The organism is Pseudomonas sp. S1(2024) (assembly GCF_046557535.1).
Map to the genome: position 1 here is coordinate 57,672 of NZ_JBKGFP010000066.1, position 43,462 is coordinate 101,133.

Sequence of the window (43,462 nt, forward strand, 5' to 3'; positions counted from 1 at the left end):
AGTCATCGCTCAATCGGTAAAGTATTGACCCAGGGCGGGGCAAGCGGCGTCAGAAGATGCTAGAACAGGCGTTTTTTGCATTTGCAAGTAGGGGGAATCGCCAGATGAACTTTACAAGACACAGAACAACGGAAATATCAGACATCAGATCAAATGATATTAATTATCATTTCGAAACTTGCAATTCGTTACCATTCGCAGGAAACATAATTAACAAAACCGCACGCAATGCCCGAATCTCAAGGCTTTCAGCCAGTTACAAGCGGCTTTTGTACTTAATCCTACGAATAAATTTGCTACAGAAATTTTACTTGCACGGGGTTTACCCATAAAATCAGCGCGATTGATTCAGCTGCGACATTTGGTCACTGCATGTGCGACACCAGGTCGCCGCTCTACACTTATTTCAGACTGCAGAGCTGGGTCTCTGTATAAGGATCTCTAGCATGTCCGATTCGGCAGGACTCATCGCCCACAACTGGGGCTTTGCCATCTTCCTTCTGGGTGTCGTCGGCCTGTGCGCCTTCATGCTCGGCCTGTCCAGCCTGCTCGGTAGCAAGGCCTGGGGCCGCGCCAAGAACGAACCCTTCGAATCCGGCATGCTGCCCGTCGGCAGCGCCCGCCTGCGCCTGTCCGCCAAATTCTATCTGGTCGCGATGCTGTTCGTGATCTTCGATATCGAAGCCCTCTTTCTCTTTGCATGGTCTGTGTCCGTCCGCGAAAGCGGCTGGACCGGATTCGTCGAAGCACTCGTTTTCATAGCAATTCTGTTGGCTGGTCTTGTCTACCTATGGCGCGTCGGGGCACTTGATTGGGCTCCCGAAGGTCGCCGCAAGCGGCAAGCGAAGCTGAAACAATGAGGCTTTGGCATGCAATACAATCTCACCAGAATCGATCCGGATGCGCCCAACGAGCAGTACCCGGTCGGTGAACGGGAAACCGTCACCGATCAACTGCTGGAGGACCAGGTCCACAAGAACATCTTCATGGGCAAGCTTGAAGATGTGCTGCGTGGCGCGGTCAACTGGGGTCGCAAGAACTCCCTCTGGCCGTACAACTTCGGCCTGTCCTGCTGCTACGTGGAAATGACCACGGCCTTCACGGCACCCCACGACATCGCCCGCTTCGGCGCCGAAGTCATCCGGGCATCGCCGCGTCAGGCCGACTTCATGGTCATCGCCGGTACCTGCTTCGTCAAAATGGCGCCGATCATCCAGCGCCTGTACGAGCAGATGCTCGAGCCGAAATGGGTAATCTCCATGGGTTCGTGCGCCAACTCCGGCGGCATGTACGACATCTACTCGGTCGTTCAGGGGGTCGACAAGTTCCTCCCCGTGGACGTCTATGTGCCCGGCTGCCCGCCACGCCCTGAGGCTTTCCTGCAAGGCTTGATGCTGCTGCAGGAGTCGATCGGCCAAGAACGACGCCCGCTTTCCTGGGTTGTTGGTGATCAAGGTATTTACCGTGCCGAGATGCCAGCCCAGAAAGACCTGCGTCGTGAGCAGCGCATTGCAGTAACCAACCTGCGCAGCCCCGACGAAGTCTGATCCAGCGACCTGCCGCCCGCTCCCCTGGAGCCGGCGGCCTGGCTTCATTCTTAACGTTGACCCAAAGCGACCGAGACCATGACAGCGGACAACGCTATTTTTATTCCGCCCTACAAGGCTGACGACCAGGATGTGGTCGTCGAACTGCACAACCGTTTTGGCGCCGAAGCATTCGTCGCCCAGGAAACCCGCACCGGCATGCCCGTGCTGTGGGTCAAGCGCGAGCAGCTCAAGGAAGTGCTCAGCTTCCTGCGCGGCGTAGCCAAGCCCTACAGCATGCTGTACGACCTGCACGGCGTCGACGAGCGCCTGCGCACCCAGCGCCGCGGCCTGCCAGCCGCCGACTTCAGCGTGTTCTACCACCTGCTTTCGATCGAGCGTAACAGCGATGTGATGATCAAGGTGTCGCTCAGCGAAGGCGACCTGAACCTGCCGACCGTGACCGGTATCTGGCCGAACGCCAACTGGTACGAGCGCGAAGTCTGGGACATGTTCGGCATCGACTTTGCCGGCCACCCGCACCTCAGCCGCATCATGATGCCGCCCACCTGGGAAGGCCACCCGCTGCGCAAGGACTACCCGGCCCGCGCCACCGAGTTCGATCCCTACAGCCTGACCCTGGCCAAGCAGCAGCTTGAAGAGGAATCGGCACGCTTCAACCCTGAAGCCTGGGGCATGAAGCGCCAGGGCGCCAACGAGGACTACATGTTCCTCAACCTCGGCCCCAACCACCCTTCCGCGCACGGTGCCTTCCGTATCGTCCTGCAGCTGGACGGTGAAGAGATCGTCGACTGCGTACCGGACATTGGCTACCACCACCGTGGCGCCGAAAAAATGGCCGAACGCCAGTCCTGGCACAGCTTCATCCCCTACACCGACCGTATCGACTACCTCGGCGGGGTAATGAACAACCTGCCGTACGTGCTCGCGGTCGAGAAGCTGGCCGGCATCAAGGTGCCACAGAAGGTCGACACCATCCGCGTGATGCTGGCCGAGTTCTTCCGTATCACCAGCCACCTGCTGTTCCTGGGTACCTACATCCAGGACGTCGGCGCCATGACCCCGGTGTTCTTCACCTTCACCGACCGCCAGCGCGCGTACACCGTGATCGAAGCGATCACCGGTTTCCGCCTGCACCCGGCCTGGTACCGCATCGGTGGCGTTGCCCACGACCTGCCGCGCGGCTGGGACAAGCTGGTCAAGGACTTCGTCGAATGGCTGCCCAAGCGCCTCGACGAGTACGAAAAGGCCGCCCTGCAGAACAGCATCCTCAAGGGCCGTACCATCGGCGTTGCCGCGTACAACACCAAGGAAGCCCTGGCCTGGGGTACCACCGGTGCCGGCCTGCGTGCCACCGGTTGCGACTTCGACCTGCGTAAAGCCCGCCCCTACTCCGGTTACGAGAACTTCGAGTTCGAAGTACCGCTGGCCCACAACGGCGATGCCTACGATCGCTGCATGGTCCGTGTCGAGGAGATGCGCCAGAGTATCCGCATCATCGACCAGTGCCTGCGCAACATGCCGGAAGGCCCGTACAAGGCGGATCACCCGCTGACCACGCCGCCGCCGAAAGAGCGCACCCTGCAGCACATCGAAACCTTGATCACGCACTTCCTGCAAGTCTCGTGGGGCCCGGTCATGCCGGCCAACGAGTCGTTCCAGATGATCGAAGCGACGAAGGGCATCAACAGTTACTACCTGACGAGCGATGGCGGCACCATGAGCTACCGCACCCGGATCCGTACCCCGAGCTACCCGCACCTGCAGCAGATCCCTTCGGTGATCAAAGGCAGCATGGTCGCCGACCTCATTGCGTACCTGGGCAGTATCGACTTCGTTATGGCTGACGTGGACCGCTAAGCATGAACAGCACGCTTATCCAGACAGACCGTTTCGCCCTGAGCGAAACCGAGCGCTCGGCCATCGAGCACGAAATGCATCACTACGAGGACCCGCGCGCGGCGTCCATCGAAGCCCTGAAGATCGTCCAGAAGGAACGTGGCTGGGTGCCGGACGGCGCCATCCACGCCATCGGCGAAGTACTGGGCATCCCGGCCAGCGACGTCGAAGGTGTCGCCACCTTCTACAGCCAGATCTTCCGTCAGCCGGTCGGCCGCCACATCATCCGCGTGTGCGACAGCATGGTCTGCTACATCGGCGGCCATGAATCCGTGGTCAGCCAGATTCAAAGCGAACTGGGCATCGGCCTGGGCCAGACCACCGCCGACGGCCGCTTCACCCTGCTGCCGGTATGCTGCCTGGGCAACTGCGACAAGGCCCCGGCGCTGATGATCGACGACGACACCTTCGGTGACGTGCAGCCGGCTGGCGTTTCCAAATTGCTGGAGGGTTACGTATGACCATTACTTCCTTCGGCCCGGCCAACCGCATCGCGCGCACGGCCGAAACCCACCCGCTGACCTGGCGCCTGCGTGACGACGGCGAGCCGGTCTGGCTTGCCGAGTACGAATCGAAGAACGGCTACGCTGCCGCCCGCAAGGCGCTGGCGCAGATGTCGGCCGACGACATCGTGCAAAGCGTCAAGGACTCCGGCCTCAAGGGCCGCGGTGGTGCAGGCTTCCCCACTGGCGTGAAGTGGGGCCTGATGCCCAAAGACGAATCCATGAACATCCGCTACCTGCTGTGCAACGCGGACGAAATGGAGCCGAATACCTGGAAAGACCGCATGCTGATGGAGCAACAGCCCCATCTGCTGGTCGAGGGCATGCTGATCAGCGCCCGCGCCCTGAAGGCCTACCGTGGCTACATCTTCCTGCGTGGCGAATACACCACCGCAGCGAAGAACCTGAACCGCGCCATCGAGGAAGCCAAGGCCGCCGGCCTGCTGGGCAAGAACATCCTCGGCAGCGGTTTCGATTTCGAGCTGTTCGTGCACACCGGTGCCGGCCGCTACATCTGCGGTGAAGAAACCGCACTGATCAACTCGCTGGAAGGCCGCCGCGCCAACCCGCGCTCCAAGCCGCCCTTCCCTGCCGCCGTGGGCGTGTGGGGCAAGCCGACTTGCGTGAACAACGTCGAAACCCTGTGCAACGTCCCGGCCATCGTCGCCAACGGCAACGACTGGTACAAGTCGCTGGCCCGTGAAGGCAGCGAAGACCACGGCACCAAGCTGATGGGCTTCTCCGGCAAGGTGAAGAACCCGGGCCTGTGGGAACTGCCTTTCGGCGTCACCGCCCGCGAACTGTTCGAAGACTACGCCGGCGGCATGCGCGACGGCTTCAAGCTCAAGTGCTGGCAGCCAGGTGGCGCCGGTACCGGCTTCCTGCTGCCCGAGCACCTCGACGCGCAGATGTACGCCGGCGGCATCGCCAAGGTCGGCACCCGTATGGGTACCGGTCTGGCAATGGCGGTGGACGACAGCATCAACATGGTTTCGCTGCTGCGCAACATGGAAGAGTTCTTCGCCCGCGAATCGTGCGGCTGGTGCACCCCATGCCGTGACGGCCTGCCATGGAGCGTGAAGATGCTGCGCGCACTGGAGAAAGGCCAGGGCCGCGCCGAAGACATCGAGACGCTGCTGGGCCTGGTCAACTTCCTCGGCCCTGGCCGTACCTTCTGTGCTCACGCACCGGGTGCCGTCGAGCCGCTGGGCAGTGCCATCAAATACTTCCGGTCCGAGTTCGAGGCCGGTGTCGCTCCAGCTGCGGCTGGCGATGCCCTGCGCCCCGACCTGGCCAAGCCAATCCAGGCCGGGCCGATCGTGGTCGGCGCATAACAAGATGATTAAGGCGGGTGGTCCGTGCCACTCGCCAGCTTGCCGGCAGGCCCGAGAAATCGTGGCGTGTCGCAAGCTCACCGATTTCCATTAGCCACGCCCGCTCACGCGGGCCAACGAAGAACTTTGAACAATGGCCACTATCCACGTAGACGGCAAAGCGCTCGAAGTCAACGGTGCAGACAACCTGTTACAGGCCTGTCTGTCGCTCGGCCTCGACATCCCTTATTTCTGCTGGCACCCGGCGCTTGGTAGCGTTGGCGCCTGCCGGCAGTGCGCGGTCAAGCAGTACACCGACGAGAACGACACCCGCGGTCGTATCGTCATGTCCTGCATGACCCCTGCCTCCGACGGCACCTGGATCTCCATCGACGATGAAGAGTCCAAGGCGTTCCGCGCCAGCGTCGTCGAATGGCTGATGACCAACCACCCGCACGACTGCCCGGTGTGCGAGGAAGGCGGTCACTGCCACCTGCAGGACATGACGGTAATGACCGGCCACAACGAGCGCCGCTACCGTTTCACCAAGCGTACCCACCAGAACCAGGACCTCGGCCCGTTCATCGCCCATGAGATGAACCGCTGCATCGCCTGCTACCGCTGCGTGCGCTACTACAAGGACTATGCCGGTGGTACCGACCTGGGCGTTTACGGCGCCCACGACAACGTGTACTTCGGCCGCGTCGAAGACGGCGTGCTGGAAAGCGAATTCTCCGGCAACCTGACCGAGGTCTGCCCGACCGGCGTGTTCACCGACAAGACCCACTCCGAGCGCTACAACCGCAAGTGGGACATGCAGTTTGCCCCGAGCATCTGCCACGGCTGCTCCAGCGGCTGCAACATCAGCCCGGGCGAGCGCTACGGCGAACTGCGTCGGGTGGAAAACCGCTTCAACGGCTCGGTAAACCAGTACTTCCTGTGCGACCGTGGCCGCTTCGGCTATGGCTACGTCAACCGCAAGGATCGCCCACGCCAGCCACACCTGGCCGACGGCACCAAGCTGGGCCTGGACGCCGCCCTGGACAAGGCCGCCGACCTGCTGCGCGGCCGTACCATCGTCGGTATCGGCTCGCCACGCGCCAGCCTGGAAAGCAACTACGGCCTGCGTGAGCTGGTCGGTGCCGAGTACTTCTACTCGGGTATGGAAGCCGGCGAACTGGCCCGCGTACGCCTGGCCCTGAACGTGCTGAACAACAGCCCGCTGCCGGTCCCGACCCTGCGCGACATCGAAGACCACGACGCCGTGTTCGTGCTCGGTGAAGACCTGACCCAGACCGCTGCCCGCGTCGCCCTGGCCGTGCGCCAGGCCACCAAGGGCAAGGCCGAGGCCATGGCCGAAGCGATGAAGGTGCAGCCGTGGCTCGACGCCGCCGTGAAGAACATCGGCCAGCACGCGCTGTACCCGCTGTTCATCGCTTCGCTGGCTGAAACCAAGCTGGACGACGTCGCCGAAGAATGCGTGCACGCCGCCCCGGCCGACCTGGCCCGCATCGGTTTCGCCGTGGCCCACGCCATCGACCCGAGCGCCCCTGCCGTCGAAGGCCTGGACGCCGAAGCGAAAGCCCTGGCCCAGCGCATCGCCGACGCGCTGGTCGCGGCCAAGCGCCCACTGGTCGTAGCCGGTACCTCGCTGGCCGACCCCGCGCTGATCGAAGCCGCCGCCAACATCGCCAAGGCGCTGAAGCTGCGCGAGAAGAACGGCTCGCTGAGCCTGGTGGTGCCTGAAGCCAACAGCCTCGGCCTGGCCATGCTCGGTGGCGAGTCGGTCGATGCCGCGCTGGACGCGGTCATCAGTGGCAAGGCCGACGCCATCGTCGTGCTGGAAAACGACCTGTACGCCCGCGTACCGGCCGCCAAGGTCGATGCAGCCCTGGCCGCGGCCAAGGTAGTGATCGTTGCCGACCACTCGAAAACCCCGACTGTCGACCGCGCCCACCTGGTGCTGCCGGCCGCCTCGTTCGCCGAAGGCGACGGTACCCTGGTCAGCCAGGAAGGCCGCGCCCAGCGCTTCTTCCAGGTCTTCGACCCGCAATACCTGGACAGCAGCATCCAGATCCACGAAGGCTGGCGCTGGATGCACGCCCTGCGTGCCACCCTGCTGAACAAGCCGGTCGACTGGACCCAGCTGGACCACGTCACCAGCGCCTGCGCCGAAGCCGCCCCGCAACTGGCCGGCATCGTCAACGCCGCGCCAAGCGCCGCGTTCCGCATCAAGGGCATGAAACTGGCCCGTGAGCCGCTGCGCTACTCCGGCCGTACCGCCATGCGCGCCAACATCAGCGTGCACGAGCCGCGTACTCCGCAAGACAAGGACACCGCGTTCGCCTTCTCCATGGAAGGCTACTCGGGTTCGGCCGAACCGCGTCAGCAAGTGCCGTTCGCCTGGTCGCCGGGCTGGAACTCGCCGCAAGCCTGGAACAAGTTCCAGGACGAGGTCGGTGGCCACCTGCGTGCAGGTGACCCGGGCGTACGCCTGATCGAACCGCAAGGCGACCGCCTGCACTGGTTCAATACCATTCCGGGCGCCTTCAACCCGGCCCGTGGTACCTGGACTGCCGTGCCGTTCTTCCACCTGTTCGGCAGCGAAGAAAGCTCCTCGCGCGCCGCCCCGGTGCAAGAGCGCATCCCGGCAGCCTACGTGGCCCTCGCCAAGTCCGAAGCCGACCGCCTGGGCGTCAACGACGGTGCCCTGCTGAGCCTGAACGTTGCCGGTGTGGCCCTGCGCCTGCCGCTGCGTATCAATGAAGAGCTGGGCGCTGGCCTGGTCGCGTTGCCGAAAGGCCTGGCCGGCATTCCGCCTGCCATCTTCGGTGCATCCGTCGAAGGTCTGCAGGAGGCAGCACAATGAGCTGGTTCACCCCCGAAGTGATCGATGTGATCCTGACCGTGCTGCGGGCCATCGTGGTCCTGCTGGCGGTGGTGGTCTGCGGCGCGCTGCTCAGCTTCGTCGAGCGCCGCCTGCTGGGCTGGTGGCAGGACCGTTACGGTCCGAACCGCGTCGGCCCGTTCGGCATGTTCCAGATCGCTGCCGACATGCTGAAGATGTTCTTCAAGGAAGACTGGAACCCACCCTTCGTCGACCGCGTGATCTTCACCCTGGCACCGGTAGTGGCCATGAGCGCCCTGCTGATCGCCTTCGTGGTCATCCCGATCACCCCGACCTGGGGCGTCGCCGACCTGAACATCGGCCTGCTGTTCTTCTTCGCCATGGCCGGCCTGTCGGTCTACGCGGTGCTGTTCGCCGGCTGGTCGTCGAACAACAAGTACGCCCTGCTGGGCAGCTTGCGTGCCTCGGCACAGACCGTGTCGTACGAAGTCTTCCTGGGCCTGGCGCTGATGGGCGTGGTGGTGCAGGTGGGTTCGTTCAACATGCGCGACATCGTTGAATACCAGGCCCAGAACCTGTGGTTCATAATTCCGCAGTTCTTCGGCTTCTGCACCTTCTTCATCGCTGGCGTCGCCGTGACTCACCGTCACCCGTTCGACCAGCCAGAAGCGGAACAGGAACTGGCCGACGGCTACCACATCGAGTATGCCGGCATGAAATGGGGCATGTTCTTCGTCGGTGAGTACATCGGCATCATCCTCATCTCGGCGCTGCTGGTAACCCTGTTCTTCGGCGGCTGGCACGGTCCGTTCGGCATCCTGCCGCAACTGTCGTTCCTGTGGTTCGCGCTGAAGACCGCGTTCTTCATCATGCTGTTCATCCTGCTGCGCGCCTCGATCCCGCGCCCACGCTATGACCAGGTGATGGACTTCAGCTGGAAGTTCTGCCTGCCGCTGACCCTGATCAATTTGCTGGTGACCGCTGCGATCGTGCTCTACAACACGCCAGCCGTCGCGGCCCAGTGAGGATTTGACCCATGTTCAAGTATATCGGCGACATCGTTAAGGGCACCGGCACCCAGCTGCGCAGCCTGGCAATGGTGTTCTCCCACGGGTTCCGCAAGCGCGACACCCTGCAGTACCCCGAAGAACCCGTGTACCTGCCGCCGCGCTACCGCGGCCGCATCGTTCTCACCCGCGACCCCGACGGCGAGGAGCGCTGCGTAGCGTGCAACCTCTGCGCGGTGGCCTGCCCGGTCGGCTGCATCTCGCTGCAGAAGGCCGAGACCGAGGACGGCCGCTGGTACCCGGAGTTCTTCCGCATCAACTTCTCGCGCTGCATCTTCTGCGGCCTGTGTGAAGAAGCGTGCCCGACCACCGCGATCCAGCTGACTCCGGATTTCGAAATGGCCGAGTTCAAGCGTCAGGACCTGGTGTACGAGAAAGAAGATCTGCTGATCTCCGGCCCCGGCAAGAACCCTGACTACAACTTCTACCGTGTTGCCGGCATGGCAATCGCTGGCAAGCCGAAGGGCTCTGCACAGAACGAAGCCGAGCCGATCAACGTGAAGAGCTTGCTCCCATAAGGACAGAAAGATGGAATTCGCTTTCTACTTCGCATCCGGGATCGCCGTGGTCTCCACCCTTCGGGTGGTGACCGGCACCAACCCCGTGCACGCCTTGCTTTACCTGATCATTTCGCTGATTTCCGTGGCCATGATCTTCTTCGCCCTGGGTGCGCCGTTCGCCGGCGCCCTGGAAGTGATCGCCTACGCCGGCGCCATCATGGTGCTGTTCGTGTTCGTGGTGATGATGCTCAACCTCGGGCCGGCTTCGGTCGCCCAGGAACGGGGCTGGCTCAAGCCCGGTATCTGGGCCGGGCCGGTGATCCTCGCCGCCCTGCTGCTGCTGGAGCTGCTGTACGTGCTGTTCGTCACCCCGAGCGGAGCCGGCATCAGCGGTACCACCGTGGGCCCGAAAGAAGTCGGCATCAGCCTGTTCGGCCCTTACCTGCTGGTGGTCGAACTGGCTTCGATGCTGCTGCTGGCCGCGGCCGTCACCGCCTTCCACCTGGGCCGCAACGAGGCGAAGGAGTAAATCATGGGTGCTATCCCTCTCGAGCATGGTCTGGCGGTCGCCGGCATCCTGTTCTGCTTAGGTCTGGTTGGCCTGATGGTCCGCCGCAACATCCTCTTCGTGCTCATGAGCCTGGAAGTCATGATGAACGCCTCTGCCCTGGCGTTCGTCGTCGCCGGTGCCCGTTGGGTCCAGCCCGACGGCCAGGTGATGTTCATTCTGGTGATCAGCCTGGCAGCCGCCGAGGCCAGTATTGGCCTGGCCATCCTGCTGCAGCTGTATCGCCGCTTCCACACTCTCGACATCGATGCTGCCAGTGAGATGCGCGGATGAACCTTCTCTTCCTGACTTTCGTCTTCCCCCTCGTCGGCTTCCTGCTGCTGTCGTTCTCGCGCGGGCGGTTCTCGGAGAACCTGTCCGCCCTGATCGGCGTCGGCTCGGTAGGCCTTTCGGCCGCCACCGCCGCCTACGTCATCTGGCAATTCAATGTCGCCCCGCCTGAAGGCGGCGCGTACAGCCAGCTGCTGTGGCAGTGGATGTCGGTGGACGGCTTCGCGCCGAACTTCACCCTGTACCTGGACGGCCTGTCGGTCACCATGCTCGGCGTTGTCACCGGTGTCGGCTTCCTGATCCACCTGTTCGCTTCCTGGTACATGCGTGGCGAAGCCGGTTACTCGCGCTTCTTCGCGTACACCAACCTGTTCATCGCCAGCATGCTGTTCCTGGTGCTGGGCGACAACCTGCTGTTCATCTACTTCGGCTGGGAAGGCGTGGGCCTGTGCTCGTACCTGTTGATCGGTTTCTACTACAGCAACCGCAACAACGGTAACGCGGCACTCAAGGCATTCATCGTCACCCGTATCGGCGACGTGTTCATGGCCATCGGCCTGTTCATCCTGTTCGTCCAGCTGGGTACCCTGAACGTGCAGGAACTGCTGGTGCTGGCACCGCAGAAGTTCCAGGCTGGCGACACCTGGATGGTGCTGGCAACCCTGATGCTGCTGGGTGGTGCGGTCGGTAAATCGGCCCAGCTGCCACTGCAGACCTGGCTGGCCGACGCGATGGCCGGCCCTACTCCGGTCTCCGCGCTGATCCACGCGGCAACCATGGTGACCGCGGGCGTGTACCTGATCGCCCGTACCAACGGCCTGTTCCTGCTGGCGCCGGACATCCTGCACCTGGTAGGGGTGGTCGGTGGCGTGACCCTGGTACTGGCCGGCTTCGCCGCGCTGGTGCAGACCGACATCAAGCGTATCCTCGCCTACTCGACCATGAGCCAGATCGGCTACATGTTCCTGGCCCTGGGCGTTGGCGCCTGGGACGCGGCGATCTTCCACCTGATGACCCACGCCTTCTTCAAGGCCCTGCTGTTCCTTGCCTCCGGTGCGGTGATCGTTGCCTGCCACCACGAGCAGGACATCTTCAAGATGGGCGGCCTGTGGAAGAAACTGCCGCTGGCCTACGCCAGCTTCGTGGTCGGTGGCGCTGCCCTGGCTGCCCTGCCGATCGTGACCGTGGGCTTCTACTCCAAGGACGAGATCCTCTGGGAAGCCTTCGCCAGCGGCAACACCGGCCTGCTGTACGCCGGCCTGGTCGGTGCGTTCATGACCTCGCTGTACACCTTCCGCCTGATCTTCATCGCCTTCCACGGCGAAGCCAAGACCGAAGCCCACGCTGGCCACGGCATCAGCCACTGGCTGCCGCTGGGCGTGCTGATCGTGCTGTCGACCTTCGTCGGCGCCTGGATCACCCCGCCGCTGGCAGGTGTGCTGCCTGAAAGCGCCGGCCACGCCGGTGGCGAAGCCAAGCACGCGCTGGAGATCACTTCGGGCGCCATCGCCATCGCCGGTATCCTGCTGTCGGCCCTGCTGTTCCTGGGCAAGCGCCGCTTCGTCAGCGCCGTCGCCAACAGCGGTATCGGTCGTGTCCTGTCGGCCTGGTGGTTCGCCGCCTGGGGCTTCGACTGGATCTACGACAAGCTGTTCGTCAAACCTTACCTGCTGATCAGCCACATCCTGCGCAAGGATCCGGTTGACCGCAGCATCGGCCTGATCCCTCGCCTGGCTCGCGGCGGCCACGTCGCCATGAGCAAGACCGAGACCGGCCAGCTGCGCTGGTACACCGCTTCGATCGCCGTTGGCGCAGTGCTGGTACTCGGCGCTGTGGTAGTGGCCGCGGTATGACCATGAACCTTGCGAACCTTGCGACCCTGCAAAAGGAAACGAACCCGTCATGATTTTGCCTTGGCTGATCCTGATCCCCTTCATCGGCGGCTTCCTGTGCTGGCTGGGTGAGCGCTTCGGCGCCACCCTGCCGCGCTGGATCGCGCTGCTGACCATGTCCCTTCTGCTCGGCATCGGCCTGTGGCTGTGGGGTAACGGCGACTACACCCTGGCCCCCGCTCCGGGCGCCGAGCCTGCCTGGGCCCTGGAATACAAAGTCCAGTGGATCCAGCGTTTCGGCATCAGCATCCACCTGGCCCTCGACGGCCTGTCGCTGCTGATGATCCTGCTCACCGGCCTGCTCGGTGTGCTGTCGGTACTGTGTTCCTGGAAAGAGATCCAGCGTCACGTCGGCTTCTTCCACCTCAACCTGATGTGGATCCTTGGCGGCGTGGTCGGTGTGTTCCTGGCCCTGGACCTGTTCCTGTTCTTCTTCTTCTGGGAAATGATGCTGGTGCCGATGTACTTCCTCATCGCGCTCTGGGGTCACAGCTCGTCGGACGGCAAGAAGACCCGGATCTACGCGGCGACCAAGTTCTTCATCTTCACCCAGGCCAGCGGCCTGATCATGCTGGTGGCGATCCTCGGCCTGGTGCTGGTCAACTACACCAACACCGGCGTGATCACCTTCAACTACAGCGACCTGCTCAAGGCCGAACTGCCAGCCGGTACCGAATACCTGCTGATGCTGGGCTTCTTCATCGCCTTCGCGGTGAAGCTGCCGGTGGTGCCGTTCCACTCCTGGCTGCCTGACGCTCACGCCCAGGCACCGACCGCAGGTTCCGTGGACCTGGCCGGTATCTTGCTGAAGACTGCGGCCTACGGCCTGCTGCGCTTCGCCCTGCCGCTGTTCCCGAACGCTTCGGCCGAGTTTGCGCCAATCGCCATGACCCTGGGCCTGATCGGTATCTTCTACGGTGCCTTCCTGGCCTTTGCGCAAACCGACATCAAGCGCCTGGTCGCCTTCTCCAGCGTCTCGCACATGGGCTTCGTGCTGATCGGTATCTATTCCGGCAGCCAGCAGGCCCTGCAAGGCGCGGTGATCCAGATGCTGGCCCACGGCCTGTCCGCTGCCGCGCTGTTCATCCTGGCCGGCCAGCTGTACGAGCGCCTGCATACCCGTGACATGCGCCAGATGGGTGGCCTGTGGCACCGCATCGCCTACCTGCCGGCCATCAGCCTGTTCTTCGCCGCCGCCTCCCTGGGCCTGCCCGGTACCGGCAACTTCGTCGGCGAGTTCCTGATCCTGATCGGCAGCTTCGCCAGCGTGCCTTGGATCACCGTGATCGCCACCACTGGCCTGGTGTTCGGTTCGGTGTACTCGCTGATCATGATCCACCGCGCCTACTTCGGCCCGGCCAAGACCGACACCGTGCTGGCCGGCATGGACGGACGCGAACTGATCATGGTCCTGGGTCTGGCGGTACTGCTGATCCTGCTGGGCGTGTATCCGCAGCCGTTCCTCGACACCTCTGCCGCCACCATGAGTGGTGTGCAGCAGTGGCTCGGTTCCGCTTTCACTCAACTCGCTTCGGCCCGGTAAGAGCGCTATGGAATTCACCACTCAACACTTCATCGCATTGGCGCCGATGCTGATCACCACCATCACCACGGTGGTGGTGATGCTGGCGATCGCCTGGAAGCGCAACCACTCGCAGACCTTCCTGCTGTCCACCGTGGGCCTCAACCTGGCCCTGCTGTCGATCCTGCCGGCGCTGAAGGTTGCGCCGCTGGCGGTTACCCCGCTGATCACCATCGACAAGTTCGCCTGCCTGTACATGGCGATCATCCTGGTGGCGACGCTGGCCTGCGTCACCCTTGCCCACGCCTACCTCGGCGAAGGCTCCAAGGGTTTCCCGGGCAACCGTGAAGAACTGTACCTGCTGCTGCTGATGTCGGCCCTCGGTGGCCTGGTGCTGGTCAGCGCCAACCACCTGGCCGGCCTGTTCATCGGCCTGGAGCTGCTGTCGGTACCGGTCTATGGCCTGGTGGCGTATGCCTTCTTCAACAAGCGCTCGCTGGAAGCCGGCATCAAGTACATGGTGCTGTCGGCCGCAGGCTCGGCCTTCCTGCTGTTCGGCATGGCCTTGCTGTACGCCGACGCCGGCAGCCTGAGCTTCGACCAGATCGGCAAGGCCCTGGCCGCCACCAGCATGCCAAGCCTGGTGGCCCAGCTGGGCCTGGGCATGATGCTGGTCGGCCTGGCCTTCAAACTGTCGCTGGTACCGTTCCACCTGTGGACCCCGGACGTGTACGAAGGCGCCCCGGCACCGGTCGCCGCCTTCCTGGCAACCGCCAGCAAGGTTGCGGTGTTCGCCGTTGTCGTGCGTCTGTTCATGCTCTCCCCTGCTGCCAGCAGCGGCGCGCTGAGCACCGTACTGGCGGTGATTGCCGTGGCCTCGATCCTGATCGGCAACCTGCTGGCACTGACCCAGAGCAACCTCAAGCGCCTGCTCGGTTACTCGTCCATCGCCCACTTCGGTTACCTGGTCATCGCCCTGGTCGCCAGCAAGGGCCTGGCCCTGGAAGCCATGGGCGTGTACCTGGTCACCTACGTGATCACCAGCCTGGGCGCCTTCGGTGTCATCACCCTGATGTCCTCGCCTTACGGCGGCCGTGACGCCGATGCACTGTACGAGTACCGCGGCCTGTTCTGGCGCCGTCCGTACCTGACTGCGGTACTGACCGTGATGATGCTGTCGCTGGCGGGTATCCCGCTGACCGCCGGCTTCATCGGCAAGTTCTACATCATTGCCACTGGCGTCGAGTCGCACCTGTGGTGGCTGGTCGGTGCCCTGGTGATCGGTAGCGCCATCGGCGTCTACTACTACCTGCGCGTCATGGTCACCCTGTACCTGGTCGAGCCGAACCTGCGTCGCCACGACGCCCCGCTGAAATGGGAACAGCGCACCGGCGGCGTCATGCTGCTGGCCATCGCCATTCTCGCCTTCGTGCTGGGTGTGTACCCGCAACCGCTGCTGGAAATGGTCCAGCAAGCCGGCCTGCAACTGATCGGCTGATCGCCCCGGCAAAACAAGACACCCCGCTTATGCGGGGTGTTTTTTTATCTGCACGCTTTTATCCGTGAGCATGAAGGCTTATTCACCAGGATTGTCCTGGACGGCCCCCGGCAGCGCTGCCTTGCGTAAATCACCGTTGGCCGAAGGCAGGTACACTTCCGGGTTGGGCATGCCGCTGGGCGAGAGCTCATGGGTCATCTCGAACTCGGCACGCACCGACCAGCCACAGGCCTCGTTGGTGCATTGCAAATAGGCGATCCGCAGGAAAATATGACGCCCTTCACTGGTGCGTATACGCATCCGGCTGTGGCAATGCGGGCAAACCAGCTTGTATGTACTCACGGCAAGTACCTGCAAGCATTGTTCGGGCTTACCTTCTGTGAGAATAGTCGTCCGGTTTTGTCAGTATTGGCTGCATATATAGGTGTATTCTTCAGTTTGATGCTTCTCATTGCAGGAATGCTCCTTAAAACGCAGGGCTGTATTCATAACGAGTAGTTTAAGCCCATGGAATATCATTAAACCAGTCATGGATATTAGTTATGAGTACCCACGTACTTGCTTCGGTGCTGACCAGGCTGAAGCTTCTGACCGCTACGGAATCTGACGCCGAGCTGTCCAGAGCGCTCTCGATCAGCCCGCAGACATTGAGCAGCTGGAAGGTGCGCGACAGCATTCCTTATTCACTTTGCATAGACATCGCCAGGCAGTATGCGTGCTCACTGGACTGGCTTCTGCTGGGTGAACCCGAGCGACATCGCGCAGGCCTGGACGACGAAGGCTGGGAACAGGACATGCTCGCGCGCCTGCGCACCCTGTCGCTTGCCGATCGCCAAGCCGTTCTCCTGCTGGTTCAGGACAAGCAACGCATCCAGCAGCTGGAGCGGCAATTGAGCGCGCTGACCAGTCGCTCGCCCAATGCCGGCAGCGGCTAGCCCCGGCGGCGCCAGCGCTGGATGAGTTCACGCGGATCCAGCGTATCCAGCCAGACCATCACCTTGAGGCTGATGGGGATCACCACCACGGCAGCCACGAACCCCGCCATGCCACGGCTCAGCAAGGGCACCAGTGACGAAACCAGCGGCTCGAACAGGTGGCCAACCCCCACGGTCACGAACACCAGCAAGAGTTTCTTGCCCAGCGTCAGGCGCCTGGCCTTGTTGGTGATCAACCGGTCGCGCGCCGCGCTCACCAGCAAAGCCCCCAGCAGCGCGGCGAACAGGACATTGCCATCCACGCCCAGCAACTCCACCAGCGCCGGGGCTAGGCTGTCGAAAACAGATTCTTCAGTCATGGGCAGCCCCTCGGTGTGCGGCGGGCAGGTAGGCGGTCGAGCCCAGGTTACGCATGACCGCGGCTTCGACAAAGCGGATGTAGCACACCTGCAATGCACGCCCGTGGTCATGCCCGGCCACATCCTCGAGGCGCTTGTAGCCCCGCTCTCGCAACACCGCGCGCCAGCGCGCGAATTCGCGTGCCGCGTCGATGGCAGCGCAGCGTGCGGCCACTTCCAGCACAGCCTCACTGACAGGCCGCTTCAGGTTCAGGCGCTCACGCAGCCTGTCCAGGTCTACCCGTGGCCAGAAGGGGTCATGGCAATCGGCATAACGCCGTAACCGAGGATCGTTGCCCATGCTTCACCCCCTCACTGCTCGGCCAGCATGCCGTAACGAATGGCCTTGATCACTGCAGCCACCCGTGTGGGCACATCGAATTTGCGCAGGATGTTCGACACATGGAAGTTCACCGTCGATTCTTTGCATTCCAGGATCTGGCCAATCTCCCACGAGCTCTTTCCGTAGGCACACCACAACAGCACTTGCCGTTCACGTGGCGTCAGGCGAACCGGGGCGTCCGCCAGGGGTTGCTGCGAATGTCGTGCGTTGTCAGTCATGTTTGAACTCCACGGGTGATTGAGCGAGGCATCGCTGCCGGTCTGCAATCACCTTACGAAGCGCGGGTCGCCCAGCTCCATCGCTGCGGCTTGTAAAGAACTTTCGTACAAAACCGTCTGACGAAGGTTGCGCGATATTTGTCGACTTTCCTCGTGCTCCAAGCGGCATTTCGCTCGTCTCAACGCCGTTGTCCATTCGCCTTTCGCCTGGAGTCGTACAATGCGTTGCGTTTTGCCCCCACCATCCTGCCTCGGCCTGCTGGCTGCTTTCGCTGCCTCCCAGCCCGCCCTGGCGGCACCTTCGGTCGAGTTGGGCCAGGTGCTGATCACCGATGAGGAGCAGAACGACCTGACCGCAGCCAGCGAACGCCTGCACGAAGTGCCGGGCGCAAGCAACCTGGTGGACATGCAGCGTGTAGGGCAAGGCCGGGTTGCCAGCAACCAGGATGTACTGGCCTACCAGCCCGGGGTGTTCGCGCAATCGGCGGGCAACGATGGCATCAAACTGTCGATCCGCGGTTCGGGCATCAACCGCGCACCGGGGGCCCACGGTTCCGGGGTGTACACGATGTTCGACGGCCTGCCCCTGACCGGCCCGGGCGGTACGCCCTACGAGCTGTTCGAGCCGCTGTGGCTGAGCCGTGCCGAAGTGCTGCGCGGCGCCAACGGCTTCGACCAGGGTTCCCTCGCCCTGGGCGGTGCGATCAACTACATCACCCACACCGGCTACGACGCCGCGCCGCTGCAGGTGCGCTACGAAGTCGGCAGCCGCGGCTACCAGCATCGGCACATCAGCTCGGGGCAGGTGCTGGGCAACCTCGACTACTACGTGGCCCTGACCGATTCGGAATATGACGGCTACCAGGCGCACAGCAGCGGCAGTGCCAAGGGTGTGGCGGCCAATGTCGGCTACCGCTTCAACCCGAACCTGGAAACCCGCTTCTACCTGCGCTACCGGGAAACCGAGAACGAGTTGGCCGGGCGCCTGACCAAGGAGCAGATCAAGCATCACCCACGCGCGGCCAACCCGGCCTACCTGGCCCGCGACGACAGCCGCCCGCAACCGGGCAGCACCTGGGTGGGCAACAAGACCACCTTCTACCTCGATGACGATGCGCGCCTGGAGGCCGGCCTGGTCTACCACGACTACCCGATGGACCTGCGCGAAGGCCCGATGCGCCTGAAGGTGGCCTATACCGATGTGAGCGGCACCTTGAACTACTTCCGCCGCGACACCCTGTTCGGCCACGAGAGCAAGACCACCGTCGGCTGGCGCACCACCAAGCACCTGCCCAACAGCGGTGCTTCACAGTTCACCCGCAATGGCGACGTGTTCGGTGAGCGCACCCGTGACTTCAGCTACCAGGGTTCGGACACCGTGCTGCATGTGGGCAATGACCTGGAGCTGGTACCGAACCTGTGGCTGACCACTGGCCTGGCGATGATCTATACCCGCCGTGAAAGTGATGTCACCTACCCCGCCGAGGGCGGCAAGGTGAGCATGCATGACTGGGACTACGCGCCACGCCTGGGGTTGCGCTATGACATCAGCCCGGACTTGCAGGTGTACGGCAACCTGAGCCGCTCGGTCGAACCACCCCATCCCTGGGCCCTGATCTGGAGTGCGCCCACAGCCAACCAACCGATCGAGATGCAAAACCAGACGGCCACCACACTGGAAATGGGTGCACGCGGCGAATCGGCATTGGGGCATTGGGACCTGGCGTGGTACTACTCGCAGGTTCGCCATGAATTGCTGGCGGTGGAGATCGTGCAAGGCGCTCCGGCCAAGGAATTCAACGCCAGCGCCACCGTGCATCAAGGCGTGGAAGCCGGCCTCGACAGTACCCTGTGGGAACGTGCCGGCACTGGCAAGCTGAGCTTGCGCCAGGCCTACACCTTCAGTGACTTCCACTACCGCGATGACGACAAGTTCGGCGATAACCGCCTGCCGGGCATCCCCATGCACTACTACCAGGCCGAGTTGCGCTATGACTGGCCGAGCGGTTTCTACGCCGGGGTGAACACGCAGATGGCGTCGAAGGTGCAGGTGGACTACGCCAACAGTTACCACGCCGATGAATATGCCTTGCTCGGCGCACGCCTGGGCTGGGATTCACCGAAGCAGGACTGGCAGACCTGGCTGGACCTGCGCAACCTGACCAACAAGCGCTATGCGGCGACGGTGACACCTGGCTACAACGATGCTGGAAAGGATGAGGCCCGTTCGACGCCGGGCGAAGGCTTTGCCGTGTATGCCGGTGTTTCCTACAGCTTCCGCTAATCCGCTGGGGCCGCTGTGCGGCCCATCGCCGGCAAGCCAGCTCCCACACCGACCGCATCGTTCTCAAGCCATGTGAATTTCCTGAAGAAGCAAATCTCCAAAGCCAACGCGGTCGGTGTGGGAGCTGGCTTGCCGGCGATGGGCTGCGCAGCAGGCCCTTTGAAAGCTGACACCGAATAAACAGGCCTCAAACCGCCCTGTTCAACTTCACCCAGGAAGCGAACTTGTCGATAAACGCCTGCAAGAACGGCCGGGTCTTGTCATTGAGCTTGCCCGAATCCTCGAACAGGCTAGCCGCGCCGCCAATGTAGGCCTCGGGCATCTGCATGCACGGCATGTCCAGAAACACCAGCGACTGGCGCACGGCATGGTTGGCGCCGAAGCCACCAATGGCCCCCGGCGACACACTGGCCACCGCCGCCGGCTTGCCACTCCAGGCGCTTTGCCCGTAGGGCCGCGAGCCTACATCGATGGCATTCTTCAGGCCGCCAGGCACCGAGCGGTTGTACTCTGGGGTAACGAACAACACCGCATCACTGCGGCGGATCTCGTCGCGAAAACGCTTCCACGCGTCCGGCGCGTCGGCCTCGATATCCTCGTTGTACAACGGCAGATCACCAATCTCCACGATCTTCAGGGCAAGGCTGGACGGCGCCAGCTCCGAGAGTGCGCGGGCGACCTTGCGGTTGTAGGAGTCCTTGCGCAAGCTACCGACGACCACCGCTACCGAATACACCTGGCTCATGGCAATTTCCAACCTCTGCTGGGTAAAGGGACGTTGTAGTTATAGATGACCGTTCCTCGGCGCCTTGGTTTTTTTTCCACGGGGCGAAAACTTCCGACGCTGTTACACGGTCTATGCCTGCAGACATTTCCCACGCAATTCAGAGGTTTCCACCCAAATGGCAGCAGTAATGGTCGGCCAATTCCACGCCCGTGACGCCGAAGGCCGCATCTACCCCGTGCACGAGTTCCAGGAGTCGACCCTGCAAACCGACGGCAGCACGCTGGGCGCGCCCATCACCACCTATCGCCTGGCCATCGGCGACAAGGTCAACCATCTGGGTGAAAACCGCTTCGAACTGGCGCGCAGCGGCGTCGAGATCATTCGCATTCCTTGATGCAGTCCACCGTGTAGCGGCCGCTTTCATTCTGCAGGCCGTGCACGTCGGCGACGAAACCTGGGAAGCCCTGGTTGAACGCCCGGGCGAAGGCCAGGTAATCGACTATCGAGCGGGTCGCCTCGGTAAACCGCTCCCCCGGCATGATCAATGGAATACCAGGCGGGTACGGCACCAGCATCACCGCTGCCACCCGCCCCAGCAGCGCCTCGATCGGCACCGCCTCCACCTCACCGCGCACCATCTGGTCATAGGCCCGGGCCGGGCTCACGGCTACCTCCGGCAAGCGCGTGAACAACCGTTTCAGTTGCTTGGCCGTGGCATTGGCGCGGTAGCAGCCATGCAACTGGTCGCACAGGTCGCGCAGGCCCATGCCCTGATAGCGCGAGGCATCGGCAGCCACCACGCTCGGCAGGCAGTTGCTCAGGGCGGTATTGCCGTCATAGTGGCGCTTGAATTCCAGCAACTCGGTGAGCAAGGTGCTCCACTTGCCCTTGGTGATGCCCATGGAGAACAGCACCAGAAAGCTGTACAGGCCGGTTTTCTCCACCACCAGCCCCCGCTCCCAGAGAAACTTGCTGACCACTGCCGCCGGGATGCCATGCTCGCCCAGTGCACCGCCCGCGCTCAGGCCCGGCATCACCAGGGTCACCTTCAGCGGGTCGAGCAGCACATAGTCGTCCGCCACTTCGCCAAAGCCGTGCCACTCCGCCCCCGGCTGCAGCAGCCAGTCCTGCGCGGCCAGGCGGTGGATGCCCTCGGCGCTCGGCGGCTGCCAGATGCTGAACCACCAGTCGTCGGCGGCGATGTGCTCGCGCAGGTTGGCCAGGGCACGGCGAAAGCTCAGCGCCTCGTCGAACATTTCTTGCAGCAGCGAACGCCCGGCCGGCCCTTCCATCATGGTCGAGGCCACGTCCAGCGAAGCGAGGATGCTGTACTGCGGCGAGGTCGAGATGTGCATCATGAACGCTTCGTTGAAGCGGTCACGGTCCAGCTGGCGCCTGGCCCCGTCCTGCACATGAATCATCGAGGCCTGGCTGAACGCGGCCAGCAGCTTGTGGGTGGAATGGGTGCTGATCAGCAGCGGGCTGTCTGCCGCGCAGGCCGTGCCCATGGCATAGCGCCCGGTAAAGAACTCGTGGAATGCCGCATAGGCGAACCAGGCCTCGTCAAAGTGCAGCACCTCGACACTGGCGCCCAGGGTCTGCTTGATCAGCCCGGCGTGGTAGCACAGGCCGTCGTAGGTGGAGTTGGTCACCACAGCCAGCTTGATGCGCTGCCCGCGATCGCGAGCAAGAGGGTTGGCCTGGATCTTCGCCTGGATCGCCTCGGGGCTGAACTCGCTGAGCGGGATCGGGCCGATGATCCCGAGTTCGTTGCGCTCGGGGCACAAATAGAGGGGAATGGCACCGGTCATGATGATCGCATGCACCACCGACTTGTGGCAGTTGCGGTCCACCAGCACCAGGTCGTCGCGGCCGACCATGGCGTGCCAGACGATCTTGTTGGCCGTGGAGGTGCCGTTGATGACGAAAAAGGTGTGGTCGGCGCCAAAGTTGCGCGCAGCCCTGGCTTCGGCTTCGGCCAAGGGGCCGGTGTGATCGAGCAGCGAGCCCAGCTCCGGCACGGAAACGGACAGGTCCGAGCGTAGGGTGTTTTCCCCGAAGAACTGGTGAAAGGCCTGGCCCACTGGGCTTTTGCGATAGGCCACGCCGCCGCCGTGGCCCGGGGTGTGCCAGGAATAATTGGACTGCGCGGTGTGCTGCACCAGGGCCTTGAAGAACGGCGGCAGCAGGCCGTCCAGGTAGATATGTGCGGCACGCGCCACCTGGCGCGCAAGAAACGGCACGGTGTCTTCGAACAGGTAGAGGATGCCCCGCAACTGGTTGAGCTCGCTCATGGCTTCGGCGGGGGCGTTTTCCAGGGTCACCTGTTCGCCCAAGGCGAAAATCGGCAGGTTGGGGGCGCGCAGGCGGGCCAGGCGGATCAGCTCGGCCATGTTCTGCAGCAGGTGGGTATTCTCGCCGACCCCCTCGGCGGCAATCAGCATGCAGGCCAGGCCATGGTGGGTGGCAGCGACCAGGCAGGCCTCGGCATGGTCGGCGGCGGCGAGGATGGCAAAGCCGTCCTGGCGCAGTTCCTCGGCGATGCCCCGCACACGCTCGCCAGCGACGCTGTCAACCTTGATGGCGCGGTGCACGATGAGGATGGGGAACTTGAGGTCCTTGTACATCAGGTGGCTACCTCCGAAGGACATGGCGTCCATTTCAGGGTAGTAGAACCTGTGTGGTCAGGGCCGGCATCGCCTTCAAGACATGCGCAGGATCTGTAGGAGCAGCCTTGTGCTGCGAAGAGGCCATTTCTGCTGAAGAAAAGCTGTTGCCCTACCCGCCCCCCCTCCACACCAAAATACCCCCCCAAATACATCACCGGCTTCGGAACTTGTGATGAACCTGTGGGAGCGGGTTCACCCGCGAAAGGGCCGGAGCAAGCGAAAGATCAGCCAGCAGGTGTCTCGGTCAGAGACTGCCACATGGATGGCCCACCCGCCGACTTGGCAATGGCTGCCAGGCGCTCGGCATGCGCCTCCAACTCCTCGGCACTGGCCATGATCACCCGCCCGGGCACACGCCCGGTAATACGGCGAATCTCGCTGCCACCAGCACCCGTCCCTTCATCCCCGGCTTCTGCCCCATGCGCGGCCAGCGACAGGCTGGTCTGGCCACCGGTCATTGCCAGGTAGACGTCAGCCAGCAATTCCGAGTCGAGCAATGCGCCGTGCAGCTCACGGCCCGAATTGTCGATATCGTAGCGTTTGCACAGCGCATCCAGGCTGTTGCGCTGCCCCGGGTGGCGCGCGCGCGCCAGCAGCAGGGTGTCGAGGATGGTGCAGTGCTGCGAAATGTCCGCGCGGTCCTGCTGGCCCAGCAAGGCAAATTCGTTGTTGATGAAGCCAACGTCGAACGCCGCGTTGTGGATGACCAGCGTGGCGCCCTGGATGAACTCGAAGAACTCCTCTGCGACATCGCCAAAGCGTGGCTTGCCGACCAGGAAGGCATCGGTGATGCCGTGGACGTTGATGGCGCCCTCGTCACTCTCGCGGTCTGGCTGCAGGTAGACGTGGAAGTGCCGCCCGGTCAGGCGCCGGCCGATGACCTCGACACAGCCGATCTCGATGATCCGGTGGCCTTCGCTGACCGGCATACCCGTGGTTTCGGTATCGAGAATGACGAACCGTTTATCTTGCTGCTGCTCCACGCGGGGCGCTCCAACTTGCATCAGTTACAAAGGCCGGAATTGTACCCCAGCTCAACGCTTGGCGCGCACCTCATCGACCCCACGGTTGGCCAGCTGGTCGGCGCGTTCGTTGCCGGGGTGGCCGATATGCCCGCGCACCCACTTCCAGGTCACCTTGTGGCGGTTGACCTGCTCATCCAGCTGCTGCCACAGGTCGGCGTTCTTCACCGGCTCCTTGGCCGCGGTTTTCCAGCCGCGCTTCTTCCAGTTGGTCATCCATTCGTTGATGCCCTTCATCACGTACTGCGAGTCGGTGGTCAGCACCACTTCGCATTCGCGCTTCAGCGCCATCAAGCCCTGGATCGCGGCCATCAGTTCCATGCGGTTGTTGGTGGTTTCGCGTTCGCCGCCCCACAGTTCCTTCTCGACGCCCTTGTAGATCATAAGGACGCCCCAGCCGCCAGGGCCAGGGTTGCCCTTGCAGGCACCATCGGTAAACATCTCGACGCTTTCGCTCATGTACCACTCATGTTCAGTGCTTTTCAGTATCCGGGTTGGCCGCCGTGCGGTTGACCTTGGCCAGTGGCAGCGGCAGCAGCTTGCCCATCGGTTCGCGACGCTCCTGGCGCAACGGCCGCAGGCCCACCACCATCTTGCGCGCTACCAGCAGGTACACCCCGCCACCGGAGCTCTGCCAGCCGCCGGCCACCCGTTCCCAGCCCGCCAGGCGTTGCTGCCAGGCCGGTGAGGCAAGCGGCGGACGATAGCACCCGAAGCGGCGTTTCTCCAGCGCGAAGCCCAGCAGGTTGAGCCAGTCGCCCACCCGTGACGGCGAGATGCAACGGGCCTTGCGCAGGGCGCCGTGGCTGAAGAAATGGCGCATGCCCCAGCTGCTCCAGGGGTTGATCCCGACGATCAGCAGGTGCCCGCCAGGGCGCACGGCGCTGGCCGCCTCACGCAGCAAGCCGTGGGGCGAAAGGCAGAAATCCAGGCCATGCTGCAGCACCACCACGTCGGCGGCGTGCTCGCTCAGCGGCCAGGCCTGCTCCTCGCAGACAATCTCCACCCCCGGCAGCGGCGCACCGAGGCGCACGTTGCGCTGCACCTGGGGCGCGCTGGGCGGTGGTTCGGCGCAGGGCCCGTAGTGCACAAGGTACCCCCCGAAGAAGCGCCCGAGCTCTTCTTCCAGCAGTTTTTCCTCCTCCCTGAGCATCAGTTGGCCGAGTGGGCCGTTGAACCACTCACGGGCCAGGCTGATCAGCTTGACCCAGTCCGGGTCGGCCTGGGCAAAGGCTTGGTCGGTCATTGCGCTCTCCCTCGAAGGTTCTCGCACCGCGCCATCGCGGATAAGATGCCTTCATGTGCCACGCTAGGCGAATCGGATCCGCACCATGATACAGATCGATGCTCTCCCCGCTTTCTCCGACAACTACATCTGGTTGTTACAGGATACTGCCAAACGCCGCTGCGCGGTGGTCGATCCGGGTGACGCCGGCCCAGTGGAACGCTGGCTGTCGGCCAACACCGGCTGGGTGCTGAGTGACATCCTGGTCACCCACCACCACAACGACCACGTCGGCGGCGTGGAAAGGCTCAAGCAGCTGACCGGCGCCCGGGTCTGCGGCCCGGCCCAGGAACGCATCCCCTGCCGTGACCTGGCGCTGGACGAAGGTGACCAGGTGACCGTGCTGGGCGTGACCTTCCAGGTGCTGGCCGTGCCCGGCCATACGCTGGGGCATATCGCCTTGTTCAGCGACCAGCCGGCGACGCCGGTGCTGTTCAGTGGCGACACGCTGTTCGCCGCCGGTTGCGGGCGCATGTTCGAAGGCACTCCCGAACAGATGCAGCCAGCCCTCGCCCGCCTGGCAGCCCTGCCAGAGCAGACCGAGGTGTACTGCGCCCACGAATACACCCTGAGCAACCTGCGTTTCGCCAAGGCGGTGGAACCCGAGAACCCGCACGTTCAGCAGCGGTTCGAGGACGTTACCCGTTTGCGTGCCGAAAATCGCATCACATTGCCATCAACGATCGGTCTGGAGCGCCTGACCAACCCCTTTCTGCGCACCTCTGAAACATTAGTTAAACAAAAAGCAGACGAATGGAAGGGACATTCAAACCCCTCGCATGTCGCTGTTTTTGCTGCCTTGAGGTCTTGGAAGGACACCTTCTGATAACCTCAAGATATATCGCAAGCGATGGTCAAAGGTTGACCAGGCCCGGAGCGGTTCCTAGAATCGCCGAAATTTTTCGCCCGGAAACCTGTGTCAGCCGATGTCTTCACGTAGCCGCAGAACCTCTCATTCCGTCGCCCTGACGCGCCTGGCCCAAATCAGTGCGCTGGCCCTGGCCGCCACCTTGGTGGGCTGCCAGAGCACCCGTCAGCTCGACGAATCCGATAGCGTTCGCGCGCACAACTACCAGGCGCGGATCAAGCACAAGCCTTCACCGCTGCTGGTAAAGCCGGCCGAACAGGCACCACAGGACGTGTGGGAACGCATGCGCCAGGGCTTCGCCCTGCAGGACAACATCGACGTCAACCCGCGCATCGAGCAGCAGCGCCTGTGGTTCGCCAGCAATCCAAGCTTCATCGAAAGCGCCGGTGAGCGTGGCAGCCTCTACCTGCACTACATCGTCGAGCGCCTCGAAGAACGCGACATGCCGCTGGAGCTGGCCCTGCTGCCAGCCATCGAAAGCGCCTACAACCCGATGGCCTACTCGCGCGCCCATGCCGCGGGCATGTGGCAGTTCATTCCGTCCACCGGTCGTCACTTCAACCTGCGCCAGACCAACTTCTACGATGGCCGTCGCGACGTGACCGCCTCGACCAACGCCGCACTGGACTACCTCAGCCGCCTGCACGACATGTTCAACGGCGACTGGTTGCTGGCCCTGGCTGCCTACAACGCCGGCGAAGGCACGGTCAGCCGAGCCATCGAGCGCAACGAGCGGCTCGGCCTGCCCACCGACTACTGGAACCTGCCGCTGCCGCAGGAAACCCGCGACTACGTGCCCAAGCTGCTGGCCCTGTCGCAGGTGGTACTCACGCCGCAAGCCTATGGCGTGAACCTGAACCCGATCGCCAACGAACCCTACTTTGAGGCGGTGGCCATCAACGACCGCCTGGACCTGTCGCGGGTAGCGGCCTTCGCCAACATCGACGAAGACGAGCTGATCCAGCTCAACCCGGCATTCAAGAAGCGCATGACCGTGGACGGCCCGCAGCAGCTGCTGGTACCCACTGCCAAGGCGCAGCTGCTGAGCGACAGCCTGTCCAACCTCAAACCCGAGCAGCTGGTCAGCCTGCAGCCGAACAAGGCCGTGTTCGCCCGCGCCGTGGCCGAAGCCAAGGCCCCAGTGGCAGCGCGCAGCTACCGGGTCAAGCGCGGCGACAACCTGGGCGCCATCGCCAAGGCCAACCGCGTTTCGGTCAAGGACATCAAGCGCTGGAACCGCCTCTCCGGCAACAACGTGCGCGCTGGCCAGGTCCTGGCCCTGCGCGGCGGCAGCGCGCCGAGCGCTGCTGGCAATCGGGTAGCCGCCTCCGGGCAGCGCTCCACGCAGTACAAGGTACGCAAAGGCGATTCGCTGTACCTGGTGGCCAAGCGCTTCAACGTGGAAATGAAACACCTCAAGCGCTGGAACCCGCGCAGCGGCCATGCCCTGAAGCCAGGCCAGACCCTGACCGTCTACCTCTCGCATTGATGTAGTTACAGGGGCTGCTTTGCAGCCCATTCGCGGGCACGTCCGCTCCCACAGGTTTTTCACCGCCATCAAGGCCGGTGTTGTACCTGTGGGAGCGGGCGTGCCCGCGAATGGGCCTGAGAAATACCCACTGGAAAACCCCTGCCCCCTCTCTTTTTCCAACCCCACCAAGCTGTTACTGTACCCCGATCAAAGCCCAACGCCTCTGGATCGGATGCCGACTTGATACGTCCCCTCCTGCTGTCTCTCAGCCTGGCCTTGAGCTTTCCCGCAGCCGCGATGGTGAGCGAAAGCCACGGATACGCGCAGTTCGGCACGCTCAAGTACCCAGCCACATTCACCCATTTCGACTGGGTCAACCCGCAAGCGCCCAAAGGCGGCACCTTGCGGGCCATGGCTTTCGGTACCTTCGACACCCTCAACCCCTACACCTTCAAGGGGTCGAGCCCGATTACCACGCCCAATTTCCAGCAGTACGGCATCAGCGAGCTGAACGAGCCGCTGATGGTCGGCACCGGCCAGTACGACCCGTCCGGCGACGAACCGACCTCCAGCTACGGCCTGATCGCCCGCTCGGTGGAGTACAGCGAGGACCGCAGCTGGGTGGTGTTCAACCTGCGCCCGGAGGCCCGCTGGCATGACGGCAAGCCGATCACCTCGGCAGACGTGGCCTTCTCCTACCGCACGCTGCTCAAGGATGGCCACCCGATCTACCGCACCAACCTGCAGGAAGTGCAGCGGGTGGACATTCTCGGCCCGCTGCGCATCCGCTTCGTGTTCAAGCGCGCCGGCAACCCGCTGCTGATCCTGCGCCTGGGCGAAATGCCGGTGCTGCCCAAGCACTATTGGCAAAAGCGTGATTTCAAGGCCACCACCTTCGAGCCTCCACTGGGCAGCGGCCCTTACCGCATCACCCAGGTCCAGCCTGGGCGCCGGCTGGTGTTCGAACGGGTGAAGAACTACTGGGGCAAGGACCTGGCGGTGAACCGTGGCAAGTACAACTTCAACCGCGTGGAATACGAGTTCTACCGCGACGCCACGGTCGCCTTCGAGGCGTTCAAGGCCGGCGAGTTCGACATCTATATCGAGCACCAGGCGAAGAACTGGGCCAACGGCTACAACTTCCCGGCCGTGCGCCGGGGCGAGGTGATCAAGGCGCAGATCCCGCACCGCATCCCCACGCAAACCCAGGGCCTGTTCATGAACAGCCGCCGGGCCACCTTCAGCGACCCACGGGTACGCCAGGCACTGGGGCTGATGCTCGACTTCGAGTGGACCAACCGCGCGCTGTTCAGCGGCGCCTACCGCCGCTCGACCAGCTACTACCCAAACAGCGAATTCGCCGCCACCGGCCTGCCCACCGGCAAGGAATGGCTGTTGCTGGCACCGTTTCGTGACCAGTTGCCGGCCAGCCTGTTCAGCGAACCCTACAAGGTCAGCCATACCGATGGCCGTGGCATCAACCGCCAGACCCTGCGCCAGGCCCTCGGACTGCTCGCCGAGGCCGGCTGGAAGCTGAACGGCCAACGCCTGGTCGACAGCAAGGGCCAGCAGCTGCGCATGGAGCTGCTTCTGGTAAACCCCAACCTTGAACGTATCCTGCAACCGTATGTCGAAAACCTGGCCAGCATCGGCATCGATGCGCGCTTGCGTACCGTGGACCGCGCCCAGTACAAACAGCGCCTGGACCAGTTCGATTTCGACATGATCCTGATGACCCTGAACCAGACGCTGAGCCCCGGCCTCGAACAGTGGCTGTACTTCCACTCCAGCCAGGCCACGACCAAGGGCAGCAAGAACTATGCTGGGGTCAAGGACCCGGTGGTCGACCATCTGCTCGACACCCTGCTGGCCGCCCGCACCCGCGATGACCAGGTCGCCGCCGCCCGCGCCCTGGACCGCGTGCTCTCATGGCAGTACTACATGATCCCCAACTGGTACCTCGACAATCATCGCCTGGCCTACCGCAACCGGTTCGCCTTCGTCACCACGCCGCCCTACACCCTTGGGCTGAACAGCTGGTGGATCAAGACTTCGGAGAAAGCCCAATGACGCCAACGCACCGACTGCGCCGGTTGGCCGGCAGCCTGTTGCTTGCCTGCCTGAGCCTTCCCGCCCTGGCCGCACCGCAACACGCGCTAACTCTGTACGACGAGCCCCCAAAATACCCCGCCGACTTCAAGCACTTTGCCTACGTCAACCCTGACGCACCCAAGGGTGGCACCTTCCGCCAGTCCAGCTTCGGCGGTTTCGACAGCCTCAACCCGTTCATCAACAAGGGCGTGCCGGCCGAGAACATCGGCAGCATCTACGACACCCTGATGCGCCAGAGCCAGGACGAGCCGTTCACCGAGTACGGCCTGGTGGCCGGCAAGATCGAAAAGGCTCCGGACAACAGCTGGGTGCGCTTCTACCTGCGCCCCGAGGCACGCTTCCACGACGGCCACCCGATGCGCGCCGAAGACGTGGTGTTCACCTTCAATGCCCTGATCAAGGACGGCGCGCCGCTGTACCGCCAGTACTATGCCGACGTCGCTGAAGTGGTCGCCGAAGACCCGCTGACGGTGCTGTTCACCTTCAAGCACAAGAACAACCGCGAGCTGCCGCTGATTCTCGGCCAGCTGCCGGTACTGCCCAAGCACTGGTACGAAAGCCGCGAGTTCAACCGCGGCAACCTGGAAATCCCCCTGGGCAGCGGCCCGTACAAGGTTGCCGAGGTCAAGGCCGGGCGCTCGGTGCGCTACGAGCGGGTCAAGGACTACTGGGCCAAGGACCTGCCGATCAACCGCGGCTTCTACAACTTCGACGTGATGACCTTCGACTCCTACCGCGACACCACTGTCGCCCTGGAAGCACTCAAGGCTGGTGCGTTCGACTATGCGCTGGAAGTCAGCGCGAAGAACTGGGCCACCGCCTACAACGTACCCGCCGTGCGCGATGGCCGCCTGATCAAGGAAGAGTTGCCCAACGGCAACCCCACGGGCATGCAGGGCTTCATCTTCAACATCCGCCGCCCGGTGTTCCAGGACGTGCGCGTGCGCCAGGCGCTGAGCCTGCTGCTGGACTACGAGTGGACCAACAAGCAGCTGTTCAACGGTGCCTACACCCGCACCGGCAGCTACTTCGAAAACTCGGAAATGGCCGCCCGCGGCCTGCCCAGCCCCAGCGAACTGAAAATCCTCGAACCGCTACGTGGCAAGGTCCCCGAGCAGGTATTCAGCGAAGCCTTCCGCAACCCGGTCAGCGACGGCAGCGGCATGATCCGCGAACAGCAGCGCCAGGCCTACAAGCTGCTGCAGGAAGCCGGCTGGAAAATCGTCGACGACAAGATGGTCGACGCCCAGGGCAAGCCGGTGAGCATCGAGTTCCTGCTGGCACAGACCGAGTTCGAACGCATCCTGCTGCCGTTCAAGCGCAACCTCGCCGACCTTGGCATCGACCTGAACATCCGCCGGGTCGACGTGTCCCAGTACATCACCCGCCTGCGCTCGCGCGACTACGACATGATCGTCGGTGGCTACCCGCAGTCCAACTCGCCGGGTAACGAGCAGCGCGAGTTCTGGTCCAGTGCCGCCGCCGACAACCCCGGCAGCCGCAACTTCATCGGCTTGCGCGACCCTGCCATCGACCAACTGGTGGAACAGCTGATCAATGCCGATTCGCGGCAGAGCCTGATCGACCACTGCCGGGCCCTCGACCGCGTGCTGCTGTGGGGCTACTACGTGATCCCCAACTGGCACATCAAGACCTGGCGCGTGGCCTACTGGAACCACATCGGCCACCCGGACGTCTCGCCCAAGTACGACATCGGCATCGACACCTGGTGGATCAAGCCCGGCGTAACCCCGGCCGTCAGCGAAACCACTGCGGACGAGGCCGAATAACATGCTGGCCTACATCCTGCGCCGCCTGCTGCTGATCATCCCGACCCTGTTCGGCATCCTGATCATCAACTTCATCATCGTCCAGGCCGCCCCCGGCGGCCCGGTCGAGCAGATGATCGCCAAGCTCGAAGGTTTCGAAGGCGCCACCAGCCGCATTGCCGGTGGCGGTGCCGAAGTGTCCGTGGCCGGCTCCAACTACCGGGGCGCCCAGGGCCTGGACCCGGCACTGATCGCCGAGATCGAACGCATGTACGGCTTCGACAAGTCGCCGCCCGAGCGCCTGTGGATCATGATCAAGAACTACGCCCGGCTGGACTTCGGCGACAGCTTCTTCCGCGATGCCAAGGTCATCGACCTGATCATCGAGAAGATGCCTGTGTCAATTTCGCTGGGGCTGTGGAGCACGCTGATCATGTACCTGGTGTCGATCCCGCTGGGCATCGCCAAGGCCGTGCGCCACGGCAGCCATTTCGACGTGTGGACCAGTTCGGCGATCATCGTCGGCTATGCCATCCCGGCGTTCCTGTTCGCCATCCTGCTGATCGTGCTGTTCGCCGGCGGCAGCTACTTCGACTGGTTCCCGCTGCGCGGCCTCACCTCCAACAACTTCGACGAGCTGAGCACCACCGGCAAGGTGCTGGACTACTTCTGGCACCTGGTGCTGCCGATCACCGCGCTGGTCATCGGCAACTTCGCCACCATGACCTTGCTGACCAAGAACAGCTTCCTCGACGAGATCAACAAGCAATACGTGGTCACCGCCAAGGCCAAGGGCCTGAGCCGACCACGGGTGCTCTACGGCCATGTGTTCCGTAACGCCATGCTGCTGGTGATTGCCGGTTTCCCTTCGGCGTTCATCGGCATCTTCTTCACCGGTTCCTTGCTGATCGAAGTGATCTTCAGCCTCGACGGCCTCGGCCTGATGAGTTTCGAGGCGGCCATCAACCGTGACTACCCGGTGGTCTTCGGCACCCTGTTCATCTTCACCCTGCTGGGGCTGGTGGTGAAACTGATCGGCGACCTGACCTACACCCTGGTCGATCCACGCATCGACTTCGCCAGCCGGGAGCACTGACATGGCCTTGTCCCCCCTCAACCGCCGGCGCTTCGAGCGCTTCAAGGCCAACCGCCGTGGCTGGTGGTCGCTGTGGCTGTTCCTGATTCTGTTCGGCCTGAGCCTGGGCGCCGAACTGATCGCCAACGACAAGCCGATTGCCGTGCGCTACGACGGCGAATGGTACTTCCCTGCATTCAAGCGCTACCCGGAAACCACCTTCGGCGGCGAATTCCCGCTGGAAGCCAACTACAAGAGCCCGTACATCCGCGAACTGCTGGAGAAGAAAGACAGCTTCGTGCTGTGGGCACCGATCCCGTTCAGCTACCAGAGCATCAACTATGACCTGCGGGTACCCGCCCCGGCCCCACCGTCGGCGGACAACTGGCTGGGTACCGACGACCAGGGCCGCGACGTGCTGGCACGGGTGATCTACGGCTTCCGCATTTCCGTGCTGTTCGCCCTGACGCTGACCCTGCTCAGTTCCATCGTCGGCGTGATCGCCGGTGCCTTGCAGGGCTTCTATGGCGGCTGGGTCGACCTGGCCGGGCAACGTTTCCTGGAAGTCTGGTCGGGCCTGCCGGTGCTGTACCTGCTGATCATCCTCGCCAGTTTCGTGCAACCCAACTTCTGGTGGTTGCTGGGCATCATGCTGCTGTTCTCGTGGATGAGCCTGGTGGACGTGGTGCGCGCCGAGTTCCTGCGCGGGCGCAACCTGGAATACGTGCGCGCTGCTCGCGCGTTGGGGATGCGCAACGGCGCGATCATGTACCGGCACATCCTGCCCAACGCCATGATCTCGACCATGACCTTCATGCCGTTCATTCTCACCGGCGCCATCGGCACCCTCACCGCCCTGGACTTCCTCGGTTTCGGCCTGCCGCCGGGCGCACCGTCGCTGGGCGAGCTGGTGGCCCAGGGCAAGTCCAACCTGCAGGCCCCATGGCTGGGCATCAGCGCCTTCGCCGTGCTGGCGCTGATGCTGAGCCTGCTGGTATTCATCGGCGAATCCGCCCGCGATGCCTTCGACCCGAGGAAGTGACATGAGTGAACAGAACCTGATCGAAGTGCGCGACCTGGCGGTGGAGTTCGTCACCGGTGACCAGGCCCACCGCGTTGTGAACGGCATCAGCTTCGACATCCGCAAGGGTGAGACGCTGGCACTGGTGGGCGAGAGTGGCTCGGGCAAATCGGTTACCGCGCACTCGCTCCTGCGCCTGCTGCCCTACCCCCTGGCCCGCCACCCCAGTGGCAGCATCCGCTACGAGGGCAAGGACCTGCTGCAGCAGAACGAGAAGACCATGCAGCGCATTCGCGGCAACCGCATTGCAATGATCTTCCAGGAGCCGATGACCTCGCTGAACCCGTTGCACTGCATCGAGAAGCAGATCAACGAAATCCTCCTGCTGCACAAGGGCCTGACCGGCAAGGAGGCCACGGCGCGCACCCTCGAGCTGCTGGAGATGGTCGGCATTCCCGAGCCACGCAAGCGCCTGAAGGCCTTGCCCCATGAGCTGTCGGGCGGGCAGCGCCAGCGGGTGATGATCGCCATGGCCCTGGCCAACGAGCCGGAACTGCTGATTGCGGATGAGCCGACCACGGCGCTGGACGTGACTGTGCAGTTGAAGATTCTCGAACTGCTCAAGGAACTGCAGGCGCGTCTGGGCATGGCCCTGCTGCTGATCAGCCATGACCTGAACCTGGTGCGACGCATCGCCCACCGTGTGTGCGTGATGCAGCACGGGCAGATTGTCGAGCAGGCCGAATGCGCCAGGTTGTTCAGCGCACCGCAGCACCACTACACGCAGATGCTGATCAATGCCGAACCCAGCGGGCTGCCGGCGCACAACCCGGTGGGCGCGCCATTGCTGGAGGTGGATGACCTCAAGGTGTGGTTCCCGATCAAGAAGGGCCTGCTAAGGCGCACGGTCGACCATGTGAAGGCGGTGGACGGGATCAACTTCAGCTTGCCGCAAGGGCAGACGCTGGGGATTGTCGGCGAGTCCGGGTCGGGCAAGTCGACTTTGGGTTTGGCGATCTTGCGGCTGATCTCCAGCCAGGGCGGCATTCGCTTTCATGGGCAGGATCTGGAAGGGCTGAACCAGAAGGCCGTGCGCCCGTTGCGCCGGGAAATGCAGGTGGTGTTCCAGGACCCGTTCGGCAGCCTGAGCCCGCGCATGTGCGTGGAGGACATTGTCGGCGAAGGGTTGCGCATCCACCGCATCGGCACGGCGCAGGAACAGGAAGCGGCAATTATTGCGGCCCTGGAGGAAGTGGGGCTGGACCCACGCACGCGGCATCGCTATCCGCACGAGTTTTCCGGTGGGCAGCGCCAGCGCATCGCCATTGCCCGAGCGTTGGTATTGAAGCCGGCGCTGATCCTGCTGGATGAACCTACGTCGGCGCTGGACCGCACGGTGCAGCGGCAGGTAGTGGAATTGCTGCGCAATCTGCAGCAGAAATACAACCTGACCTACCTGTTCATCAGCCATGACCTGGCGGTGGTCAAGGCGTTGAGCCACCAGTTGATGGTGATCAAGCATGGGCATGTGGTGGAACAAGGGGATGCGCAGGCGATCTTCCATGCGCCGCAGCATCCGTATACCCGGCAGTTGCTGGAGGCGGCGTTCTTGGAAGTGGATGCGGCTAGTTAGCTTTGGGGGGCTGCTGCGCAGCCCATCGCAGGCAAGCCAGCTCCCACCCCGACCTCGCCGGCTTCAAGCCATGCGCTATCCCTGTGGGAGCTGGCTTGCCGGCGATGGGCCGCAAAGCGGCCCGCTTTCGGCGAGGTAAAAAACAGACTTATCCCCTTCCTTGTAGGCCATTCCCAATCCTCGCCGAACCCAAGACTTGCACCAAGGCTGATCAATATGTCGCCAGGGCCGGCCCTTTCGCGGGCACGCCCGCTCCCACAGAGCCACCACAGGCTTCAAGACTTGCGCAGTACCTGTGGGAGCGGGCGTGCCCGCGAAGAGGCCGGTCCAGGCACTCGAGAATTTTCAGGGGCTTCAAAATGACTACGGAATCCACCCAATTCACTGTCGAGAAGCCGATGATGATCTGGGCTGCCCACTGCCTGAGTGCGATGGCCAAAGCGCTAATGGATCTGGCACCAGCGGGCCTAGGCTGATGCAGCTCAGAGCCGGCCCAACAACTCCTGCCGCTCGCGCCAGATCTCCTGTACAAAGGGGTCGGTCACCCCATACAGCCCATGCCCCCGACGCATGATCAGGTTAGCGGCCAGCAGTTCGTTGGCAACCGGCTGTATCTCTTCGACACGCACTTCACGCCCCACAGACTTCGAATACTCGGCCGCCGCTTCGTTGGAGAACACCCCACGCGCATCGCCTTCGACCGATGCGATCCGGGCAATCTTAAAAAAGAGGTTTTGCAAGTCCTGCGCAGCCCGTAGAAAAACAGCCCTGATCTCAGGCCGATATCCAGGGCGGACGGTTTCAACAACTGCCTGGCCATGTCGGCAGCCAATTCACGGCGCGGGAAGATGTCGATCATGGCTTTATTGAAAATTATTGAATACCAATAATTATTGGCAGCGAATAATTTAATGTAACGGTGTACAGGCAGGTCGGCTCGAAAGCCATCATCAAATTTTCTGACAACAATCGTCTTCCATCATCAGCCAGATCGGGCATAAATTCTCCACCGTCAACCCCAGCAGCAACGGTAGAGCCCCATGTCCAGCCCACACCACCAGCCCGCCTCCCCTGCCCTGACCACGCTGATCCAGCGCTCCGGCCTGCCCAGCCCTGCGCTCGGCGAAGCCCAGGCACATGCCGTGCTACAAACGCACTACGGCATTGCCGGCAACCTCTCGGCATTGGGCAGCCAACAGGACCTGAACTTCCGAGTAGACGCTCCACAAGGCCGTTTCGTGCTCAAGGCCTGCCACGGCAGCTACGCCCAGGTGGAACTGGAGGCCCAGCACGCGGCCCTGGCCTACCTGCGCGAACAGGGCTTGCCTGTGCCCGCCGTGCGCCCGGCTAGCGATGGCCAGATGCTGCTGGCGTTGGAAATAGACGGGCAACCGTTGCGCATGCGCCTGCTCGACTACATCGAAGGCCAGCCACTGACCCGCCTCAAGCACATGGAGCCACGCCTGATGGCCGAACTCGGCGGGCTCTGCGCGCGGCTGGACAAGGCCCTGGCCACTTTCGACCACCCGGGCCTGACGCGCACCCTGCAATGGGACCCGCAACATGCCCAGGCACTGATCCAGCACCTGCTGCCCGTGCTGGGCAACGCCGAGCAACGCGCCCGTATCGAACGGGCCACCCAGCTGGCCGCCGAGCACCTGGCGCCGCTGGTCGACCAGCTGCCAAGCCAGGCCGTGCACCTGGACATCACCGACGACAACGCCGTCTGGGCCCGCGATGTCGAGCGCCAGTGGCAGTTGCAAGGGGTGATCGATTTCGGCGACCTGTTGCGCACATGGCGCATCGCCGACCTGTCGGTGACCTGCGCCGCATTGTTGCACCACGCCGAGGGCGACCCGCTGCGCATCCTGCCGGCCGTGCGTGCCTACCAGGCGCTCAACCCGCTGAGCGAAGCCGAACTGCGGGCGCTGTGGCCACTGGTGCTCAACCGCGCCGCCGTGCTGGTGCTGAGCAGCGAACAGCAACTCACCGTCGACCCCGGCAACCAGTACACCCGCGACAACATCGCCCATGAATGGGAAATCTTCGACACTGCCACCGCCGTACCTTTCGCGTTGATGGAAGCGGCCATCCTGCAAGCTGTGGGCTTGCAGCCAGCCACGCCGGACCTGAGCGGCTGCGCCCTTCTGCTCCCTGAACTGGATCGGCAGGCAGTGACGCGCGTCGATCTGGGCGTGCTCAGCGTGCATTGCGAGGCGGGCAACTGGGAGCAACCGGGCTTCGACCAGCACCTGCTGACCACGCAACAGGCCCCGGCCTGCAGCCTGCACGGGCAGTATCGCCTGTCGCAAACCCATATCGATCGCCCCGAAGAGCCTGCCACCTGTGCCCTGGGCGTCGAGCTGCATGTACCCAACGGCAGCCTGGTGCAAGCGCCAGATGCCGGCACCTGGCAGCGCCATGGCGACGGCCGTGGCTGCCTGCGCAGCGCGCACTGGGCGTTGTGGCTGCAAGGCCTGGAAGACGCGCCTGCAGATGGCCAGGCCGTGGAAAAAGGCCAGTCGCTGGGCAGCAGTTGTGGCTTCCTCAGCGTGCAACTGTGCCTGGATAGCGGCATCCAGCCGCCGTTCTTCGCCACCCCATCCCAGGCAACCGCCTGGCTGGCCCTGTGCCCGTCGCCAGCTGCGTTGCTGGGCTTCGACTGCAATGCCGAGCCGCTGCCCGACCCACAGGCCCTGCTGGCCCGCCGCGACGCCAGCTTCGCCCGCTCGCAGAAGCACTACTACGCGCAACCGCCTCACATCGAACGCGGCTGGCGCAACTACCTGATCGACATGCAGGGCCGCTCTTACCTCGACATGCTCAACAACGTCGCGGTGCTGGGCCACGGCCACCCGCGCATGGTCGCCGAGTCGGCACGGCAGTGGTCGCTGCTGAACACCAACTCGCGCTTCCACTACGCGGCCATCACCGAGTTCTCCGAACGCCTGCTGGAGTTGGCACCCGAAGGCTTCGACCGGGTGTTCATGGTCAACAGCGGTACCGAAGCCAACGACCTGGCGATTCGCCTGGCCTGGGCCTACAGCGGCGGGCGCGACCTGCTCAGCGTGCTGGAGGCCTACCACGGCTGGTCGGTGGCCACCGATGCCATTTCCACTTCCATCGCCGACAACCCGCAGGCCCTGGAAACCCGCCCGGACTGGGTGCACCCGGTCGAGGCGCCGAACACCTTCCGCGGCCGCTTCCGTGGCGCCGACAGCGCCACTCACTACCTGCGCGACGTCGACGCCAAGCTGGCCGACCTCGACGCCCGTGGCCGCCAGTTGGCGGGCATCATCTGCGAACCGGTGTACGGTAATGCCGGTGGTATTTCGTTGCCGGCGGGTTACCTGCGCGACGCCTATGCCAAGGTCCGCGCCCGGGGCGGTGTGTGCATCGCCGACGAGGTACAGGTCGGCTATGGCCGCCTGGGCGAGTACTTCTGGGGCTTCGAGGAACAGGGCGTGGTGCCCGACATCATCACAATGGCCAAGGGCATGGGCAACGGCCAGCCACTGGGCGTAGTCATCACCCGTCGCGAGATCGCCGAAGCGCTGGAGGCCGAGGGCTACTTCTTCTCCTCGGCCGGCGGCAGCCCGGTCAGCTGCCGCATCGGCATGGCGGTGCTGGATGTGATGCAGGAAGAAGGCCTGTGGGACAACGCGCGCGATACCGGGCGCTATTTCAAGGCGCGCCTGCAGGCACTGGTCGACAAGCACCCACTGGCCGGCGCGGCGCATGGTTCGGGCTTCTACCTGGGGCTGGAACTGGTGCGCGACCGCGCAACGCTGGAACCGGCAACCGAGGAAACCATGGCCCTGTGCAACCGCCTGCGTGACCTGGGCATCTTCATGCAGCCGACCGGTGATTACCTGAACATCCTCAAGATCAAGCCGCCGATGTGCACCACCCGGGCGAGCGTGGACTACTTTGTCGACAGCATTGATCGAGTGCTCTCCGAAGACCTGTAAAGAATTGCGAAGCTGGCCGAGGAGTGTTCATACTTTTCGGCCACAACGCTTCCTCGTCATCAGGTTTACTGACAATGGCCTTTACCAGCGACTCCCTGGCAATCTTCCTCGCGGTGCTGGAGGCAGGCTCGTTCTCTGCCGCCGCGCGCAAGCTGGGGCGTGTGCCTTCGGCCGTGAGCATGGCCATCGCCCAGCTGGAGGCGGAGCTGGACCTGGTGCTATTCGACCGGGCAACACGCAAAGCCTTGCCCACCAGTGCCGCACTGGCCCTGGAGCCCCAGGCCAGGCAGGTGATCTGCCAGCTCAACCTGCTCGATGCCCAGGCCCTGCAACTGCACAAGGGGCTGGAAAAGCGCCTGACTATCGCCATGGCCCCCGAGCTGCAGACCGGCCGCTGGAGCCAGCCGCTGGAAACCCTCGCCCAGGAATTTCCCAGCCTGGAAATCGAAGTACGCTCGGCCACCCAGGCCGAAGCCATCCGCCTGCTGCATGACGGTAGCGTGCAACTGGCACTGGTCTTCGAAAGGCCTGGCATCGACGAGCGCGAGTCATTCCTGGAAGCCGGCAGCCAGTTGCTGGTGGCCGTCGCCTCCCCCCGCCATCCGGCCGGGCAGAACAGCGGCACGCCGCTGCCGGAAGAGACTTTCGCCGAACAGCGGCAGATCATTGTGGCATCGGGCAAGGCCACCGGGTCGGACCCACGCATGGTGCTGTCGCGGCGCATCTGGCTGACCGATAGCTACCTGGCCACGCTGGACCTGGTGCAATCGGGCCTTGGTTGGGCCTACCTGCCGCAGCCTTTGGTCGAGCCGTTGATTGCTTCGGGCGCGCTGGCGGAGGTGCGTTTCGACAACATGGCCAGCCGATTGCGCTTGTGGGTGGACATCATCTGGGTCAAGTCGCGCCCGTTGGGCCTGGGCGCGCGGCGTTACCTTGACGTGATGCGCCAATGCTTTGAAACAGAATCCCCGAGGTCCTGAGCGATACGACTGCCTCGTCCGACAGCGAAAAATCCTACAGCTGGTTAGGAAGCCGATAACTACCTGCAGCATTGATTCCCCGTTAGGTTTCTGCTCGCCATCAAGAAGAAAAGGAACTTCTCATGTCGAGCCAGTCCACGCAGGGCTACGTGCAGTCGGTCGATCACTTCGCCAACCAGCAGCGCCAACCAGAAGAAGCCCTCTACCTTTTACTGGACCCATTCGCCGGCTGCCCGCCTGAGCACCCGCTGGCCATCGCTGCCCTCAGCAAAGCGCTGGGTATTGATGCCGTAACGCGCATCGACTGCAGCCTCCTGGTGCAGGATCCTGAGTGCTGGCCAGCTCTGGTGCGGCTCGCCGAACCCAGCGATACGCCCACAGCCCTTGCCCTATTAAGCGCGACCTGCGCCGCTCGTGAATCGGCAGCTACCTGGCACTACGTGTGTGGCTGGCTGATCAGCGATCAACCCGCCGACCTCATCGCCCAGCACATCAGCCAGCAGTGTCAGGTGCTGCACCAACCAGAACCGCACGGTATCACCGCCTGGTTCGAACCCGTGCGGCTGGCGCTGCTACGCGCGACCCTGAAAAACGCAGGCGAAGTCCTCGGGCCTGTTCGCAGCTGGCTACATCCCGATGGTTCTGGCAGTTGCGAGGTATTCGAGCGAGAACCCATGGCTGGCGAACTGGCCGTCCCCGAGGCCGTAAGGGCGACCCAGCACGTCGCACCGCAGATCATTCAACTGCTCGGTGCCTGGCATCGCCTGAGTGCCGTGCAGCATCCCCATGCACCCTGGCACTTCGCAGGTTCCTCAGGCTTGCCGGAAAACGCCCCCACCCATGCCATGAACCTGATCCTCAAGGCGTTCAAGCAGGGCCTGCGCGACCGCGCCGATATCCAGTGCATGAGCCTGCACATGCTCATGATCCACCCACTGCTCCTTCAGCACCCGACCATCCAGCATGAGGTGGAAAGGGCAGCGGCCGGCGAGCAGCGCCTGGCGGACCGCTTCGCCAGCTACGACGACTGCACCTGGTCGCACATCGTCGCCGGCCTGCCGAAGGCAAGGAGTTACCCATGAGCATCAGCAAAGCCATCCACATCGCCATGCAGGAAGAGATCCCCAACACCTACGGCACCTGCAATGCCTGCGAACGCTCCGGCCTGCCGATTCTACTGCTGCGCGAGGCCTACGCCCCACGCCCGGACACAGGGCGCCCCTATCGCCTGGCAGACGACAGCGAAATCATCTTCCACCCGATGCACACCGACCAATTGCGCCTCCTGCGCCAAGGTTATGTCTACGTACTGCTCGACCAGGAAATCTGGCAGGCCTACGAAGTAGCGGCGGAAGGTACCTTGCAGCGTTTTCCGGTATCGCAGATGCCCTTTGGGCCACCCAGGTCTTTACCCAAGGTATGCGCCACCGAAGGCCACGATGTGATCGCCTCGTTCATCAACATCGATACCCTGCTCTACCGCAAGGCCTGGATCGCCTTCGCCAACGACCCCTGGCCCCGTGCGGTACTCGACCGCTATCGGCAAGGCATCGCCGACAGTGACCCAGGCACCCTCGCCCGCTTCGTCGAGGTGGACCTGAACACCGCACGCAACGACCCTGCCAGCCTCGGCATCGCCATGACCGACAGCTTCCGCTTCGGCCTGGAACAGGTGCTGGAGTTCTCCACCTTTTCTTCTGCCAGGTTTACCAGCGTTCATGGCTTTTACAGCCGCCTGGGCCGCTGGCATGAAACCCGCACGCATGTGCGCAATGTCATCGAGCAGGAACAACTGCCCAATGGCGTGCTGGCGCTGACGCTGCCCGACCCGGTCGGCATGGTCATGGAGCTCAACGCGCAACGCACTGGCTGGGTGCAGGCCCTGCAGGAATGGCGGGCGCAGCCGCAGCGGCACTTCGAATACTTCACCTCGCAAGCACTACTGGGCATCCGCGAATTGCACGCGGCCATGGCGGCCGTGCAAGGTGCCGAGGACGCGCAGCGGGAAGCCCGGCAGGTCGAGCAGTGGAACGACAGCCCGATCGCGGCCAAGGCGTATCTGCCGCCGGTGGACATCGACGCGCAGACCGAACGCAACACCGCGCGCAAGCAGCAGGACGCCCGCGAGCGGCTGGAAGAGCGTTACGACGAAAGCGCCCGCGCCGCGTTCCAGGCCGATTACGACCGCGAACTGAAAAACTGGCAGTCGATGATCGACCAGGTTGGCGATCTGTATGCGCGGCACTATGCCAAGCGGGCTTTTCAGCAGATCGGCTACTACGACTATGACGCGACCTCCCCCGTTTCGGTGGAGTACTTCATCCAGATGATGGCCGCCTGCCTGGCCGGCGGGCCCACTGAAACCTTGCCGCAGGAGGGCCAGCCGCTCGGGATCACCCAGCATATCTGGCAGCAGCTGCTGGAAGACGACCGCAGCCTGTTGTACCAGGCACTGCTGGCCAAGAATCAGAAGCTGATGCAGCAGGTGGCCAGCGCGCTGTCCGGGGACGACTTCGGCAAGGTGTACGACATCATCAAGGGCATCGCCGGTACCGCCGATGGCCAGCTGTTGATGATCAAGCCAATACAGGATGCCGTTGGCCAGTTGCTGGCCGCGACCAACAGCGCCGGGAATGCGCTCAGCCAGCACCTGAGTGAACGGACCAAGACCCTGATCGGTCATGTGCATCGCTCGGCGTTTGCACTCTTCGCCGGGCAGCAGGTGACCCCACTGCGGGTGTCGCTGACAGTGGGCGAGTACATGAGCCTGCTCAACGAGGCCCTGGAGGCGCGGACCGATGCGTTTCTGCAGCAGGTAGACAAGCAGTTCCGTGACCCACTGGGCCGCAAGGTGCGGGCCATGGTGCTGAGTGGCGCGATCAATATTGCGGCAGCGGGTAACCGCAGCCAGATGATCGAGGTGATGCTCTGGACGCTCGAAAGCGCCGAGAGCCTGCAGGCGCGGCTGGTGCAGTTGCGCGAGGGTGCAGCCGGCGGCGTCGGGGCGCTGGTACGCAATGTTGCGATTGGTGCGGGTACGCTGCGTGCGCAGGTTACGGGTGGTTTGAAGATCAGTTCTACGGCCGCGCAAAGCGTGGCAAGCGATGCCATGCGCAGCCTGCGGGATGCTGCAGCGAGTAGCGGAAGCGTCGGGCTGCTATTTGCCTTGGGCAGCATGTGGTTCCATCAGGACAGCCTGGGCAAGAACTATCGAGCGTTGCAAGAGACGCATCAGGACAACCCGGAGGCGCTTG

37 protein-coding genes and 1 pseudogene (1 of these 38 running past the window's edge) are annotated in these 43,462 nt (G+C 63.4%); 28 read left to right on the forward strand and 10 right to left on the reverse strand.

Going from position 1 to position 43,462, the window contains the following annotated elements:
• The 14 genes from ACLCGK_RS18140 to nuoN form a co-directional block, all read left to right on the forward strand.
• Positions 1 to 63: the final stretch of a lysoplasmalogenase gene (locus ACLCGK_RS18140; RefSeq protein ID WP_410952599.1), read on the forward strand. The gene continues 600 nt to the left of window position 1, outside the view; the window shows 63 of its 663 coding nt (coding positions 601-663); its start codon lies beyond the left edge, outside the window; its stop codon occupies positions 61 to 63.
• Between the two features lie 383 nt (positions 64 to 446).
• The gene (locus ACLCGK_RS18145; RefSeq protein WP_003251427.1) at positions 447 to 860 is read left to right on the forward strand and encodes an NADH-quinone oxidoreductase subunit A; all 414 of its coding nucleotides are present in this window, start codon (positions 447 to 449) and stop codon (positions 858 to 860) included.
• Between the two features lie 9 nt (positions 861 to 869).
• Positions 870 to 1,547: a NuoB/complex I 20 kDa subunit family protein gene (locus tag ACLCGK_RS18150; protein ID WP_003251429.1), complete on the forward strand. Its 678-nt coding sequence runs from the start codon at positions 870 to 872 to the stop codon at positions 1,545 to 1,547.
• A gap of 78 nt (positions 1,548 to 1,625) precedes the next feature.
• Positions 1,626 to 3,407, forward strand: a complete 1,782-nt coding sequence (gene nuoC, locus ACLCGK_RS18155) for an NADH-quinone oxidoreductase subunit C/D (RefSeq protein WP_013973384.1) — start codon at positions 1,626 to 1,628, stop codon at positions 3,405 to 3,407.
• Positions 3,408 to 3,409: 2 nt separating this feature from the next.
• Entirely contained in the window at positions 3,410 to 3,907 is a 498-nt protein-coding gene (gene nuoE / locus ACLCGK_RS18160; protein ID WP_003251433.1) for an NADH-quinone oxidoreductase subunit NuoE, read from the forward strand.
• Positions 3,904 to 5,283, forward strand: coding sequence for an NADH-quinone oxidoreductase subunit NuoF (gene nuoF, locus ACLCGK_RS18165; RefSeq protein ID WP_015271053.1), 1,380 nt, complete (start codon positions 3,904 to 3,906; stop codon positions 5,281 to 5,283). Before nuoE ends, nuoF begins: the two co-directional genes overlap by 4 nt.
• 133 nt (positions 5,284 to 5,416) lie before the next feature.
• Positions 5,417 to 8,131, forward strand: a complete 2,715-nt coding sequence (gene nuoG / locus ACLCGK_RS18170; RefSeq protein WP_015271054.1) for an NADH-quinone oxidoreductase subunit NuoG — start codon at positions 5,417 to 5,419, stop codon at positions 8,129 to 8,131.
• The gene (nuoH, locus tag ACLCGK_RS18175; RefSeq protein WP_003251440.1) at positions 8,128 to 9,135 is read left to right on the forward strand and encodes an NADH-quinone oxidoreductase subunit NuoH; all 1,008 of its coding nucleotides are present in this window, start codon (positions 8,128 to 8,130) and stop codon (positions 9,133 to 9,135) included. Before nuoG ends, nuoH begins: the two co-directional genes overlap by 4 nt.
• Before the next feature lie 11 nt (positions 9,136 to 9,146).
• Positions 9,147 to 9,695 carry an NADH-quinone oxidoreductase subunit NuoI gene (nuoI, locus tag ACLCGK_RS18180; protein WP_003251442.1) on the forward strand — a complete coding sequence of 183 codons (549 nt, stop codon included), beginning with the start codon at positions 9,147 to 9,149 and terminating at the stop codon, positions 9,693 to 9,695.
• Positions 9,696 to 9,705: 10 nt separating this feature from the next.
• Positions 9,706 to 10,206, forward strand: coding sequence for an NADH-quinone oxidoreductase subunit J (gene nuoJ, locus ACLCGK_RS18185; protein WP_003261007.1), 501 nt, complete (start codon positions 9,706 to 9,708; stop codon positions 10,204 to 10,206).
• A 3-nt stretch (positions 10,207 to 10,209) separates the two neighbouring features.
• On the forward strand, positions 10,210 to 10,518 hold the full coding sequence (gene nuoK / locus ACLCGK_RS18190; RefSeq protein WP_003251446.1) for an NADH-quinone oxidoreductase subunit NuoK: 309 nt from the start codon (positions 10,210 to 10,212) through the stop codon (positions 10,516 to 10,518).
• Positions 10,515 to 12,368 (forward strand): NADH-quinone oxidoreductase subunit L, encoded by a 1,854-nt coding sequence (gene nuoL / locus ACLCGK_RS18195; protein ID WP_013973388.1) that lies wholly within the window; start codon positions 10,515 to 10,517, stop codon positions 12,366 to 12,368. The genes nuoK and nuoL overlap by 4 nt, the downstream gene beginning before the upstream one ends.
• 49 nt (positions 12,369 to 12,417) lie before the next feature.
• Positions 12,418 to 13,950 (forward strand): NADH-quinone oxidoreductase subunit M, encoded by a 1,533-nt coding sequence (gene nuoM / locus ACLCGK_RS18200; protein ID WP_015271056.1) that lies wholly within the window; start codon positions 12,418 to 12,420, stop codon positions 13,948 to 13,950.
• 7 nt (positions 13,951 to 13,957) lie between these two features.
• Positions 13,958 to 15,427, forward strand: coding sequence for an NADH-quinone oxidoreductase subunit NuoN (gene nuoN / locus ACLCGK_RS18205; protein WP_013973390.1), 1,470 nt, complete (start codon positions 13,958 to 13,960; stop codon positions 15,425 to 15,427).
• Positions 15,428 to 15,505: 78 nt separating this feature from the next.
• On the opposite strand, the gene ACLCGK_RS18210 is transcribed toward nuoN, so the two are convergent.
• Positions 15,506 to 15,769, reverse strand: a complete 264-nt coding sequence (locus tag ACLCGK_RS18210) for an ogr/Delta-like zinc finger family protein (protein WP_023662582.1) — start codon at positions 15,767 to 15,769, stop codon at positions 15,506 to 15,508.
• A gap of 200 nt (positions 15,770 to 15,969) precedes the next feature.
• Between ACLCGK_RS18210 and ACLCGK_RS18215 the strand changes: the two genes are divergently transcribed.
• A complete protein-coding gene (locus tag ACLCGK_RS18215) occupies positions 15,970 to 16,362 on the forward strand; it encodes a helix-turn-helix domain-containing protein (protein ID WP_367244543.1) in 393 nt (130 codons plus the stop codon).
• Here the strand turns inward: ACLCGK_RS18215 and ACLCGK_RS18220 are convergent.
• From ACLCGK_RS18220 to ACLCGK_RS18230, 3 genes are read right to left on the reverse strand one after another with little or no spacing between them, the layout of a single operon-like run.
• Positions 16,359 to 16,721 carry a hypothetical protein gene (locus ACLCGK_RS18220; protein WP_410952600.1) on the reverse strand — a complete coding sequence of 121 codons (363 nt, stop codon included), beginning with the start codon at positions 16,719 to 16,721 and terminating at the stop codon, positions 16,359 to 16,361. The genes ACLCGK_RS18215 and ACLCGK_RS18220 overlap by 4 nt on opposite strands.
• Entirely contained in the window at positions 16,714 to 17,061 is a 348-nt protein-coding gene (locus ACLCGK_RS18225) for a head completion/stabilization protein (RefSeq protein WP_023662584.1), read from the reverse strand. The genes ACLCGK_RS18220 and ACLCGK_RS18225 overlap by 8 nt, the downstream gene beginning before the upstream one ends.
• An 11-nt stretch (positions 17,062 to 17,072) precedes the next feature.
• Complete coding sequence (locus ACLCGK_RS18230; RefSeq protein WP_003261017.1) at positions 17,073 to 17,321, reverse strand: helix-turn-helix domain-containing protein; 249 nt, start codon at positions 17,319 to 17,321, stop codon at positions 17,073 to 17,075.
• Positions 17,322 to 17,541: 220 nt separating this feature from the next.
• Between ACLCGK_RS18230 and ACLCGK_RS18235 the strand changes: the two genes are divergently transcribed.
• Positions 17,542 to 19,605, forward strand: a complete 2,064-nt coding sequence (locus ACLCGK_RS18235) for a TonB-dependent receptor family protein (RefSeq protein ID WP_410952601.1) — start codon at positions 17,542 to 17,544, stop codon at positions 19,603 to 19,605.
• A gap of 187 nt (positions 19,606 to 19,792) precedes the next feature.
• Here ACLCGK_RS18235 and chrR read toward each other — a convergent pair whose 3' ends face one another.
• Positions 19,793 to 20,350: a class I chromate reductase ChrR gene (chrR, locus tag ACLCGK_RS18240; protein WP_015271060.1), complete on the reverse strand. Its 558-nt coding sequence runs from the start codon at positions 20,348 to 20,350 to the stop codon at positions 19,793 to 19,795.
• 157 nt (positions 20,351 to 20,507) lie between these two features.
• Here chrR and ACLCGK_RS18245 point away from each other — a divergent pair, with 157 nt between their 5' ends.
• Positions 20,508 to 20,726, forward strand: a complete 219-nt coding sequence (locus tag ACLCGK_RS18245; RefSeq protein ID WP_003261019.1) for a hypothetical protein — start codon at positions 20,508 to 20,510, stop codon at positions 20,724 to 20,726.
• Here the strand turns inward: ACLCGK_RS18245 and ACLCGK_RS18250 are convergent.
• From ACLCGK_RS18250 to ACLCGK_RS18265, 4 genes are all read right to left on the reverse strand, one after another.
• Complete coding sequence (locus ACLCGK_RS18250) at positions 20,710 to 22,959, reverse strand: Orn/Lys/Arg decarboxylase N-terminal domain-containing protein (RefSeq protein ID WP_410952609.1); 2,250 nt, start codon at positions 22,957 to 22,959, stop codon at positions 20,710 to 20,712. The genes ACLCGK_RS18245 and ACLCGK_RS18250 overlap by 17 nt on opposite strands.
• A 266-nt stretch (positions 22,960 to 23,225) precedes the next feature.
• A complete protein-coding gene (gene dnaQ / locus ACLCGK_RS18255; protein WP_410952602.1) occupies positions 23,226 to 23,984 on the reverse strand; it encodes a DNA polymerase III subunit epsilon in 759 nt (252 codons plus the stop codon).
• A gap of 51 nt (positions 23,985 to 24,035) precedes the next feature.
• A complete protein-coding gene (gene rnhA, locus ACLCGK_RS18260) occupies positions 24,036 to 24,482 on the reverse strand; it encodes a ribonuclease HI (RefSeq protein WP_003261021.1) in 447 nt (148 codons plus the stop codon).
• Between the two features lie 13 nt (positions 24,483 to 24,495).
• Positions 24,496 to 25,269, reverse strand: coding sequence for a class I SAM-dependent methyltransferase (locus ACLCGK_RS18265; RefSeq protein ID WP_013973399.1), 774 nt, complete (start codon positions 25,267 to 25,269; stop codon positions 24,496 to 24,498).
• 85 nt (positions 25,270 to 25,354) lie between these two features.
• Between ACLCGK_RS18265 and gloB the strand changes: the two genes are divergently transcribed.
• The 7 genes from gloB to ACLCGK_RS18300 all read left to right on the forward strand — a co-directional run bounded on the left by gloB (position 25,355) and on the right by ACLCGK_RS18300 (position 35,257).
• Positions 25,355 to 26,134, forward strand: coding sequence for a hydroxyacylglutathione hydrolase (gloB, locus tag ACLCGK_RS18270; RefSeq protein ID WP_410952603.1), 780 nt, complete (start codon positions 25,355 to 25,357; stop codon positions 26,132 to 26,134).
• A gap of 100 nt (positions 26,135 to 26,234) precedes the next feature.
• Positions 26,235 to 27,665, forward strand: coding sequence for a lytic transglycosylase domain-containing protein (locus ACLCGK_RS18275; protein WP_013973401.1), 1,431 nt, complete (start codon positions 26,235 to 26,237; stop codon positions 27,663 to 27,665).
• Positions 27,666 to 27,887: 222 nt separating this feature from the next.
• Positions 27,888 to 29,717 (forward strand): extracellular solute-binding protein, encoded by a 1,830-nt coding sequence (locus ACLCGK_RS18280; protein ID WP_024087409.1) that lies wholly within the window; start codon positions 27,888 to 27,890, stop codon positions 29,715 to 29,717.
• Positions 29,714 to 31,549, forward strand: a complete 1,836-nt coding sequence (locus tag ACLCGK_RS18285; RefSeq protein WP_410952604.1) for an extracellular solute-binding protein — start codon at positions 29,714 to 29,716, stop codon at positions 31,547 to 31,549. Before ACLCGK_RS18280 ends, ACLCGK_RS18285 begins: the two co-directional genes overlap by 4 nt.
• Before the next feature lies 1 nt (position 31,550).
• Positions 31,551 to 32,624, forward strand: a complete 1,074-nt coding sequence (locus ACLCGK_RS18290; protein ID WP_009686399.1) for a microcin C ABC transporter permease YejB — start codon at positions 31,551 to 31,553, stop codon at positions 32,622 to 32,624.
• A gap of 1 nt (position 32,625) precedes the next feature.
• Positions 32,626 to 33,645: an ABC transporter permease gene (locus tag ACLCGK_RS18295; protein ID WP_013973404.1), complete on the forward strand. Its 1,020-nt coding sequence runs from the start codon at positions 32,626 to 32,628 to the stop codon at positions 33,643 to 33,645.
• 1 nt (position 33,646) lies between these two features.
• On the forward strand, positions 33,647 to 35,257 hold the full coding sequence (locus ACLCGK_RS18300) for an ABC transporter ATP-binding protein (protein WP_038409989.1): 1,611 nt from the start codon (positions 33,647 to 33,649) through the stop codon (positions 35,255 to 35,257).
• Positions 35,258 to 35,739: 482 nt separating this feature from the next.
• On the opposite strand, the pseudogene ACLCGK_RS18305 reads toward ACLCGK_RS18300, so the two are convergent.
• Positions 35,740 to 35,970, reverse strand: a pseudogene (locus ACLCGK_RS18305) (ATP-binding protein); the annotation flags it as partial.
• 327 nt (positions 35,971 to 36,297) lie between these two features.
• Between ACLCGK_RS18305 and ACLCGK_RS18310 the strand changes: the two are divergent.
• The 4 genes from ACLCGK_RS18310 to ACLCGK_RS18325 form a co-directional block, all read left to right on the forward strand.
• On the forward strand, positions 36,298 to 39,228 hold the full coding sequence (locus tag ACLCGK_RS18310; RefSeq protein WP_410952605.1) for an aminotransferase: 2,931 nt from the start codon (positions 36,298 to 36,300) through the stop codon (positions 39,226 to 39,228).
• A gap of 74 nt (positions 39,229 to 39,302) precedes the next feature.
• Positions 39,303 to 40,208 carry a LysR family transcriptional regulator gene (locus ACLCGK_RS18315; RefSeq protein WP_013973410.1) on the forward strand — a complete coding sequence of 302 codons (906 nt, stop codon included), beginning with the start codon at positions 39,303 to 39,305 and terminating at the stop codon, positions 40,206 to 40,208.
• Positions 40,209 to 40,330: 122 nt separating this feature from the next.
• On the forward strand, positions 40,331 to 41,290 hold the full coding sequence (locus ACLCGK_RS18320) for a hypothetical protein (protein ID WP_410952606.1): 960 nt from the start codon (positions 40,331 to 40,333) through the stop codon (positions 41,288 to 41,290).
• Positions 41,287 to 43,462, forward strand: a 2,176-nt coding sequence (locus tag ACLCGK_RS18325) for a T6SS effector BTH_I2691 family protein (protein ID WP_410952607.1), incomplete at its 3' end; no start/stop codon positions are given. The genes ACLCGK_RS18320 and ACLCGK_RS18325, both read left to right, overlap by 4 nt.

What these genes read in the sequence shown, in the direction of transcription:
- nuoH (WP_003251440.1), top strand. Translation starts at nt 8,128, where the DNA reads ATGAGCTGGTTCACCCCCGAAGTGATCGATGTGATCCTGACCGTGCTG.
- ACLCGK_RS18215 (WP_367244543.1), top strand. Translation starts at nt 15,970, where the DNA reads ATGAGTACCCACGTACTTGCTTCGGTGCTGACCAGGCTGAAGCTTCTG.
- nuoL (WP_013973388.1), top strand. Translation starts at nt 10,515, where the DNA reads ATGAACCTTCTCTTCCTGACTTTCGTCTTCCCCCTCGTCGGCTTCCTG.
- ACLCGK_RS18235 (WP_410952601.1), top strand. Translation starts at nt 17,542, where the DNA reads ATGCGTTGCGTTTTGCCCCCACCATCCTGCCTCGGCCTGCTGGCTGCT.
- ACLCGK_RS18145 (WP_003251427.1), top strand. Translation starts at nt 447, where the DNA reads ATGTCCGATTCGGCAGGACTCATCGCCCACAACTGGGGCTTTGCCATC.
- nuoK (WP_003251446.1), top strand. Translation starts at nt 10,210, where the DNA reads ATGGGTGCTATCCCTCTCGAGCATGGTCTGGCGGTCGCCGGCATCCTG.
- ACLCGK_RS18225 (WP_023662584.1), bottom strand. Translation starts at nt 17,061, where the DNA reads ATGGGCAACGATCCTCGGTTACGGCGTTATGCCGATTGCCATGACCCC.
- ACLCGK_RS18150 (WP_003251429.1), top strand. Translation starts at nt 870, where the DNA reads ATGCAATACAATCTCACCAGAATCGATCCGGATGCGCCCAACGAGCAG.
- ACLCGK_RS18315 (WP_013973410.1), top strand. Translation starts at nt 39,303, where the DNA reads ATGGCCTTTACCAGCGACTCCCTGGCAATCTTCCTCGCGGTGCTGGAG.
- ACLCGK_RS18265 (WP_013973399.1), bottom strand. Translation starts at nt 25,269, where the DNA reads ATGACCGACCAAGCCTTTGCCCAGGCCGACCCGGACTGGGTCAAGCTG.
- ACLCGK_RS18300 (WP_038409989.1), top strand. Translation starts at nt 33,647, where the DNA reads ATGAGTGAACAGAACCTGATCGAAGTGCGCGACCTGGCGGTGGAGTTC.
- rnhA (WP_003261021.1), bottom strand. Translation starts at nt 24,482, where the DNA reads ATGAGCGAAAGCGTCGAGATGTTTACCGATGGTGCCTGCAAGGGCAAC.
- ACLCGK_RS18275 (WP_013973401.1), top strand. Translation starts at nt 26,235, where the DNA reads ATGTCTTCACGTAGCCGCAGAACCTCTCATTCCGTCGCCCTGACGCGC.
- nuoC (WP_013973384.1), top strand. Translation starts at nt 1,626, where the DNA reads ATGACAGCGGACAACGCTATTTTTATTCCGCCCTACAAGGCTGACGAC.
- nuoJ (WP_003261007.1), top strand. Translation starts at nt 9,706, where the DNA reads ATGGAATTCGCTTTCTACTTCGCATCCGGGATCGCCGTGGTCTCCACC.
- ACLCGK_RS18220 (WP_410952600.1), bottom strand. Translation starts at nt 16,721, where the DNA reads ATGACTGAAGAATCTGTTTTCGACAGCCTAGCCCCGGCGCTGGTGGAG.
- nuoE (WP_003251433.1), top strand. Translation starts at nt 3,410, where the DNA reads ATGAACAGCACGCTTATCCAGACAGACCGTTTCGCCCTGAGCGAAACC.
- ACLCGK_RS18320 (WP_410952606.1), top strand. Translation starts at nt 40,331, where the DNA reads ATGTCGAGCCAGTCCACGCAGGGCTACGTGCAGTCGGTCGATCACTTC.
- ACLCGK_RS18290 (WP_009686399.1), top strand. Translation starts at nt 31,551, where the DNA reads ATGCTGGCCTACATCCTGCGCCGCCTGCTGCTGATCATCCCGACCCTG.
- chrR (WP_015271060.1), bottom strand. Translation starts at nt 20,350, where the DNA reads ATGAGCCAGGTGTATTCGGTAGCGGTGGTCGTCGGTAGCTTGCGCAAG.
- ACLCGK_RS18245 (WP_003261019.1), top strand. Translation starts at nt 20,508, where the DNA reads ATGGCAGCAGTAATGGTCGGCCAATTCCACGCCCGTGACGCCGAAGGC.
- ACLCGK_RS18250 (WP_410952609.1), bottom strand. Translation starts at nt 22,959, where the DNA reads ATGTACAAGGACCTCAAGTTCCCCATCCTCATCGTGCACCGCGCCATC.
- nuoN (WP_013973390.1), top strand. Translation starts at nt 13,958, where the DNA reads ATGGAATTCACCACTCAACACTTCATCGCATTGGCGCCGATGCTGATC.
- ACLCGK_RS18295 (WP_013973404.1), top strand. Translation starts at nt 32,626, where the DNA reads ATGGCCTTGTCCCCCCTCAACCGCCGGCGCTTCGAGCGCTTCAAGGCC.
- nuoG (WP_015271054.1), top strand. Translation starts at nt 5,417, where the DNA reads ATGGCCACTATCCACGTAGACGGCAAAGCGCTCGAAGTCAACGGTGCA.
- nuoF (WP_015271053.1), top strand. Translation starts at nt 3,904, where the DNA reads ATGACCATTACTTCCTTCGGCCCGGCCAACCGCATCGCGCGCACGGCC.
- nuoM (WP_015271056.1), top strand. Translation starts at nt 12,418, where the DNA reads ATGATTTTGCCTTGGCTGATCCTGATCCCCTTCATCGGCGGCTTCCTG.
- gloB (WP_410952603.1), top strand. Translation starts at nt 25,355, where the DNA reads ATGATACAGATCGATGCTCTCCCCGCTTTCTCCGACAACTACATCTGG.
- ACLCGK_RS18230 (WP_003261017.1), bottom strand. Translation starts at nt 17,321, where the DNA reads ATGACTGACAACGCACGACATTCGCAGCAACCCCTGGCGGACGCCCCG.
- ACLCGK_RS18285 (WP_410952604.1), top strand. Translation starts at nt 29,714, where the DNA reads ATGACGCCAACGCACCGACTGCGCCGGTTGGCCGGCAGCCTGTTGCTT.
- nuoI (WP_003251442.1), top strand. Translation starts at nt 9,147, where the DNA reads ATGTTCAAGTATATCGGCGACATCGTTAAGGGCACCGGCACCCAGCTG.
- ACLCGK_RS18310 (WP_410952605.1), top strand. Translation starts at nt 36,298, where the DNA reads ATGTCCAGCCCACACCACCAGCCCGCCTCCCCTGCCCTGACCACGCTG.